Source organism: Mycoplasma todarodis (assembly GCF_004335995.1).
In the GTDB taxonomy this organism is placed as follows: Bacteria; Bacillota_I; Bacilli_A; order Mycoplasmatales; family Metamycoplasmataceae; genus Mycoplasma_K; species Mycoplasma_K todarodis.
Genome location: NZ_PSZP01000004.1, coordinates 1 through 53,391, shown reverse-complemented (window position 1 = coordinate 53,391; position 53,391 = coordinate 1). Strand labels below are relative to the sequence as shown.

Genomic DNA, 53,391 nt, shown 5'->3' with positions numbered 1-53,391 from the left:
TTAATACTGCTAAAGCAACAACAAAAGCTGCACAAGCTAAACTTGACGCTAACACTAAAACAATCAGTGACTTAGATAAAGCAAACAAAGCAGCTACAACAGCTCTTAATACCGCTAAAGCAACAACAAAAGATGCGCATGCTAAACTTGATGCTAACGCTAATTTGATTAACGACTTAAAACTTACAATATTTGCAATTAAAGAAATGCTAGCAAGTGTAGCAAACATAATCGAAGCTAATTCTCACAGTACTGAAGTAGTTGAGAAATATAGAAAAGATTGAGAAGCTGCTATAAAAAGAAGTAAAAATATTAAAGTTGAATTAAAATCAAAAACTATCATTGAAATAAATTCAGAAGCTAAAAAAATCATAGGTGGTATTAATTCTTATTCAAATGATTTAAATAATTCAATAGCAAACATGTATTAATTAAATTACAATCCAAAATGGATTGTTTTTTTATTAAAAACTTTAATATTTTACACAATGTTTTTCAAAACACTTGCTATAATTTATCTATGAAAATAATATTAGCAGGAACACCTGAATTCTCAGTAAGATCATTTGAAGAAGTCATCAATCATTTTGATGTAGTCGGAATTATAACACAACCAGATAGACCGAAAGGGAGAGGGCAAAAGGTCATCGAAACACCAGTTAAACAATTAGCAAAAAGATATGGAATTAAAACATTTCAACCTGAAAAGATTTCGGAAATTTATGAAGAGTTAAAAGATATGGACTTTGATATCTTATTAACTTGTGCATATGGACAATATATACCCCAAAGAATATTGGATTTACCTAAAATAGCGGCATTGAATATTCACGGATCACTTTTACCTAAGTATAGGGGTGCAGCTCCTATTCATTATTCTATTTTAAATGGAGATGAAGAAACTGGAATTACATTAATGTACATGGTTAAAGAGATGGATGCAGGAGATATGATATTCAAAGCATCAACACCTATTGAAGAGGGCTATACAACAGGATTAATGTTTGGTATTTTATCCATGATTGCAGCGGATCATATTACAGAATGATTAAATAATATTGAAAAAGGATTGTTCAATAGATATCCACAAGCAAAAGAAGAAGTTTCATTCTCACCTAAGATAACAAAAGAAGAATGCGAAATAACTAGTGAAAAAACAATATTCGAATCACAAAGAATGATTAAAGCATTCAATCCTTTCCCGGGAGCTTTCATTATGAGGGATGGTAAAAAGTTCAAAATTCTTAATTACTCAAATAATCAAGAGGGTATTGAGTTTAAAGTGAAAGATGGTTCAATTTACATAACTGAATTACAAGCGCCTGGAAAAAAAGCGTTACCATACAAAGAGTTTTTAAAAGGAAGTGAATTTTAATAAAAAGCTACTTAGCTTTTTATTTTTTTTAAATCTTTCGAAATGTATATACAACATTTTAAAATTGTGATACCATTAAAAAAGTATTATAAAAAATAAAAATTCAAGGAGAAAAATATGACAACAGTCAAAAAAGCACCAAAACCATTCTTGGGATTAAGAATCTCAACAATGATTTTTGGTATATTAACATTTATAATGTTATTTATGATTGCGATTATAGTGTTCACTACTTCATCGCAAACTACTGAAAATTTTAAAAACTGAGCTGTTAATGTAGGGTTTCAAAATTCAAGTTTTACTCAAGACTTAAGAGATGTATTTGAAAATGGTACAGCTTTCTTTACAGTTTCAAGTAGCTATACTATCGGAGATCCGGAGATGCAAGTGGTCACCTTTGCCTTAGCGTGTATTTCAACTATATTCGCTTTAGTATTTATGTCGTTATCGATAACATGCGTAGTGAAGATGCGCTCAATTTCAGCTATATTAGGAATAGTTATAGCGGTTTTAGGATTCTTACTAAGTATGTCTATCGTAATTCTTATTCCATCTGAAATTATGCTTGATCCAAGACATTTCATGGTTCAACAAGGTAAGATGCGTAGTTTTGGTTGAAGGTATAACTGAGAAGATTTCTCAGATTTCATTCAGAAAAAACCATCAGCTTTAAATGGAATGATTTCAACATTCTCGAATGACTCGATCATAACAACAGAATCATTTGTAATTGATTCGTTACTTGCAAGTTTTGGTTTAGTTATTGGTGTACTTGCAGTACTAACTTCAACGTTAACTTTAATTAAAGGGAAACCAAGAAAAGTGTTGGAAACAGTTCAAAACTCAGAAGCAACAAAGGTGAGAACAACACCAAATAAATCAACAAAGGTTAAAAAAACAAAAAACACAATTTTCATATTATCTGTAATCACAATGGTTATTACAATGATAGCGATTATTCTTTTTGGTGAATCAAACTGAGTTACAACGAAAAGTACTTTTTCACGTCACTCGTATATGATTGATAAAACTATCGATGATTCAAATATGATAGCTGCTTCAGCAGGGTTATTTGCACTTGCATTTATCATGACACTAACCACATGAATTATTCAAGTTAAATCCTTTAAGAAAATAAGTAGAACAAAATTAAGTGTTTTTGGTGTTACATTATATACGGTTTCATTATTTATAATTATTATTCCAATGCTTATTATCAATATATCCCTTGCTATGGAAGTGGATTTAGAATGAGTTAAAAGAAGTGCAAGAGATGGAATGTCATGAGGTAATTCAGTCGATCTTACAGAACCTTACGGTGCAATTTCTGCAATTTATACATATGGAGTAGTGCTTGTATCATTACTATTGATTTGTCAATTTGTATTCGTTATTTTAATGGGAGTTGACGCTTATGGTAACACATCAATAAGTAAGGAAATAAAAAGTGGTGGGCTGATAACTGGAGGTATTTCAGAGTATAAAAAAGAACTACACCATATCTTCAGACTACAAATTTCTGGATTATTCTGTGGAGTAGCGATTTTATGTATTGCTATATTTATGCCAATATGAATAATATTATTTGGGGTAACTACATCAGATGGTGGTTCAATGGTTATTTCAATCGTTATGGTAATGCTAATGATCATTGAATTACTTGTTGTTGTAGTAGTTTCATGAGTTATTGCAATTAAAGTAATAATTAAAGCTCTTAAGCTAGAATCAAGAGAAGGGTTCGTTCCAAGTATTCACGGCTCAAGATATTCAACTATTAAAATTATAGCTATCTTAAGTATATTTATTCAAATCGCTGGATTAGTTCTTCTTATTCTAATACATAAAGAACTTAAAGATGAGGAATACCGTTTAGAAACTGCTGAAACACCTAAAATAGCAGAAGCTAATAAAATTACCAACGAACAAAATAATTCAACTTTAGAAGAAAAATTAAAAAAATTAAAAGATTTAAAAGAAAGTAACATAATTAGCGAAAAAGAATACGCTGAAATGAGAAAGAATTTAATAGAAAAAGAATTATAGAACGAGGTTATTAACCTTGTTTTTTTATGCAAATATTAAATATATTAGTTAAATATGTTTATTTAATTTATAATACTTACACTATGAATAAGAAAAATATAAGAAACTTCGCAATTATTGCGCATATAGACCACGGAAAATCAACATTAGCAGATAGAATTTTGGAACAAACCAACACAATCCAGAAAAGAGATTTAAATACCCAACACATGGATACTATGGACTTAGAGCAAGAAAGAGGTATTACTATCAAGCTGAATGCAGCTCAAATAGAATACAAGGATCATATTTTCCATTTAATAGATACTCCAGGGCATGTTGACTTCACTTACGAGGTATCACGTTCTTTAGCTGCTTGTGAAGGTGCAATCCTATTAGTAGATGCAACCCAAGGTATTGAAGCACAAACTTTAGCAAATGTTTACTTAGCCATGGATAATGACTTAGAAATCATTCCTGTTATAAATAAAGTTGATTTACCTTCAGCTGATCCAGAAGGTGTAAAAAAACAAATTGAGGATGTTATTGGTATTCCTGCGGATGATGCAATTGAAATATCTGCCAAAACAGGTCAAAATGTTGATAAAGTACTTGAAGAAATAATAAAAGTTGTGCCTGCTCCAAAAAATGCAGATGATTCTAAACCACTTAAAGCATTGGTTTTCGATTCATATTTTGATCCATATAGGGGAGTTGTTCTTTTAGTTAGGATTTTTGAAGGAAAAATTAATAAAGGTGATCACTTTAAATTCATGACTTCTGGAAATACTTTTGATGTTACAGAACTTGGAATAAAGAATCCTGCTGAAGTTAAAAAGAATTCATTAGAAGCTGGGGAGGTTGGTTGAATCGCTGCTTCAATAAGAGATGCTAAAGATGTTGCTGTTGGTGACACTATAACACTTACATCAAACCCAACAGAATCTCCATTACAAGGATACAAAAAACTTAATCCAGTAGTATTCACAGGGTTTTACCCAATTGATGGAAAAGATTATGAACAACTTAAGGAAGCGCTTGAAAAGATATCTTTATCAGATTCTTCAATTACTTTTGAACCAGAAACTTCTTTAGCTCTTGGACATGGATTCCGTGTTGGTTTCCTTGGTATGCTACATATGGAAGTTCTACAAGAAAGATTGGAAAGAGAATTTAATGTTCCATTAATAGCGACTGCTCCTTCTGTTGAGTTCCATGTTTATAAAACAGATAAAGAAATGGAAGTTATTTCAAACCCAACAAAATTACCTGATCCTTCATTTATTGATTACATTGAAGAACCATTCATTAAAGCTACAATTGTAACTCCTGAAGCACACCTTGGTGGAATCATGGAGTTATGTCAAAATAAACGTGGTGAATATCTTGATTTACAATATATTGATGATACGCGTAGAAGAGTGGTTTATAAATTACCATTGGTTGAAATTATTTTTGATTTCTTCGATAAATTAAAATCAATTTCAAAAGGTTATGCAACCTTTGATTATGATTTTGTAGGTTATGCAAAATCAGATTTAATTAAAGTTGATATTTTGTTAAATGCTGATAGAGTTGATGCATTTTCATTCATTTGTCATAGAGACTTCGCATACTATAGAGGTAGAGATTTAACTAAAAGACTTAAAGATGTTATTCCTAAGCATAACTTTGAAATTCCGGTTCAAGCAGCAATCGGTGCAAAAGTAATAGCTAGAGAAACTATCAAAGCATATAGGAAAGATGTTACAGCAAAACTATATGGTGGAGATAGAACACGTAGAGATAAACTACTTAAAAAACAAAAAGCTGGTAAGAAAAGAGCGAAACAATTTGGTTCTGTAGAAGTTCCACAAGAAGCTTTCTTACAAGTGCTTAGAACAGATAATGATAAATAATATTAATTAATAGGTTAATAACCTATTTTTTTATATAATTATTTCAAGTATGACAACATTAATTATTTCTATAATGACTTTCGCTTTAGTGTTTTCTATTGTGATTGCATTACTATTTAAAACAACTAACTTAAAAAGATACAACATTTTTATATATGTATCTTTATTTTTCTTTTGAATAGCTATGCAAATATTTAAGGTTAATTCTAATTCCGTTACGGGGGTAATGTCAAAGACTTGAGTATGACCAATAGTTATATCTCTTTACCAATTTACACAAGTAGCAGTCCGTATACCTTTCGGTATATTATCTGCTAAATTCAAATCTAGGAAATTAATAATTCAAATTTCAGCTATAGGTTTTATATTATCAGCGATCACGCTCGTGGCATCAAACTTTGCTTTTTGATCAATTGTTTTAACAATGATGGGTGCAGGTATGGTTGGAGCTACTTTTGGTCTTAATTCACAATATTGATCTGAGAATTGAGATATTAAGAAAGTCTTCTGATCTTCGGTTATTATGTTTACAGTTCCGATATTAACTTCTTCTTTGGCAAATATCATTAAACAAGGAACACATTTAAACGGTGGTATTTCGATGCAAGGTTTAAGGTGAATAATACTTTCAGCTTTAATCATTGAGGTTTTATATGTTGGTATTTACACAATGACAAAAGAAAGAAAAGAAACCATTGGTTTAGATTTGGGTGCGCCGGATGAGGTTATGCACACTTCTAAAGGTTATTCAATGGTGTGAAAATTATCAATTACAGCTTCTTTGGTGGCTTTTATGACAATGTTAATGTCAAACTCTGCGGTAATGAAAGCAATGGGTGTGGTGGACTATAATCAAAGAGAAAGTATTTTAGCTGGAATCACTATACTTTCGATTCTAGCTGCGATTGTAACAGGAACATATTTAGTTAAAGTATTTTCTATTTTAAAAATTAAAGCATTTTCATTTATCAGTATGGTTGCAAGTGCAATTGTAGGGTTTGTGCTAGCGATTACTAAAACTCAATCAGCTATTGTTTGAGGGATTGTCGTGACAATCATCTCTATTAGTGCTGTTGTATTCCAAGTGACTTTATTTGGTTCAACATTACATCTGGATCATAAACACCCCGCATTAGTTTTAGGTATATTCCTTTCGGTGCGTTCATTTTCATTAGGAACAGGTGAACTTATTAGTAGAGAATTAATTGCGAATCTCGATGTTGTAAGAGTAGCGTTGCCAATTATATTCGGGATGGCGATATTAACAAGTATCATAACCATAATCTTTTATGTTGCAAATAGATTGAAAATGAATTCATATTATAAAATAATCCAACAATATGAATTTCACTTTACAGAAAATAAAGTAGTAAATTAGTAGTAAATTAGTAGTTAGTAAAAAAATAGTAGTAAATTAGTAAAAAAATAGTTTTTGCTGTATAATATTTATATGGAAAAAGGGAAATTTACTAATGATATTTACGTTCCAATAAAAAAACTAGAGCAAATGGACTCTAGTATTTCTTCATTTGTAAAAACTTATAGAACTCAATTCACCAGTATTATCTCATTTGAAGATATGTATGCAAAGATGGTTGAAACACCCGAATTGATCAAGAAAAGATATGCTAAAAACGTAGAAATATCGCATAAATTAAACATTGAAGCAATTGATTATGACTACATAACAGAAATTGCGAAATTGATTGTTTCCAATAAAGAAGCTCCTATTAGTATTCCGCAAAATAAGAAGTTATACATCTTGAAAGAGTTCGAAGAAGAAGGTAATGATCTTACATTGGTAACAAACTGGTTGATAAAAGAGATTGATAGCTTTTTCGTTAAAGAAAAGGATGTTGACTTAAGAAGGATGATTCCGGAATTATCAAAAAAAGATGAATCTTTTATAAAAAATTACAACGAAAGAACAAAGTCATATTCCATTGATGATTATATAAAACATGTTTCATGTTCTTATGAAACGGCCAGGAGTTCATTAGAAAGACTTGCTAAGTTAGAATTGTTTATAAAAGATAAGCAAGGCAAGAGATTTGTATTTAGACCGACAGAAAAACTAGAAAATATTATGAAAGGAGGTATTTAATGCAATTAACACCAATAAATAGTAATGATACAATTACATTCACAAATACAAGTACATTTACTAAAACAGAATTAAAACATTCAAAAATAGTAGCTGATCCTGCTGGAAAAATTCCAAATGGAATTTATGGAGTTATCAGATGAGAAAAGTTTAGGCAAATAATTACAATGATACTTTCTGGAGCAATGCTAATAGCAATGGCGATAATAATAACACTAGGGGTTTTCAAATGAAATTTTGGACCATTAACATATATTGCACCTTCAATAGCTGGTATACTAGCACTTTATAGATTTTCGATTTCAACATTAGAATTTTTCAACTTAAAAAAATCAGTAACTAGATATCGTCAAGATATACAAGTTGGATTAACATCAACACCTCCATTCATTTCGAAAATGTATGTTGGAATGCATAAGAAACAAGTTGCTCATAACTGAATCACATTCACTTTGTTATTTTACGGTGGACTTTCAACAATAATCCTTTGATGATTAAAAGATGTAAATTGATGAGTATTTAAATTTGACATTTGAATAAAAAATTGAATGGGGAATCCTTCATTGATTGCAACATTAATGTCGATTGCATTATTGGTAATTGCGATTGGACATGTTATCTTCGCAATCCAAAGAAAAAAACGTATCAATGATATGAACTTATACTTTGGATCAGAATTGGCTCCTGAATCACAAATAGAAGAAATAAAAGCAATTAGGAATAAAGCGTATAGAAGGTTATTCATCATATCAATATTGATCATCCTAGTAATACCAATTGTTGTATTAATAATATTAAAATTAATAAGAAGAAAGCGTTAGCGCTTTTTTTTGTATAATATTATTATCAATCGTATAAACGAAATAAACAAGGAGATAATATGTCATTAGGTTTAGCAATCGGTTTAATTATCGGATTATTCATCATCGGAATGTTAGTTGGAGGTGGGATTGGTTTCTTCGTTACTAAAAAAATGTTTGAGAAACAACTTAAAGAAAATCCTCCAATTAACGAAAAAATGATTAGAGCTATGTTCTTACAAATGGGAAGAAAACCATCTGAAGCACAAATTAAATCAGTTATGCGTTCAATGCAAGCTGCAAAATAATGGTTTTAGCCATTATTTTTTTATTTTTAAATATGTGCTATTTTCTCCTAATGAATAAAGAAAAAGCTTGCTATTTGTTATAATACACAATATGAAACAAAGAACAGACTCTCAAAACAAAAAAATTGGTATGCTTGCCGCGGGTGGAGTGGTATTTTCACAAGGTTTTGAAGCTGTGCTTTTACCCCTGCTATTTTACGCAGGATTTATGGTAGCAATTTCTAATAATGATGGAATTGCTTATTCGGCTGGAGTAATGTCTTTAAAAGAGTTGATTTCACTTATTATGATCGTTGTGTATTTAGGTCCTAAAATAATAATGAAAGCATTAAAGTTAATGTCTCAGAAGAAAAATTTCTTCTTTATATTGTCGGGAATATTTGGTACCGCTATGGGGAATTTATTCTTTATTGTTGGAATTGTATTGGCGGGACCTTCCTATGGAGTTATCTTAACTGCATTTTATCCAATATTCGCCATAGGATTAAATAAAATTATTTTTAAAGAAAAGGATAATTGAATCTCTAAAGTTGGTATGTTAATTTCTATTTTATCTGGAGCTCTATTTGTGGTTCTTCCTGTTGTTATAGGTGGTGGAGAAATAAATAATAGAGTTATTGCTGGTATGTGTTGTGGACTTCTTGCTGGATTTTTCTGAGCAATGGAAGGGTTATTATTGAGACTTGCTATGGATAGGAATCCTGATGTTACTCAAAAAGAGGTTATTGCAATAAGAACGATGACTGTTGTAATTACAACGTGAGTTGTGTTTGTTCCAATTTCAATGGGTATTAATTATGGAGTTACAGGAACAATGTTTAATACTTATTCTGGTTTAATAGGTAGATTATTCTATGAAAAACAAGCATGAATTGTATGAGTAGTACTATTTGCGGCAGGATTTAATGTGTTGTTATTAAGAATAATGCATACATCAGCTATTGAAATGATTGGTCAAAAATTAACTGCTATTATTGATACGAATAACTTTATTATTCCTTCTGTATTTGCCTTGGTAATGCAATTCTTACCTGGTGTTCCTGGTGTGACATTTACCGAGTCATTGTTAGCATGGTACTTATGATTCTTATTGCTCCCACTATCAATAGGCCTTATGTTGGTGCTTGTGTTCCATGGGAAACAAGAAGTTATACCTCTAAAGGAACTTTTAAAAAAATCTTCCAAAAAGGATAAGAAAAATAAAAAATAAAAAAAGTGAAAAAACCTTAAATATTTATGTATCGCACCTGAATCCATTCCGAACTCAGCAGTTAAGCCCGTTAACGTCGACGATAGCCGTAAGGTGAAAATAGAAAGTCGCTTTTTTTTACGCCATTTTTGGATTTCGGCAAAAAGAAAGAAGATTTTTTATATAGTATCTTTTAAGTAAAAATAAAGGTATTTAAGCCTTTTTTTAGTTTCAGAATAAAATTAGATAACAAAAGTTAACTAATTTATATTTTTTTATTTAAAATAATGTTAAAATGTATTTAATACAAAAACTAAAAGGAGTTATCATGTGAAAACGTTTCAAGGAGAATGTTAAAGAATTTTTCCGTATATTTAGATTGGAATTTAAGACAAACTTTGGTGGACATAGACTAAAGATGCTTAAATTCTTAGGGGTTCTTGTAGTTCCTTTTCTATATGGTTTTATTTATATTTTCGCAATGTGAGATCCTATAACAAATACTAAGTCAAGTGATATGGCTATTATTGCATCTGATAAGATGAAACAAAATGATGAAGTTTATAAATCTTTAATGAAAAAGGTTGACCACTTGAATAAAACATCTAAAACTATTAATTTCAAGAAAACAACAGTTGCTGCAAATGATTTATATTCTCAAAATGATGAATTTAAAGAAGAGTTAAGTAAACATAACCTCTCGATAGTTATGCAACCTATTTATAAAAAAGATGCACAAGGGAATATCGATAAAAGTAAGGTTTATAACTTAACTGAATATATTGGTAGTATATTTGCTTATACTTTGAATGATTTTCACAATATACCTGGTTCAACAATAGCAAAAACATTAATTAAATGATTGCCAAAAAATACTTCTCCAACCCCAGTTGCGAAAGGTACTACAGCTGCATTAGTTGCGGATTCATTAAATAATGCGACAAAACATTTTACAGCTCCTTTTAAACTTTATTTTAATCATAAAAAGAATTTCGTTTTAGGATTTGGTTCAAATAACAAAATCCTTGGTAGTGAATCGATAATGAAAATAATAAAAGCGGCTTTAACTTCAAAAGAACCAGCTGACAAAACAATGATAGATGCAGTTACAAATAAAACTGTTGAAGAATATGCAAAATTATTAAACAAAACTCCCCAAAGCGTTAAAAATGACGTTGTAAGCGCAGTTGATATTGTAAAGGGTGTTCTGTCTCAACATTTCGAACCATTTGATCCAAGGGTTATTGTGAATGACTTTGAGGGTAAAGGTGAAATAGAACAGTATGGATTTGGTTTAGCTCCATTATTCATATGTGTTGGTCTTTGAATTGGTGCGTTATCAACAACTTTAATGGTCACACCAAAAGTTCATGAACGTGGAACTTCAAAAGTGAAAAACTTCTTCGCTAAACTATCTTTAATATGAATAGCAAATATAATGCAAGAAACTATTTTGCTGGGAGCTTTAGTTGGTATTGGATTCCATTCATTAGGATCTGGCATACCGCTATTCTTCATAACTGGTTATTTAGTGGCAATGATATTTTCTACCATGGTATTCTCGATAAGATGTATGGTTCCTACAAAAATAACAGGTATTATACTCGTTACTTTCTTCTTTGTATTCCAAGTAACCGCATCAGGCGGATTATTCCCAACATATACTCAAAAGGGATTCTTTAAAGTATTACACCCTATTGTTCCTTTCACTTATTCGGTTAATATTTTTAGACAAACATTGACAAATACTGTTGCTATTGACTGGGGTATGAATTTACTTTCATTATTCTTGTTAGCAATCCCTTTCTTAATCGCAGGGCCAGCTATCTATTCATATAGAAAAAATAAGTTAGAAAGAAATAATCCAGAAGCATTTACAAAAGTTGATGTAGAAAAATCAAGAGAAATTAAAGAAATTGAATCTGCATTAACAGATCGTGTTAAAGATTGAGTAGACAAACACAAAAAACAACCTAAGAAACCAAAAGAAAAAAAGAATAAAAATCAACCTTCAGATGTGAAAGATAAAAAGGAGGTGCAATAATGTGAAAAATAATCAGAGAAGACTTAAGAGAGTTGACAAGTAATAGATGAAAAACATTTGGTATGTTCTTGTTATTATTGCTACCAGCTTTATATGCTAGTGTATTTATATCTGCATTCCAAAATCCAGTTCACAAATCAGATGAAGCGAATATCAAGGTTGTTTCTTTAGATAAGACACTTTCATCAAAAGGAAAAAGTGAAGATACACTAATTAGTAAAATTGTAAAGAAATCAATGGTTGGAACTCATAAAATTGATTTACATGTTGATGAGTACAATATGACAATTAAAGATGCTTCTGATATCTATAAAACCAAAGCATCTGTAGAAACAGCTGTGCAAGAAGGTGAAATAGATGGTGCATTTATCATACCTGAAGGATTCACAGGTAAGATAATGGCTGACGCTATTCAAATATATGCTAATTTCACTGCTAAAAAATCTAATATACTAACCGGCGTTGAAATGCCACATATAACATTCTATACTTCATACAAACGTAATTATGTTTCTGCTAGATTATTAGGTATGCGTGCGGATATAGTTTCTTTAAAAACTAGTTTTATAAATAATGCTTTAAAAGCAGCACTTGAAGAAGTTGGTAAGGCACATAATGCTGATCCAGCTAAAATGGCTGAAATTTTAAAACATGTTAATATTTCCAAAAGATTTAATGCATTCAGAGATCATTTCCTTCAATTTGAAACAATCGGTGGAAGAGAGATAAAAGACTATGGTAATGCTCTTTATCCTTACTTCTTCTCAATAGCTCTTTGAGCTGGATGTTTAATGATGATATTCATGTATAAAAATAGACGTATTGGACCGATTGCTCAACAAGCAGGGACATTCAAAAATTACTTCTCAAAAACTATTATGTGAGTTACTACTGCAATGATTCAATCACTATTAATGTCAACGTTATGTCTTGCAATTGGATTGAAAGTAGAAAGTCCTGGCTATTTAATTGGTTATACATTATTTGTTTCTATAATATTTGCCTTAATTTGTCAGGGTATTTCATCAATATTTAGAGTTGGTGAGGTAGGTTCATTTGCGGTGCTGATAATTCTTATTATTCAATTATCGGTTTCTAGTGGTGTTTTCCCAGTTACTATGCAAGCGCCTGCTTGAGGTAAATTAGCTCCTCTAGTGCCGTTTACATACACAATAGCATCATTTAGAGAGTTATTTGTAGACCCTAACAATGCCGTTGTGTGATTACACCAATGACCAATCTTTATATATCTAGGATTTATTCCATTATCATTAACAGTTAATTTCTTTGCTGATAAGAAAAGATTTAAGAAATATGGTCACTACACATCTCATGATCCTGATGTGCATGATGAACATTAATTATAATTTATACCCTTTACTGGGTATTTTTTATATAATTGTTTTATGTCTAAATCTATAGAGAACATCATCGAAGTTAAAGGGCTTGTAAAAAGCTTTGGTAAATCAACTGTGGTTGATGATGTTTCTTTTAAGGTTAAGAGGGGTTCGTTTCATGGTTTCTTAGGCGCTAATGGTGCTGGTAAAACCACAACTATCAAAGCAATAATTGGAGCATACAATCAATACAAGGGGGAAATCACCATTGATGGATTATCTTCAAAATTAAAAATAACAAAAAATATAATCGGTTATGTTCCTGAAAGGCCGATATTCCCAATTGCACAAAATGTATTAACATATTTGACTTACATGGGTAATCTATCCGGTATGACGTTAAGGGATTCGAAACAAAGAGTTAAAGAGTTATTAGATAAATATGAGGTTAATCACTTAGCTAAAAAGAATCCTAATAGATTATCATCGGGACAAAAGAAAAAAATCCTTTTAATTCAAGCATTGATTAATTCTCCAAGTTTAATTATCATGGATGAGCCAGCATCTAATTTAGATCCAATAGCTCGTGCTGAATTATTTGATGATTTAAGAAAATTGAACAAAGATGGGGTTACTGTATTTATTACATCGCACATCCTAGCTGAACTTGATGGTTTTATAAATGATGCTACAATCTTATCTGAAGGTAAAGTTATTTTTTCTGGTGATGTTAATACATTTAAAAATGGTAGAACTTTGGTTGATGCTTTTTTAGAAAGTGTTAAACCTAAGGAGGTGTCTAATGTTTAAATTAGTTAGATACACATTAAGAAATGAATTTCTTAAGCTTAGTACTTATTTAATTCCTATATTCGGGATAATCATTTATTCTATATTGACATACGCTCAAGTATTCGGTACCTTTTCTGAAAAAGGTATATCCTTTATAAGAAAAGGTAATGAGTATGCATTTATAACGGTGTTTGCGATTTCAGTTATATTCATTGCTTTGAAAGTTGTTAATATCTTCAGGCAGCCAAAAGATACTGGTTTAGATATTGTTTATATTTCAAAACCAATTTCACAAAAAGAAATAACTTTCTCGAAGTTTATATCTATTTGGGTTTTAATAGTATATTTCTCAGTTGTTTTATTTATAGCCACTTCACTCGTTGCGTTAATGGATTCAAAGGCAGACTCTCGTTTAATATGAGATTACAGTATTTCAATATTCATAGGTAATATAACCATACTTTTTGCTGTATCATCTATTCTTATTATTGTTTCAACGGTAGCTTCTCAAAAGATAATCCTTCTTTTAGCGGCCGTCGCTGCAGTATTTGTCCCTTCCTTCTCAATCATTCTCTCACAAACGGTTAAACCTCAAATGCCAGCATCACATTTATTGCCAGCATATGTAAAAGCGGGTAAAAATCTTGAAGATATAGCGACAGGTTCGGAAAAAGATATATACATAGATGAAGATAGTGAGAATACCATCTTTATAAATAAAGATTCAATTTTTGTACCTAACTTCAAATATAAATATGATGAATATAAACAAAATTCTCTTTATAAAACACTAGCTTTCTTTGATCCGTGATATCAGATTTCTAGTTTGTATGATGTAACATACGAAACAAAATTCGCTAATGAAGGTAAAAAATGAATTGAAAAAACTATAACTTATCATAGGAGGGCAAATGAGTTCACTATTAAGATTGGTGGTGAAGAATATACACCTTTAATATCAAGTGGTTTTAGAGGGGAAATGACTTCAACAAAGAAAGAATCAACTGCTGGAATCATGAACATCAACCCCAACAGTCAAAATAACTCACTTGAATACTTAAAAAACATCAGGAACATTTCATCTACATTTAATTCATGAAGTTTCGTAAAGCAAATGTTATTTGTAAGTGCTACAAAAGAACATTCAACTGATAAAGATGTTATTTTATTGGAAAAATTCATTAAACAAACAACTCGTATAATAGATTCTTTAACAAACGAAGAAGCTAATTTGCAATATGGAAGAGGGATGCTAATAGGTGATAATAAGCAACCACTATCAACATTCAAAGTTGATGGGTGATCACTAATGAGTTGATCGTTAATGATCAATAATAAAGAAATAAATTCTAAAACTTTATTGAAATCACCAAAAACTTTAGGATTCATAAATCGATTTGGTAATCCCTATGATTTAACACTTATTAAAGATGGGGAAGAAGTTCCTATACTATTACCTGTTGAATACATTGATAAAAAAGGAACATACATTGTATGAACAATATTAACATTATTAATTGTTGCAGGTTCGGTTACAATAATTTCGAGGAAAGATTCTCATTAAAAATAACAGACTTATGTCTGTTATTTTCAATTACCTGTTTTAAGAACTCAACGCACCAATATGTGATTAAGATCTTTTATTTTTTCTTCATAAGTATTACCCTTTGGATTGGATTCACTTATTGTTGTATTATCGGGTGTATTCTTAGCTCAATCAGATACCATAGGCATAGTTTTTACACCATTCGCCACTTGAGAGAAAAGTTTTAAAAGACTTGGGAACATATTCATAACTCCTGCAGGCAAGTTACCAAGTAATCCAGCGACATCATCCTTATCTTCATTTCGTGGTAAATCATTGGAATATTCCTTGAATAAATCAACTAACTTACCAACTTTAACTTCACCTGGGTGTGTAGCGATACTTAAACCTAATTGTATTCAAGTTCCATCATATCTCTTTGTTTTAGAGACATCGCCAAAAGCATTGATTAAATCATTTAACATTGTATTTCTATCAAGTGCAACAGCACTTGTTTTACCATTGTATGTACCAATAATTGTTAGTCTACCACCATAAGTTCTGTTATAAAGATCAATTAACTCATTCTTTAAATCTTGAGGAGTCATAATGGCAACTTTTTTCTCAAAATCTAAATGAGTTTTTTCATTCAAAGCATTGATTATACTTGATATCGAAGTGAATTTATTTCCATCCATTTCAATATCTTTTGTAATTGCAAAACCATCAACTAAATATTCCGCCTCAACAACTTCCTTGTTGTTATTAAAGCTCATAGTTGCTTTAATTCCAATTGTTCCTGTTGAGTCATCTTCAGTGCCTTTAATAACAGAGAGAATTAATTTACCATTGTTGCTTTTAACAAAACTTTCTAAGTTAGTCATTCCGAACAACTCAGGATTTAAATTATTGGTATCTATTGTACCCCTATATTTATTTGGTAGTTGGATGGTAGAATCATCATCAATAAAACCTTGAATGATGGGAGAACCATTTATGATTGTCCTTGGAGACTTTTGAAAAACGGCATTTGGATTATATACAAAATCCCGATCAGCGTAGAATTTTTTAAAGTTTTGTTTTTCTAATTTAGTAATTCATTTAGAAGAACCTTTAGGCCTTTTTAATTCTCGTGAAATTTTCCTATTGACTTTACTCAAATCCTCTTCAATACGTTTTAAAGAAACATTATCTGTATCCAAACCATTAGAGTTGTTCGAAGAGGTGTTGTTTTCATCTTCTCTAACTCCTCGTTTTGAAGAATTACCAGTGTTTTTACCACACGACATTACAGTGATTAGTGGGGTTGAAACTATTGCTATAGCCCCTAAAGATAATAAAGTTTTCTTTTTAAGTTTTTTATTTAATTCCATAAGTACCCTCTTTCTTTGTTAAATTAGTTTTTGAGATTTTCCTTCTCATTCCGAGTTTGATTTTAATTTAAGTGATTTTGCTAAAGTTGGAGCAACGTCAAGATTTGATATTATCCCTAAATTTTTTGATTTAATTTGATTTCCATTGTGAATTATTATTGGAACGGTACGCTCGTCAGGTGTATTGTTTCCGTGGTTTTTGCCATTTATCACACCACCATGATCCGCCGTCAACACAAAGATGGTATTTTTGAAATTATTATAATTTTGAATTGTATCTATCAACTTCCCTATATAAGCATCAACTTTGTTCATATATTCCAAATACTCTTTCGAACCTCACCCAAATGCGTGACCTCTTATATCAAGACCTGTAACATAAGAGAATGTAAAGTCTGATTTTTGATTAATTAATAAGTCTCCAGCTTTTTCAATTGAGTATTTGTCAGTTAATTCTGATGCAACATAAGCCGCAATTGAAGAGAAACTCATTGAAGGATTGCTTTTCTTTTTCTGCATCGCCTCTGCTTGAACCTTGATAAATTCTTCTTTATTATTTAAATCACCTTCTGCAAAATATAAATCTGCAACATCCTTACTTATGATTTTAGTAATATTAAAGTCCTTAATTAATGGGTAGACAAATGCACTCTTTAATTTAGTTTGCTCTTTTATAGCATCAAAAATTGAATAGGCAACTCCTTTGCCATCGTTATTCCATTTGGTTGGTTTTTTAATCAATTTAGAATCGAACACAGATCCTGGATTCGATTCTATCCCAGTTTTATTTGGCTTCATAGAAGTGAATAAAGCTGTTCAATTAGGGTATGTTTTAGAAGGCATTATATCTTGCGCATCCATAGAGTAATTTGAATTAGTTAATAATTTTTTTATATTTGGAGTTTTATGTTGCTTTCAAACATTGGCAGAAAATCCATCTATACCAACTCATACAACTCTTGTGTGATTGGAAGGGTCAACTTCGGAGCTTTTACTCCCGCAAGAAACGGAAGTTAAAGCAACCACAGGAGTTAAGGTTATGGTTGTTGCTAATAATAATCTTTTACTAAGTTTGAATTTCATATTATTATTTTACATTAAAAAAACAGGAACCCTGTTTATTACAATCATATAAAAATTATTAATGGAATCACTATTGCAATTATTACTGAATGAATTCAAATAAATGCTTTATAGTTTAATCAACCAGTTTCAGAATAAATTAAGTGTGCAATAGCATTGATGCCTGGTGAAATAACAACTCCGTAAATTAATCATCAATTATATTCACTTGGTTTTACGAAAAATGCACCACCAAAGATTGCTCATCTAAGCGCTAAGAAGAATGTTGTGTATACTGCAAAGGCCAAATAATAACCAGTTGCAACTAAACTAATTCTAATTAAATCTTTTCAATTGAATCTATGTCTTTTCTTATAAACTGGTCTCATATTACTAATATTATAATTTATTATTAAAAGTATTTTCTTTTTTTATGATTATATTTATTTACAAATAATTCAATGATAAAGTGTTTTGTTTTATAATTATTTTATGTCATTAATATTTTCAGATATAGACGGGACAATATATGGTCCTGAACACAAAATACATCCAGGATTAAAACCTGCGATCAAAGAAGCTAAAAAAGCATCTGTTATGTTCAATATTGCTACTGGTAATGGTGCCTTTAAAGCAATTAAAGAATTAGCAAATGATTTGGGTGCTAAATACTTAATCAATTCAAATGGAGCAGGAATTGTAGATTTAGTAGCCGACGAATACATTCATAAAAATATGTTGTCACAAGAAATGACAAATAAAGCATTGCAATTAGCTAATGAATTAGAAGTTCACGCTAATTGATGAAATGATAAGAATATTTATTGTAATAAATATGTTTCTGATGAAGCGAGAGAAATAATTAAAGCAGCCATGGCTTCAAAAGGACCGGAAATTATCGTTTCGGATGAAGTTGTTGATGAAATGTTTAAAATTGAATTTTACGATTATGATACTGAGAAAATTGATAAATTAGAACTTTCATTAAAAGAACTTGGATTAACTGTTGCGAGAATGAAGCCTATACATATTGAAGTAACTAAACCTGGCGTATCAAAAGCGCACGCTATCGAAATCATTTGTGAACGTCACAACGCAAAAGTTGAAGATGTTATGTCGATAGGTGATTCAGCTAACGATGAAACAATGTTAAAACTTGCAGGATATTCTTATGCCATGGCTAACGCACCGAAGATAGTTAAAGAATGAGCCAAATACAATACAACAGCATATAATCAAAATGGTGTAGGTATGGCAATTATGGATTATTTACATAGAACAAAAAAAGATAGATAATATCTTTTATTTTTTTGAATAAATGATTAAAATTAGAGTAATAGGGTGAAAAACTTTACTTTTTGATTTATTTTATTGTATAATACATATCGGTAATAAAAGCCAAATATAAAAGAATTTTATATTTACTTAAAATATAGAATGATGATAAAAATATCTTGTTCATTTGCTGAAAAGTAGGACAAATAAGTCCTCTTGATAAACAAGATTTAACGAGGAGAAACTCAATGAAAAAATGTTTACTAATTGTAGGGATGCAAAATGATTTCTCAGAAAATGGGGCCTTGCCAGTTCCCGGGTTCTCAGACATCATCCAAGGTATAAACAAAAAAATAGAGAATTACATAAGTGGCGACCAAATTATTATGGCAGCTAAAGATTGACACCCGAAAAATCATATTTCATTTAAAGACTCAACTTGAGACCAATCATTGCAAGGGTCATTATGACCGAAACATTGTATCAAGAATACACATGGAGCACAATTGGATAACAGACTACAATTGAATAAAGTGGGATACGAGGTTACAAGAGGTGATGATTTAATGATTGGGACTTACTCAGTTTTTAAAGACGCTAATGGCAATTGAAATGAAGATGTTAAAAAAATCTTCGAAAAAGAAGAAATTAAAGAAATTGAAATTGTTGGGGTAGCTGGAGAATATTGCATAAAACATACATCTTTTGATGCTGCGGAACTTGGATACGAAGTATTTGCAAATCAAGAATTGATCAAATATATAGATGAAGCAAATATCGAACCAACACTAAATGCATTTAAAGAAAAATTAATAAAGTACTAAACCGTCACTTGATGGTTTTTTTAATTTGGAAATAAAAAAAGAACTAACTAGTTCTTAACTGCATAGATAATTCTTAACTGAAGATGTCAGTCCTTTTCAAACTATAATAATTGGAATTATAGAATAAATAATGAAAGGAACAACAGTTCATAAAGGGAGTGTTCCATATAATACCAAGGGAAGTACAACAATGTTGGCTATTGGTAGGAAAGCAAATAAGTATTTATTATCGATAATTATTTTAGTTGTTTCTGGTTTTACTCCAAACACAATAGAAAGTACTATGTATAAAAATGCTGTTGATAATAATCAAATCGCTAAGACGATACCTTTTATTGATTTAGATTGGATTTTTGAAACGATCAACCTCATTCCTATTTGTATAAAAAAGTAGAAAATAGTTATTGCAATAAGTTGAATACTCAATTGTTTGATTAAATCATGACTAATCTCACCCTTACCTATAGTTGATACCAGTAACATCCCTAATCCATCTGCAACAATAACTATAAATATGAACATCGCTGTTTCTGCTAATATTTTTCAAAAAAGAACTGAGTGTTTTGAAAAGTTCATATACATAACTCTGTTTTTATCGATCATATTTTTATCTTTTAAAGCTGAAAATATACCTCACCCTAATGCATAAAGGATTGCTGTTGAGAAAACTTGAGCTAATGATGCAAAAGAAAGTCCTGAAATGGTGGCACGTTGAAGTAATTCTTTTGTAACTCCCATTTTTTCAAATATCGGTGCTAATCCTTTATGAGTTTCAAGGAACTCAATTAGTTGGTGTATGTTGGCATCGGTTATTTTAGAAGCATCCAATGGGAATGGGAGTGATTTTTCTATTAATGCTTTATTTTCTGGAGAAATCTTTCCTACGATCAATTGGATTTTTTTAATTTGATGTTCCTCTATATTGTTGGTTGTTATCAAGATGATTGGTCCAAGCAATATCAAGACAATTAAGACCGCGGCAACTAGTAATTTACTTAAACTAAATTGAGATTTAAATGAAGAAGAAGCAACTTTCAATTCACGTATGTATTCATTTTTACCATGACTTCTTGTTTGCGGCGTTGTTTTATTTTCCATCATTATCTCCATATCCTAAGAATACCGATTCAGCAATGTTTTTTTCTTTTATTGTTGAATAGATATAGTTTTTATCTTTAATCAGTAATTCAGTTAAAGTTTTGTAGAATTCAATTCCTTTTAACTCAATTAATTGATTATCATCGCGAGCAATTATCTTATTGACGCATTCAAGTTCTTTTAAATTTGATAAATTAACTTCTTTATTAACTTGAACCATAATTGTCTTTTGCTCAACTTTTTTAGAATCGATAATTACCCCATCTTTTATAACGTAAAATTCTTCGCACATTTCTTGAACTACTTCCATCCTATGTGATGTAATGATTATGGTTGTGTTTTTAAGATTCATATAAAGGTGTGCAATCTTTTGAACCATTAATGGGTCCAACCCATCAAAAGGCTCATCTAAAATTATGTATTCCGCATTAGGATTTAAGAAAGATGCTATTACTTTAATTTTTTGTTGGTTACCTTTTGAAAGTGATTTAATCGGTTTCCCTAAATTTTGCGAAAAATCCATTTGACTTGCAAGCTCTTCTATTTGCTTAAGCGCAACTTTTCTAGGCACAAAATAAAGATCTGCAATCTGCAATAAGTAAGTTTTAACGATTGTTGCATTTTTGGTTTCACTACCCGCTCCTAGGAATGTAAACTTCCTTAAATCACTCTTTGTTATAGGTTTACCATCTAATCTAACTTCACCTTCGTGCTTTTCGATGAATTTCAAGATTACATTATATAAAGTTGTTTTCCCTGAACCATTAAAACCTATCAATCCAGTTATTTGACCTTCCTTAAATTCAATTGAAACATCATTTAAAGCTTTATTATCGCCAAAAGTCTTTGTTACATTTTTAATTATTAATGACATGAAATCTCCTTCAATTAATTTTATCAAATACCTCCTTAATAAAATAATAATCATTTTATATTGATACAAAAAAACTACGGGCATTACTTGATTAATGCGTCGTAGTTTTCTAATCTTTTGTCAAAAATAAATTCATCCACTCCATTTTCAATCACTATTTTCCCTTTAATAAGTTTGGCAAAATATCTATTAAAGATTGAAGTGCGTTTTGTAAGTTTTTCTTTTAAAGCATTTTGTTCCCTGTAAAAATCTTTAAAATCATGCCTAATTATTCCTCAAGGCATTGGTTTTCTATTGTCGGGATCGTGTTTGCCCTCTAAACCAATTTCTTCGCCATAGTATGTCGAGGTTGAACCTGGCATTATAAATAGCATCTCTGCTGCAAGTTTGAATTTTTCAACATCATTTTCAAATAAGGTTATAGCTCTTAAAATATCGTGTGATGATATTAAATTAAACATACCTCATTGTTGTTCTGGTGTATATAGATATGAAATTTCATTAAATCTAAATATAAACCTTTTTTTATCGTTGAGTGCTTTTTCAGAATTAACGTATTCAATAATAATTTTTCTTAAGGGATAATTCATAACTCCATGTCACATATCCCCACGGAGATAATTTATCGAATCTCATCAAACTTCACCAATTATCACTATGCTGGGATTGATATGAGTTACGCAATTTTTAAACTTTCTTCAAAAATCATACGAAGGAATAAATGAGACATCTAATCTTCAACCATCAATACCCATATTTGTTCATTTTTTTGTAGCATCTAATAAGTAGTCAGTTACCTCGGGGTTATTTCAATTTAATCTTGGCATTTCACTAACAAAAGAGAAAGTTTCATAAGGATATGTTTTTTGGAATTCCCCTTCTTTATATTCGTTAGGTTGTTTAAGATTTGAAAAGTCATTAATTCAAAATCATTCCTTATACCTTGAATTTTCCTTATTTTTTAAAACGTCTTGTCATATATCAGAAAGAGAACCTATGTGGTTGTAAACAGCATCCAACATAACTCTTAAACCAAGTTTATGTGCTTTGTTTATAAGTTCTTGAAAGTCCTCTTCTTTACCTAATACAGGATCAATTTTGTAATAATCCTTAGTGTTATATCTATGCGATGTATCAGATTCGAAGATAGGTGTTAAATAAATCCCGGAGAATCCTAAAGATTTTATATACTCAAGCTTTGCAATTATTCCTTTGATATTACCACCATATAACTCGTGTGATTTTGGGTTTAAATTCTCTCATTTTGCAAATTTTTCATTATCATTTCCAACTTTATTAAACCGATCAGGAAAAATTTGGAATCAATTTATACTTTTGTATCACTCGGGAGTATTTAAATTGTTTGCATCATTCCAATAATTGAAAGTGAAACCATTTCCTTCTTGATTGATTTGATCTTTTCCGTCGATTAAACCCACTTCCCCAATTAAATATTCATCGCCTTCTAGAGTCTCTAAAAGAATTCCATATCTATATCTTTTTGTAAAGTGATCCATTTCAACGCTTCAATATTCACCGTGGGTACCTTCTCCCTTTTTCTTAAATTCACCTTCTTTGCAAAATCACTTACCATCGATGTAAAGTCCCAATGCATCACCATAATAAACTTTTGCACTTTTTAATTTATTTTTTCCTATTTTAAAAGTTACTTCAACTTTTCCGTTTTCTTTTTGATTAACAAAAGGACTGACTGCCCTATGTTCAAATGTTTCTAAAATCATATTTACCTCTTTCACTTAAATCATATCAATCAATAAAGTTGGAAATGTTAATTGAACTATTAATCTTGTAATGTCAAGATTTCACTTTAAACCACCAAAGAAACAATAAAAACATACTAAGTGATATAATTACAACAATATGAGAATATATACAACTAAAGATATTATAAAAATACTAGCTAAGGAAATTACGTTAGGGAAATACAAAGCAAATGAGAAATTACCGAGTGAAGCACAATTATCTATAAAATTTAATGTTTCAAGAGCTATTACTAATAAAGTATTTTCAATCTTGAAAGAAATGGATCTTGTTTACTCAAAGCCACATCAAGGTTATTTTGTAGCTGAGTGATTTTCAGGAATAACTCACCCATATCATTTGCAGTATGATGTTAATGAATCTAAACTGACAAAAGTAAAACCAAATGAGAATTTCAAGAAATTCTTAGCCACTAAAAATCTCGTGGCTAAAAATGAAATTATTTGTAAAACAATGTATTCAAAAGGAAAGAAAGTCCTTGTTAGTGAAGTGTGATTATCTAAGTACCTTGAATTTCTTAATCCTTTTGAGGAAGATGTCTCTTTAACAGACTTTATCAATAGTAAAGATATATTAGTGTCAATCACAAGGTTTATTCATTTTGAGAAGGATGATACTTTTGGGAATGAGATGCAAATAGTTGAATATAAAATTTATTACGGAAGTGATGAGGTTCTTGCTTTGAGTAGGAGTGTTATCTCTCATGACGTGTATTCTTTAGTGAAAAAGGAAAGACCATTTTAAGACAACGAAAGTTGTTTTTTTAATATCTCTTTAATTTGTAATGACATTAAAATTCTTGGATATATAAGTTGTATGATTGATTCAATAGCAAGTTTAAGGAGAAAAATATGAATAAAATAGCAATATTCCACCGTGCAGACGGAATTTATGGTTATCAAACAAAGGATAATGGATTCCATATAAGATTAAGAACTGCAAAAGACGATATCAAAAAGGTGGAGTTGATTTACGGAGACCCTTTCCATTGAGTGCAAGATCCTAATTCAACAGAATCTAAGCATATATGAATGCAAGAGAATTCTGATGTTATTGAGAAATATGAAACAGATGGTGAATTCGATTATTATAAATTTACGATGTACAATAGTAATAAACGATTTAAGTATTATTTTAAATTAACAGATAGAAATGGTGAAGAATTTTTATTTGGAGAACAAGGAGTTCGTGACTGAACCAAGAATATTAATGGTCATGCATTAGGGTTCACATGAGGATACGCGTGCGAAGGGAAACTAAATGTTCCCCCTAAATGATGAACTCAAACAGATTGATATCAAGTTTTCCCTGATAGATTCGCAAGTTCTGAAAAGGAATTGAAATTTAAAACTGACGGACCAGAGCATTTGGAAGTGCTTGGAGGTAATATTAAAGGTATTACTGAAAAAATAGGGTATATTAAAGATTTGGGATTCAAAGGTCTGTATATTAATCCTGTTTTTAAAGCAACATCAGCCCACAAATATGACACTATTGATTACCTTGAAATTGATTCGCAATTTGGAACTATAGAAGATTTCAAAGAATTAATTAGAGTTTGTCATGTGAATGAAATGAAAATAATGATAGATGGTGTATTTAATCATTCGGGATATGAGTTTGAACCTTGAGTAGATGTTGTAAAAAACGGAGCAAATTCAAAATATAAAGATTGATTTTGAGTTAAAGACTTTAATAATTTGAAAAATGCGATGGATTACGATTTTGGGGAGTTTCAAAAGAATAAAGCATATGAGACATTTGGGGATACTCCAACTATGCCAAGAATTAATTGAGAAAACGAAGGTGTGAAAAAATACTTTAAAAAGGTAATAGAATTTTGAACATCTTTAGGAATTGATGCTTGAAGATTGGATGTTGCTGATGCTCCATCATTTACGTTTTGAAGATTCTTTAGAAACACAGTCAAAAATATCAATCCTGATTGTGCTATTCTAGGGGAAGTTTGATATGACGCTATTCCATTTTTAAGAGGGGATATGTTTGATACGTCAATGAATTATCCATTTAGAACAAATATCTTGGAAGCTATGGTTTATAAGAATATTTCAATTTCAGATTTTAAATCAGTCTTCACAAAACAAAAATATTTATATTCAGACTATATTAACGCAGGTTTATTTACTTTGGTAGGTTCTCATGATGTTGATAGAATAACATCCATTGTAAAGGATGAAAAAATAATAAGAGCTATGTTTGCATTTATGTTCTTAATACCTGGTTCAATTTCATTCTATTATGGAGATGAATATAATCAAATTGGAAGATATGATAGCGATAATAGATTTCCTATGGATTTCAGTGATCATTCAGAACACAAAACATATAAACTAATAAAAAAACTGAATGAGATTAGACAAAAAAGAAATGAAGTTATTCAAGGGAATATTCGTTGAACTAATATTGAAACCAATGAATTAAGATTCACTTGAGAAGATGGTACAGAAATATATATCGATATAGAAAATGATATAGTCTTCATTAATAATCAAGCCATTTTATAAATACCACAAGGTATTTTTTCTTGATATGACATAGCAAGAAAGAAGTGTGTGGAAACTATAATATTTGTAATGCAATAGTAGGAGAGAAAATGAAAAAATGACAAGAATATGAAGAACACGCGGATTTAAAAACGATTTATGGTGCAAATAGAGTTGGAAATAAATGAATAGTTAATTTATGACATCCATTTGCTAGGAATGTCGAGTTAATAATTTTTGATAAAGATGACCAAAATAAAGAAATAAAAACAATCAAAGGTAGATTTGAATTACCTAATTGAAAATGAGAATTAGAAGATGACTTAGATGGTTATTATTATCAATATAGAATAGAGCAGGAAAATGGCGCTATTACATATGCATTAGATCCTTATGCAAAGTCTATGGCTTCATTCAACTGAGAAGGACATAACAGGAATGTCGGAAAAGCAGCATTTGTTAAAATAAATAAAATAAAAAAACTTTATAAACTAAATAAAATCAATGAACCCCAACCCATTTTATACGAAGCTCATGTTAGAGATTTAACTTCATTAAGGGAAGATGTGGAGATACCTGGTTCATTTAACGCTTTAAAAGAAATTAAATTTGCAGAACATCTGAGAGATTTGAATATTACTCACATTCAGTTCCTACCGATACATAATTGCTATACATTAGATGAATCGGATAAAATAATTTTAAAAAAAGGTATGGGTCAAGGTTGAGGGACGAATTATAACTGAGGTTATGATCCACACAACTATTTTTCAATTAATGGGTGGTATTCATCCAACCCTAAAAATCCGTATTCAAGAATAGATGAATTTAAAGAATTGGTTAATTATATGCATAGTAACAATATTAAAGTTATAAACGATGTTGTATATAACCATATGTTCCACAACTCTATTTTAAATAACATTATTCCAGGTTATTATTTCAGGGAGGGTAGTGAAATAAAACCTGTTGATCAACCTGCTTTTGCTTCTGAAAGATTGATGGCTAGAAGGATCATAATTGATTCATTAAAGCATTTTGTTGAATGTTATGATGTTGATGGATTTAGATTTGACTTATCTTGCTTTACAGATAAAATAACTATCGAAAAATTAACAAAAGAGTTGAGAGCCATTAAACCTAACATAATTTTACATGGAGAAGCTTGACCATGATCTGATTTATCATATGATGATGCAATGATAAAGGGTCATTCAGATAACGAAATTGATTTTGGTTATTTTAATGACACCACAAGAAATGCCATCAAAGGAGAGGATGACGGTGAAGGTTTTGCTTTAGGTGTAATTGGAGGTAATTTAGAAGAATTCCCAAATTATTTAGCTGGTATTATTGGAAATATTAAAGAGTCTAAATTTAACTTGAGGGATATATCAAACACAGAATACACGAGATTTACTAATAACACAAGTGTTTTATTAAATTACACAGCTTGCCACGATGGTCACACAATGTGAGATAAAGTTAATTTAACAGTTGAAGGTGATAAAGAAACTAAGTTTGAATATTATAGACAAGTAATTATGATGCAACAATTCTTACAAGGTAGAACATTATTCCTTGAAGGAACTGAATTGCTTTATACAAAGCCTAATGATGTAACTGGTCAAGACTCTGAAAGAAGTCATAAAACTGATCTTGCAATCGATATTTTTAATTTAGGCACAACGGAATTTAATGAAAATACATATAAAACAACAGACTATGTTAATGGTTTACGTTGGGACAATCTTCAAGGCGAAGTTAAGAAACATATACACGATTTTATTTCTAAAATTAATAAATTTAGACTTAGTACAAAATATTTTAACCTTAAGAACGCCAAAGAGATTAATGAAGCATATGAATTTATTTACACCTCAAAAGATGAGGGTGTGATTGATTTCAGAGTAGAAACAAATGATGGGAAAATTAGAGTTATTCATAATTTTAAAGATACTTTATATAAATATGAATCTAATGGAAAGATACTTTTTGATAATAAAATAAAACAAGTTAATAAAATAGGTGAGTTACAAGGTAATTCGACTATTCTTATTCAAGAATAAAAAGGAGCGATGTATGAAGTTAACAAAAAAAGGAAAAAAAGGTGTTTTACTTTCGTTGGGATTGACATCAATAGTACCAGCTGCTTTAGCACTTAGTTCTTGCTCAGTAGTTGATTTAAGATCTACGATTGTTATCAATGCTGAAGATAGAGAAATGACAGACGCTAACGGGAATAAATATGTATCACATGCAATTAGAGATATATGAAAATCATCAGTTGAAAAATGAAAAGAAAAATTTCCAGAAGAAGCTGCCAAATACGATATCAAATGAACTAATTTAGGTAGTGGAGATGTAACATCTAGAATTAGAACTCAAGGATTTAATCAACCTACAAATCCAGACATTATATTTTATCAAGCAGATAAAATGTCAAGTTTAAAGGTTATGAATTCATTGTTAGATTTTAGGGGTAGTAAAAAATTCCCTAGTGCATTTAGTGATTTAGCGCAACCAAATAAATATTTTGCTGATGAGGTGACTTCCAAAGGGGGTCTCAAACATGGGATTTCGTCAGAAACTGTTCAAGGTGTGGGATCAAATGTTGGAATACCTTTGAAAGTAGAAACAGTAGAAAGTTTTATAAATTATAAAAAAATGTTTGAAATTTTCGATACAGAAGATGAATTTAAAGAGTTATTTGGACTAACACAAATAGCTGATGCTGCAAAAGAATTAAAATCAGTTGCAATGAATCCAACGTGAGATGAAATTCAAAAAGTATATGGAAATCCTAAGGGATTACCACTTGTAGTTTCAAATGACAAGAAACGGGATGAATTTGCAGATTTCTTCTCTAAACATTTTAAATTAGAGAGACTTGGAGAAATGGCGAAAAGAGATGCAAAACAATATGCGACAGCTCTTGAATTGGATTATCAAAACTTCTGATTCACCAATCCATTGATCTACTCTCAGTTCTCTCCTAAAAATGCTTTCATCAACTCAACACCTTCGATTAAACCACAAGACAAAAGATTCTTAAAAGATTCTGCCGCTGGTGAATACAAAGAAAAAACTTCATTTTGAAGTGAGTTATCAACCAAATATCCTTCCAACCCAACTAAGCCACAAGATAAAATTACTAAAACGTTGTATGACTTATATCATGCTTCAGCAGAGGCTAATATTGATATTAAAGATAGATTTAAAAAAGGTGATGCTGCCTTTTATATAAGTGGACCATGAGAAGATAAAGGGATTGTAAATTCATCTACATATGATGGTAATTTAGAAAAATTCATTTATACTGCAGCACCCGGAACTTTATATAGCAATGCAATGCGTCACTATATGAATGGATGGTTGTATGGTGTTAATAATAGGAATATAAATAATTTTCCAAAGCAAAAAGCTATAAGACACATTTTAGAATTCCAACTTGGAACTGATGCTCAGAAGAAATGATATAAACAAGTTGAAAACTTCATTAGTTCAAGGGATAATTCGAGTGAAGTTTCAAATGGAACATTCATTTCTCGTGCAGGAATTAAATTTATTTCTAACCACAGTGCTGAATACATTGTTAATCAAAATAATTTACCAGAAGAATATCATCATTTAAGAATGGATCAAAATTTCCAATCTATGATGACTCAATCACTTAAAACTCTTGATAAGTCATTAACTTATGAGTCATTTACATCTGGTATCGTATCTCTTTCTAAAGAATTGATGGCTAAATAAAATGAAAAGTAATTGATATCACACCAGAAAGAAAATTTCTGTAGAGCCTGAACAATTTAAATGGATCTCAATTGGGATAGCGTTATACATATTTGCTATGACTATCGTGATAATGGCAACTTTCTTCTCAAAAGAAACTTTTGTGAAGATTGTTTCTGAATACCAACACAAGCATAAAATAAGCGCTTTTTCACAGGCTTATACTATTGTTAGACTTTCTTATATTATGAAATATATTGGTAGTGTAATGATTGGATTAATACTTATATTGGTAGCTTATTTAGGGATTAAAAAAATTAGGTATGGTTGAGTATTTCCATTGTTCTGAATAGCTTTATTAATCGCTATGATTGCAATACAAGTTTCATTCATGAATGATCAGGTGTGAAAACACATAATCATTTCATTGGTATTGATAGTTCCAATTGGAGCTTTAATATCTTTTGCAATGGACTTAAGATGATATAGAAAAAATTTACTTGCTAAATACATCGAAAGAGTTAGAGCAGGAAAAGAAAGGATGAAACATGGATAAAAAAGAACTTATAAGTGGTGAAAAAGAAAGTTTTGAACCTCTGATTAATTCAAATTATTTTAAGCACTTTAAAATGATTGCAAAAATGAAAAGAGAAGCGAAAAAAGACTTTAAAAGCAACATCGATAAAAAGGAATGAACAAACATTCAAATTAAACAATTGATTTTTTGAGAGAAACAAGCGTTTATCTATGAAAAGATAAAAGAAATTGATTATGATGCTTTAAGTAAGTTTGAAATTGCAAACGTTAAGTTAGATTATCTTAAGAAAAAATTCAAAATGCAAAAAGAAGATTGGATAAACTTCTCAAAAAGTGCAAAAGATATTAGGGTTAAAGCTGTTGAAACAAATGATTCAAAAGCACAACAAGAAATAAATGCAATAAACTCTAAAAAAATCAAAGATTTAGAAAATATAAAATCTTTAAGAGATAATAAAAAAGTTTCGAGAGCTGCATATAAAGCAGAAAAGAAAAGAATAAAAATGTTTGCGAAATCAGACGTTAGACAAATTAAGATGTTAGAAGAAAAATACAATAAAAGAGAAAATTTTATTTTCGATTCATACAGATTAATTAAAGGTCGTCAAAACCTAAACAAAAAACATAGAGCTGAATTGCAATATATTAATAAGAAAAATCCATTTGAAAGCAAAATAAAAGGTAGGCGTTGATTTGCTGTTGGTATGAATGCATTATTACCTGGATTAGGTACAATTCTTAACAAACAATATATCAAAGGAATTATTCAAACAATCTTTTCATCAATTTTCCTAGCATTTGTTTTAATATTTGCGTTAGGTAAATTCGGTGAAGTTTCTGATATGCAAATACACGGTCAAGGACTTAGGGGGTTATTTACTTTAGGTTCAGAACCTATCATTGATGATTCAAGATACTTTTTGATAGAAGGTATAGTTACAACGGTATTTTTAGCGTTGTATGCCATATATCTTTATATATCGGTCAGAAACGCTTACATTGTTGGTAAAGCAATGGAAAAAGGTTCTCGACCAAATACATGAAAAGAGACTAGGAAATATCTTTCAGAAGATGGATTCTCATATGTCGTTACATTTCCATTGTATTTAATCATAACATTCGCAACAATCCTACCCCTTGTTGTATCAATAGTTATAATCTTTACAAACTATGGTGAGGTAGGTCACGTACCTCCGGGAGATTTAATTACTTGATCAGGTATTGATAACTTAAGAAGGATATTTGATTTCTCAGGACAAGAAGGTAAAAGATTCCTTAATGTTTTATCTTGATCATTTATTTGAGGTCTTGGTGCAACACTTACTTCAACAGTTGCAGGTATAGGGCTTGCATTAATGGTTAACAACAAACGTATTAAAGGTAAAAAATTAATTAGATTAATTTATATATTACCTACTGCAATACCTGGTTTAATAACAATCCTTTATTTCAAAATAATATTTGCAAATAATGGAATGTTCAACCAAGAAATATCTCCGATTTTATTCCCATGGGTTGATAAATTGGAGAATGCAGCTACACATGCTCAATTTAGTGATATTAAATGAAAAACTGATGTATCAACATTGAAATCACTTCTTTTCGTGATTAATATTTGATTAGGTTTCACAGGAATGTTTTTACTTGTTACTGGACTGTTGCAGTCAATTTCACAAGAATTGTATGAAGCTGCCGATGTTGACGGAGCAAACTCATTTACAAAATTTAGTAAAATAACTGCACCGTTACTTATGTATCAAATTGCACCACTATTAATTGGGGCATTTGTTGGTGGATTCAACAATTTCGGTCTGATCTATCTATTTAATGAAGGTGGACCTGTTAATAGTCAGGATTTAGCTGGACCTGGAGAAACAGATATTCTTCTTTCGTATGTATTTAAACTTGTTAGGGATAAACAACAACCAGCTCTTGGAGCAGCATACGTACTTCTAATATCTCTAATTCTTGGGGGTATAGGTCTTGCTGGATTCTTAAGAACTAAAACATTTAAGGAGGCATTCTAATGGAAGAAAATAAAACTTTTAAAAGTTATTTCAGCAGAGAAAAACAAGCCATAAAGACTACTGCAATTGTCTCTATAGTTCTAACTTCTATCTTGTTGGGATACTTCTTAATGACATTTATATTGCCGTTCTTTGGAGTGATGACTTTAATAGAGAAAGCCTCTTATTTCGGTTATCCAATATACGCTTTGCTATTTTCAGCATTTTGATTGATTGGATTATTCATAAGTTTTAATCTTTTATCAAAAAGAAAATTAAATGATTATCAATTGCTAATGGAAAAGAAAAACATTATGTCGTTAGCTATTGTATTAATTATTCCTTCATTATTCATATCGTTAATATTCTTAATTTATTTCCAAATAAAAATTAAAAGAACTAAAGAATTTGAAGTATTTTGAGAAAAAAATAAGGATAACTTACCGGAGTCAGACTTATGACTATCAGATAATATGCCTATGAAGGCTGGTCAAACTGCCTCTTTGGCAATTAGTTACTTTGTGATTATATTATGATCATTAATAATATTATGACCACTTTACCAAATTTTAAAAACAACATTTAATGGAGAATTGACAGATACACTTACATCTTCAGATAAATTTTCATTCTCATTCAAGCATTTTTCTGGATTATTTAAAAACACAAAATATCTTGATTGATTATTAAACACTTTATACGTTGCAGCTATTACATTCATAATTGTTGTATTGGGCTCTTCGTTTGCTGCATTTGTTTATTCAAGAAATAGATTTAAAGGTAAGAAAACTTCACTTATTTTAGTTATGACACTTGGTTTAATTCCTGCTATGGCCGGATTAATAACACATATTGTTTTATCTCAAATATTTACATTAGGATTCGGAATGAGTAGACTGATGTATCTAATCTTAATCTATGGAGCAGGAGGGGTTATTGGTAACATCTTTATTTTAAAAGGTTATCTAGACTCAATTTCTACTGAAATTGATGACGCAGCTAAATTGGATGGTTGTTCAAAATTTAAATTATTTTATAGAATACTGCTTCCTTTAATGGGGCCTATGTTGGTTATAGTTGGTATTGGTGCATTCGCTACACCTTTCGCTGATTTCATTCTACCTGCATTACTGCTTCCAGAACCCGATGATTGAACACTTGCTGTAGGTCTACAATCATTGATTAGCGACAATAAAGAGACATACTTTGCAGCGGGAGCGATCATCGTTGCGATTCCAATTACAACACTATTTATGGTGTTACAAAGAAATATCCAATCAGGAATGACAGCAGGAGGAGTGAAAGGTTAATTATGAAAATAGAAATTAAAAAGATAGGAAAAAAATATGAGGGTAACAAAGCTTACACTCTTAATGATATTAATTTAGATATAGCAGATAAAGACTTCACTGTATTACTTGGACCTTCTGGTTGTGGTAAAACAACACTTTTACGTATGATTGCAGGTCTTAACTCTATAACTAAGGGTGATTTATTATTCAATGGGAGACGTGTTAATGAATTAGCACCTAAAGATAGAGATATTGCAATGGTATTCCAATCATACGCTCTATACCCACACATGAATGTCTTTAATAATATTGCGTTTGGATTAAAGTTAAAACATGAAAAAAAATCAATTATTGAAAAAAGAGTTAGGGATGTTGCAAAAGTTATGAATCTTTACGATTACCTATATAACAAACCTTCCGATTTATCAGGTGGGCAAAGACAGAGGGTTGCGCTTGGTAGAGCTATTGCAAAAAAACCCAAAATATTCTTAATGGATGAACCTTTATCAAATCTTGATGCTAAACTTCGTGAGAAAATGCGTGTTGAAATAGTTGAGATACATGAAATGCTTGGTACAACAACTATTTATGTTACGCACGATCAATTAGAAGCTATGACAATGGCAACTAAAATTGTTTTAATGAATAATCAAAGAATTATACAAGTAGCACATCCAAAAGAGATTTATAATGAGCCAAACTGTATATTTGCAGCAAAATTCATCGGTTCACCAACAATGAATTTTGTAGAAGGTACTTATTCAAAAGGTGTTTTCAATTCAGGGAAAGATGATTTCAAATTCGAAGTGGGTACAACATATAAAAAGCAACTTGACAAACAATGAGAAGGTAAAAAGGTTGTATTTGGTATTAGACCTTCGAACATTTCATTATCACCTAAAAAAACAGGGATGAAAAACCCAATTGAAATACTAACTGAGTCAACTGAATTATTAGGTAATGATCAGATAGTTAGAGTTAAAACAAGTGGGATGGTTCTTAGGGTGTTGGTTCCAAATTGAGTTGAAATCAAAAGCAAGATGTATATTGATTTCGATTTAAGAACAGCACATTTCTTTGATAAAGATACCGAACAAAGAGTTTGTGAAAATTACGAAGAACTTGCAGAAGCTTGAAAAAAACACGAAGAATTTTTAAAATCTTCAATAACAGAAACAAAAATGAAAAAACAATTATTCAAGAAAATGAAATTAAGAGAGAAAAAACTTAAGAAACTTGAAGAAAGAATTGAGAATTCATCTAAATAATCAAAAACACCAATAAAATGGTGTTTTTTTTAAACTTTTAAGTAGGTAAAATGCTTGTTATTACATTAAGGGTTTAGTTGATTCATATGGGAAAATATTAATATAAGATAAACCGAAAAAATGGAGAAAAAAATGACAAAAACAATTAAGTGAAAAGGTAAAGTAATTTATCAAATATTCCCTCGTTCATTTAGAGATGCTAATAACGATGGTGATGGAGATTTAAAAGGGATCGAAGAGAAACTTCCGTATTTAGCTGATTTAGGAATTGATGCTATTTGATTATGCCCTACATATAACACCAACTTCGCTGATGCTGGTTATGATGTTAAAGATTATAAATCTGTTTGAAAACAATTTGGGACGTTAGAGGATTTTAAATCAATGGCCAAACAAGCGAAAATGCTTGGTATAGATATAGTTATGGATATTGTTTTAAATCACGTTTCTGATGAACACCCATGATTTAAAAAAGCGTGTGAATCAGTTAATAATATTGAACATAATTACTTTATTTGAAGAGAAAAATTAAATAAAGATGAAGAGGTTGCAGTATCTATATTTGGGGGTTCAGCATGAGAATTCGTTCCATCAGTTAATAAATACTATTTTCACCTTTTTGCAAAAGAACAGGTTGATTTAAATTGAGAACACCCAGATACCATTGCTGCAATGGCTGATGTTATAGATTTCTGATATGAGATTGGTGTTAGGGGATTCCGACTAGATGCAATTAAGCATATTTCTAAAGTATTCCCTGACGGCAATGATAATGCCTACTCATGAGGTCCAACAGCAGTAAAACAATTGCAAAAATTTAATGAAGTAGCATTCAAGGATAAACCAGATGCTTTTGTTCTTGGTGAATCTTCAGGAATTACACTTGAAGAAGCCATTAAGTACGGAACTGGAGAAGAAAAAGTTTCATCTAATTATTACAACTTCTCATGATGATGAATGGGATGAGGTAAAGACACTGGTAGAAATGGATATGATCCAGAATGAGATTTCAAGGATTTTGTAAAAGGAATGAAACCATTCCAAGAGTCGAAAGAAATTCCTTCTGAACTTATGACAAATTTCCTTTCTAATCACGATACATCAAGAGCAATCTCTCGTTGAGGTGATGAAGGTATGTTCTGGAAGGAATCTGCAAAGACATTAGCGATGATGATGTTTGTTATGAAGGGTATCCCCTGTGTGTATTATGGAGAAGAAATAGGTATGTTGAATCCACGTTTTGAATCAAAACAAGAATTTAGAGATGTGGATGCTATGAATGCATACGATATTCTCGTTGACAAACAAAACTATTACACAGAAGAAGAGATGACGAAATATCTAGCAATCAACGGTAGAGACAACAGTAGAACTCCTATGGCTTGAGATTCTTCGGAGAGTGCTGGTTTTAATGAAGGACATACACCATGAATTAAAGTTGGATATGGACACAAAGAAATTAATGTTGAAAAACAACAAAATGATCCAAAATCTATCTTAGCTTTCTATAAAGACATTATCAAACTAAGAAAAAATGAAGAATATAAAGATATCTTAATTGACGGAGAGTCGAAATTTGAATTATTAGAATCAGGAGCTTTCAAAGTTACAAGAACTAATTCAATCGGGAAGCAACTAATTATATTGATTAATGTTAGAGATATAAAACTTAATGTTCCAATGATTGTAGGGAAGCAAATTCTTTCTTCATGAACTGATAAAAAAGAGTTTAAAGGTCAATTAAGACCATATGAATCAATTATTTTTGAAGTTTAATCAAAAATCGTAGCGTACATGCCGTGAAGTTTTGAACAAAAAGCATGATTATATGAAAAGAGGTTAAAATGAATAAAAAATATATGAATTACAATGTAAAAGAATCATCAATTTCACAAATTGTTTTTGATAGGAATTTAACTGCAAAGTCAGAATCTATGATGGCACTAGGGAATGGTTATTTAGGTCTTAGGTCTGTCGATGAAGAAGTTGAATCATTTAACAAAGAAGATTTATTTGTTAATGGAGTGTTCAATAAAGCAGATGATCAGATGGTTTCAGAATTAGCTAATTTAGCTGATTCAATCCAAACACCTATTTCAATTGATGGGGAAAAATTCTCAATTAATGAAAACGATAAATACTTAAAAACTATTTACTTAAAAACCGGTCTACTTAAAAGAGTAGTTGAAGCAAAACGTGGGAACAAAGTTTTTAAATTAACATTCTCAAGATTTGTTTCGCAAGACAAACATAATTTCTACGGACAAAAAATAGAGGTTGAACAATTGGAGGGTGCTGACTCAATTATCGTTATAGAACCAAGAATCAATGGTCAAACAACAAATAATGGTGCTCAACACTTTAAAGAAGGATTAAAAAGAAGAACTACATTAGAATCAGTTCAATATATCGAAGAATCAAATCAATCTGGTAGATTTGTTATACATAACATGGTTACTAAAGCCATTTTAGGAGATACAACTCTTAAAGGTGGAAATGATGATTATATTGTTGCTATGGCAAGAAGACAAATTGGATTTAAAATTAAAACAACAATTAAATCTAATGGCGAAATTTTCACGCTTGAAAAATTAATGTCAGTTAATACTTCGATAGATGATAATGATACTATCCTTAAAAAAGACGTGGTTCAAGCAACGGCAGATAAACTTTCAACTAACTTACTTAAAGAATCATTTGAAAGCTTGTATGGGGCTTCAAAAGCTGAATTTGAGAACATTTTCAACTTATTCCATATTAAGATTGAAGGAACAAAAGAAGCTGAGTATGATAGTTTAGCTATGGACTTTAGTATTTTCCATATGAATTCTTTTGTACCGAAAGATAATACAAACTTATCCGTTGGAGCCAAAGGGCTTTCGGGAGAAGGATATCAAGGACATGCATTTTGAGATACCGAATTCTTTATCGTTCCTAACTATCTATTTACACAACCGAAAATCGCAAGAAACTTATTGGAGTTTAGATATAAAGGGATACAGGGTGCTAGAGCAAAAGCTATGGAGCAAAAAGAAAGACCAGAAGAATCTAAATTAGAAGGGGCTCAATTCCCATGAGAAATGGCATGACCAACTGACGGTGAAGTATGTCCTTATTGAGGTCAAGCTGATGTCGTTACTGGTAAACAAGTTCCGATAGCATCAAGAAGACAAGAGATACATGTTCCAGCTGATGTTGCGTATGCAGTAGATCAATATTTTGATTTTACAAACGATATAAAATTCATGGAAGATATGGGTTATGAGATTATTATTGATACAGCTATTTTCTGAGCTCACAGAGCTGAGAAACAAACAAACGGAACTTATGAAATTAAAGATGTTATGGGACCTAATGAATACAAAGGTAACATCGATAATAATGCATATATAAATGCATTTGCCAAAAAGAACCTTCAATTAGCATTTAAATATATTAATAAATTAAATGAAACAAAAGAAGGTAAAACAATACTTGAAAAAGTTTACGACAAAATACCTTATGCAGTTCCGCTGAATAAAATGAAAGATGTTATGGAAAACTTAGTTCAACAAAAACCAAATGCTGAGGGTGTTGTTGCAGAGAATGATCAATTCCTAGGATTAGATAGAATTGATGTAACACCATTCCAATTATTGGGTGATGCCGGTAAAAAACTATTCAATACAGCTGAAGGACATAAAAGATTATGTTCACAATTAGTTAAACAAGCTGATGTTGTTCTATTAACATTGTTAATGCCAGAATTATTCACTAAAGAAGAAATTCAGAAAAACTTTGAGTTCTATGAACCGATCACAACACACGACTCTTCTTTATCACCAACTACCTATGCAGTACAGGCTGTTGATTTAAGAAAAATGGATTTAGCATATAAACTATACAAATATTCACTAAACATCGATATGGGTGAAAACATGAAATCTTGTGATGCGGGTATTCATGCTGGAGCGATTGCTGCTATGTGACAAACAACTGTGTATGGATTTGGTGGACTAAGATGAATCGATGGAGAATTACACATCAATCCAATTCTTCCAAAAGAGTGAACAAATCTAGAATATAAAGTTGCTTACAAAGGTGTTGATATTCTTGTTATTGTGAATAGCGATACATTCACGGTTAAAACAATTAATGGTGATGAATTAGAAGTTTATATAAATGAAGAAAGAACTTTAATAACAAACAAAGAAATGAAATTCGAGGTGAAACATGATTAAGGGATTTGTATTTGATTTAGATGGCGTAATAGCAGAAACAGCTAAGTTACACTATAAAGCATGAAAAAATGAAGTTAAAAAAATCGGTATTGATTTTACTGAAGAAGAAAATGCAACATTAAAAGGATTGCCAAGAGTTGAAACACTTCGCGGTATTTTAAAAATACATAATATGACCAGCAAAGTTTCTGAAGAAACAATTCAAGAAATGGCTTTAGTTAAAAACGAAGAATACCTAAAACTATTAAAAACAGACCTTTCAAAAGATGATATTCTTCCAGGTATTGAAAATCTACTAAAAGATGCGAAAGCAAATAATGTTAAACTTGTTATTGCTTCTTCATCTTTAAATGCTCCTAGAATCCTTAAACAACTTGGTCTTCTTGATTATTTTGAAGATATAGTTAATCCAACAGAAATAATCAACGGTAAGCCTGCACCTGATATTTATTTAAAAGCATGTGAACTTATTAATATTAAACCGCATGAAGCAATTGGATTTGAGGATGCTATGCCTGGAGTTGTAGGACTTAAAGCTGCAAATATTAAAACAGTTGCAATAACTTGAGGAGATGAGGGTGAGTGAGAAAAAGCCGATCTTATTCTAAACTCAACAGCTGAATTAAATTTTGAAAAAGTGATAAATATTTAATAAAAACGAACCTAAGGGTTCTTTTTTTATATAAAAATAACTTATTTGCAATGTTAGAAAAAAATTATATGCTGGATATTTAAAGTAAAAATTTACATGCTATAATAGTTTTGACATCTTTATATAAGCCTGTAATTTGGTCAGGCGTCTCTACCTTTAGACCTATATCTAAAGACTATAAAGATTGTGTCTAGTTATTTTTAATTACACATTCTTTTTAGAGACGCGCGCTTATTTAAATTAAGTGTGCGTTTTTTCGATAAATTTGTCAATATATTCGAAAGGAAAACAATATAAATCAATGAATAAATTAAGAAAATATTTTGAATTTGATACTCGTAAAGCGATTCTTAGGAAAGAAATTATTGGTGGAATCTCTACATTTGTAGCGATGGCATATATTCTTGCCGTAAACCCTTCATTACTTTCAAGTGCTAAGTGAAGTGGTAACGCTTCTAAATCGCAAATTATGGGTGGATTATTCTTAGCGACTGCTATCTCAGCATTCTTCGCAACAATGGTTATGGGGTTATATGCAAATATACCTCTTGGACTAGCCCCAGGAATGGGAGTAAATGCTTTCTTCGCATTTACGGTAGCTTCATCACAAGGTGGAATGGGACTTACTGCACAAGAAGCACTTGCGGCTACATTCTTCTCAGGTTTACTTTATTTCATAATTGCAATGTCACCATTTAGACGTAAAATTATGCAATTAATTCCAAAAAACTTAAAACTATCATTAGCAATTGGTGTAGGATTCTTCCTAGCAATCATCGGGCTTAATGACGCAGGTATTATTAGAACAGATGCCTTCACACCTGCAAAAGGAGTAGTGGTATCAAATACAATCGTTAAAATGGGTGATTTCTCAAATCCGTTTGTTATATTAGCGGTTTGTACCTTATTCTTAATGATTATCTTCAAGGTGGCGAAAGTTCCTGCAGGTATGTTGCTTGCAATGATTATTTCAGCTGTTACCTTCGCAATAATGACAAATACAATGTCAAATGCTAAATTACACATCAATCACAAAGATTGAGGTGGATTAATAAGACCATACGGAGATTTAAAAGGGATTAAGCACGTTGCTGGTTCTGGATTCTCTTCAATGGGTAGTGCGTTAGCCAAACCTATGACTTACGTTGCTATTCTAACTTTCCTATATCAAGATTTCTTTGATACAACAGGAACACTAAACGCTTTCGGTAAAATTATGGATCTTCCTGAACCCGGAACAAAAAAAGCTAAATGATTTAGACGTGCTAATCACGTTGATGCTGTAGGTACTGTTGTAGGTTCTGCAATGGGAACTTCAACAGTTACTTCATATTTAGAATCATCAGTTGGAATTTCTTCTGGTGCAAAAACAGGTGTGGCTTCAATAGTTACTGGATCATTATTCCTTTTAGCAATCGCTGCATGACCTATAATGGGTGTATTCTTACCCGTTAGTGTAACAAACACTTCTTCGGGATTGATATTCCCAGTTACAGCTCCTGCATTGGTAATAGTTGGGATGTTAATGTTCGGAAGTATAAGATACTTTAATTGAAAACGTTCATTAGATGTCATTCCTTTATTTGTGGGACTGATGATGACAATGCTAGGATACTCAATTTCACTAGGTATGGCCTTTGCATTTGTAACACATTCAGTAGTGTACCTTACAGTTGCTCTTAAACAAGCCATTTGAAACAAAAGAGGAAGAACACTTTCAAATCACGTAAGCGACGGCGAGATGAAAGAAAACCTATTTAAAACGGAGATTAATTGAATGGTGCTATCATTATCAGCTCTTGCATTAATATATATTGCAACCATTCCTTTATATGCTTAGCATGTTAGATAAACATATAGAAAAGAAGTTGTTTGATTATGAAGATTTAATCAAACCTATAAAAGAAATAGGTGATTCTATTTCAAAGAAATTTAACGGTGAAAAAATTGTATTGGTATGCGTGCTCAAAGGTGCCATTACATTTTATGGGCATTTATTGAAATATATACATGGAGCCACAGTTGAAACAGATTATATACACGTAAAGTCTTATAACGGGACTAAAAACAATGAGAGAGAAGTAAAATTAATTGCCAAACATACGACGAACGTCACAAATAAAAACGTAATAATAATCGAGGATATTGTTGATACGGGCTATACAATGGAATTTCTTTATGAATACTTCAAAGAACACGGTGCCAAAACCGTTTCTTCAGCTGTTCTAGCAAATAAGCCAACTGCTAGAAAGGTAAAGATAGAACCAACTTGATATGGTATTGATCTCCCCAATCAATATGTAGTTGGGTTTGGTTTTGACTTACACGACGACCTAAGACATCTTCCTTATATAGGAACTCTTAAAAAAGAATATTACTAATTTAAAAAAACAACGCTTATGCAAAACTAGGTGTTGTTTTCTTTTTGTAAACTTTCACTAATGTCAAGTGTTAGAATACTAATAAGAAGAACTTGAATATTGATCCAAGAAAAAAGGAGGGTATATGAAAAATATGTCAGATATGGAAATTGCAAAAATAAGTAAACTAGAACCTATAAGTGACATCGCCAAAAAAGCTGGTATTATAAATTTCACAACTTATGGAGCAACAAAAGCTAAGGTTGAAAGTATTGATAATCCAAAAGGTAATCTAATATTAGTTACTGCGATAAATCCGACTCCGGCAGGTGAGGGTAAAACCACAACATCAATTGGACTTGCAGACGCAATGAATGCAGCAGGACATAAAACAATACTCGCACTAAGAGAACCTTCTTTAGGTCCTGTTTTTGGTCGCAAGGGTGGTGCAACGGGTGGAGGTAAAGCTCAAATAGCGCCGATAGATGAAATTAATCTGCATTTCACAGGAGATTTCCATGCAATAACAACAGCAAACAACTTATTGAGTGCTGCCATTGATAATCATATATATTTTGGCAATAATCTAAATATAACAAAGGTAATTTGAAGTAGATGCATAGATATGAATGATAGAGCTCTACGAAACATTATTATTAAGAACGGCAAAACCGAACGAGAAGAATCATTCCAAATAACTGCTGCATCTGAATTAATGGCTATTTTTTGCCTTGCAAGAGATATGAATGACTTAAGGTATAGGTTGGATAATATAATTGTTGGATATGCCAAAGAAAAACCTATATTTGCTAAAGAACTTAATGTTGTAGGTTCTATGATTGCTCTTTTAAAGGAATCGTTTAAACCTAACCTTGTACAAACTTTAGAAAACAATCCAGCATTAGTTCATGGTGGACCTTTTGCGAATATAGCGCATGGTTGCAATAGTATCCTTGCAACAAAAACAGCGTTATCTTTAGCAGATTACACAGTAACAGAAGCTGGATTTGGATCTGACTTAGGCGCTGAGAAATTTATGAATATAAAAGCTAGAATAGCAAATATCTCTCCAAATGTTATTGTTTTAGTTGCTACAATACGAGCTTTGAAAATGCAAGGTGGAGCTAAGAAAGATGAATTAGACAATGAAGACATAACTTCACTATCGAAAGGAATCAAAAATCTCGAGCAACATATTTCTATTTTAAAATCTTTTAATATCCCTCTCATAGTTACCTTGAATCATTTTGTTAAAGATTATGAATCAGAACTTAATTTTATGAAAAAATGAGCAAAAGAAAATGCTGTTGAATTTTCAATATCTAAAATTTGAGAAAAGGGTTCTAATGGCGGGCAAGAACTGGTTGAATCATTGTTAAAAAATATAAAAGATAAAACAGAAGTGAATTATACTTACGATTTAACAGACTCGATTGAAACCAAAATGCAAAAACTTGCAAAAACAATTTACGGAACTAATGATATTGTTTTTTCCGATGATGCACTAACTACTATTGAATATCTTAAGAAGAACAAACTTGATAAAAAACCAATTTGTGTAGCAAAAACACCTAGTTCTTTATCAAGTAATCCTAAGTTAATGGGTGCTCCGAAAGACTTTACCATCACCATAAATAAAATCAAATTATCTAATGGCGCTGGGTTTATAACATTATATTGTGATGATATATTGGTATTACCTGGGTTGCCGAAAAAACCAGCAGCGGAACGAATAGATGTTATTAATGGAATTATTGAAGGGGTGTCTTAATATAAAAAAAGACGGGTTCCACCTGTCTTTTTTTTTATATTTATTTTTCGATTATGTAATCAGTGATTTCTTTTGTTGTTTTTAACACTACTTCCCTAACTTCTTTAGATGTAATATCAATCCCAACTTTTTCTAATATAGTATTAGTTGAATATTCTTCACCACCCATATTTAGAATTTTTATAAAAGTTTCAGTATTACCCATTCTTATTTGATCAGCTAAGTAGATGGCAAGAATGAATGAAATTGTATAACTTGAGTATGTGTAGTGGTTGTCCATTGAAAAGTACCCTAACATAGAACCTTTTTTGGTAAGATTAACTCCATCAACAACCTCTGGTTTATTATTAGGCATTAATGATAACTTTTCAGTATAAACAACATCACGAATTAATTCTGGAGTAATAGTTGTTCCTTCTCAAGCCATTTCATATAAAGTATCTTCAGCTAATGTTGTTGTAGCGAAATTATTTGTAACTGATAATAATCTAGCTAATGCTTCATAAGCAATTGTTTTTGCATATGTTGCTTTTTTATCCATTGATGCAAAAGCAAACAACATTGAAAATGTATCCGCTACAGCTTCCCCAATAGCAAGAGAGAATCTAGCATCTTCAATTGGTTTATTAAGCTTAGCAGCGACAATATGCATCGTATGACCCATTTCATGAGCTAATGTAGATGCTGAATAAGGATTGCTATCAATATAACTTTGCGTTACATAATAAATATCATTATTCCCTGTTCACGTTGCAGCTGCTCCATTGTATTTATGTTCACTTTCAAGAATAGCTAATGTACCTTCTTTAGAAAAGTTATCTATTATATATTTGCTTTCTTTAGGGAAAATATCTTTAACTTCATTTTGATAAAAATCTACAATCTCTTTTAAAGGTATAGGAATAATTTTTGAGGGGTATGCTTTTTCATCCCATGGTTGAACACTATCTAAACCAAACTCATCTTTTCTATACACATTTAATTGTGAAATGTATTCTGCATAAATTTCTTTATAAAGTTCTTTAGATGACTTCATCACTTCTTTGGCGAATCCAGGAGTTTCATCTCTTTTTTGACCAATGAATTGTTGGTATGAAGTATAACCGAATTTTTTAAGGTATTCAGTACGTTTATTTATGTACTTTGCAACACCTATAGTTATATCTTCTTCATTATTTCTTTTATCTTCAAAATTATGAACAAATATTTCTTTTCTAATTTCTCTATCATTAGTCGGATCTAATGCAATAACATTTGATTCATCCTCTGTGTATTTTTTACCATTTTTAACAAAGGGGTTTACAACTGGTTTGTTACCAAGCTTTTGAGCTTCTAATGAATTTTTTGTAAATTCTTTTTGGTAAGCAGCTTTTTCTTTATGTTGCTCAGGAGTTAGTACTCCAACTTGATTCCTTATTTTTTTAGAAATTAATTCTTCTCATATCTTTAGCTCATCATTTCCTTTAACAAGATTCATAACTTTTTCTTTTCCAAACGCAACCATTTGTTCACTTAATTTAGAATCTTTTAATTCGAAAGAATCAACTAATTCATGTAAACCTTCCAATTCCTTCAATAGTTCTGTTTTACGTGTGTCAGAAAAATACTGAACATCTACATATGTTAGTGTATGTTCAAACATACCTCAAATAGAATTATATTTTGTAATGAATTCTAAAAGTTTAGCTTTATCAATATTGGTAAAATCAATTTCAAGAAATTTATTTAATTCCTCCTTAATCTTTACTACTACTTGTTCGTAGTCTTCTTTTGTTTTATAAGACAGTTTAACATCTGCTATCATAACTGGTTTAATCATAGTAACCACCTTTCTTTAAAAAATTATAATATATTAAACAAAAAAATAAGGATTATTACCTTATTTATAAAAACTCTTTGACTGGCTTGTAACTTTTTCTATGAATTGCAGTAACTCCGTATTTTTTCAAAGCTTCTTTGTGAGTTTTAGTTACATATCCTTTATGTTTCTCAAAACCATAATTTGGATATTCTTTGGCATATTCAACCATTATTCGATCTCGTGTAACTTTTGCTAAAATACTTGCTGCAGCAATGGTAATTGATAAAGAATCACCCTTCTTAATGCCTTGTTGTTCTATATCAACATAGACTTTTTCAAAATCAACCAATATATGTTCTGGTTTAATTTTTAAATTATTGATCGCTTTAGTCATACCAACTCTTGATGATTCTTTTGGATTTAAAGCATCAACTTCTGATGCTTCTATAATTTGCACATCAAATGCTAGTGCATCATTCATTATTTGTTCAAAGGCTTCTTCACGCTTCTTCTCTGACATTTTTTTAGAATCGTCGATTAAGTCATTTTTGTAATTAATCGGTAGAATACACGCAGCAGCGACAACCGGCCCTGCCATAGGACCTCTTCCTGCCTCATCGCAACCAGCAATATATTTAATGCCTTTATTAATTAGTTCTTGTTCATATTTATACATAAGTAAAGTATACCTTGCTTTCCATTTAAACTTTTTAAGTATTCCACTATTTTTTATTATCCATAAGGAATATATGCCTTTTTTAAATGAATAAGCTTTAAAACGGCTTTAAAACGTTAAATAAGGATGTATTAATTATGGTTCAATCATTGATTTTTATATTTGTGGCAAATAAATAAAAAAAGTCAACTTAAATAAGTATAATTCATTTACAAGCATCGGAGGATCTATGCAAACTATAAATAAAGAATTAAAAGCGAAGTTTTACAAAAGAATCGCAAAAGCGATATGCAAATGTAAAAATTTTACTAAGTGTAATTGTAAAACTACAAAAATGTTAAACGTTATTGACACTAAATTAGATATTGAATTAAATAAAGCGGGTAAAGAGGTTCTATTTTACGAACAACAATATACAAAAAAAGTTAGTGTTAAAATTAATGACAGAGATTTAACTGAAGTTTTAGATGAATTAGCTATAAAAACAATTGAAAAACTAAAAGAAGTAAAGTTATACAGATTTGACTTCGAAGGGTAAAAAATAAGGAATCCTTATTTTTTTATTTTTCAATCAGTTATCATTCTGTAAAAAGGAAAACATCCGTTATGCTATAACGTTTTTAAAAATGATGTAAAATAACTATAAATGATTATGGAGGTTTTATGCAAGAAGATAAAAGAATGGGAGTTAAAGGTTTTACTTGTGTTACCCTAGTTTTTATATTTCTATTTCTATCGATAAATACCTTTTTCTTAATTTATAGTATTTCACACAAAGATTCTTTAAATAACAAACATTTACCTTCAATCTTTTGGGTGCTAGAGTCCTTATTATCAATCAATGTTATATGATGCATTATCATAGTTCAATTACACAAACATAAAATCTATAGTAAACCTACCTTGGTATTACTATTCATTAGTTCTTGAATTGGACTATTCCCTTTACAAATAATACTTTGGTTTATGCATTATTCTAATTCAAAGGTTATTAATAAATAAAAAAACGCCAACTAGGCGTTTTTTGTTGCTTCATCAATTAATTCCATTGTTCTTTGGAATGCTATTTTACCAGCTTCAGTTATTCTGTAGTTGATATCTCCTAATCTAGAAGAATCTTTACCAATAATATCAGATACACACTTCAATACATATAAATCAACATTGTTGTTATATGCAATTTGTGCCATTCCAGCTGTTTCCATATCGAAGATACTTACAACTAAGTCTTTTTGAATTTCTTGAACATCTTCTTCCGATGAAATGAATTTCATACCTGAAGCTATAGGATTGTTCTTAACTCCTGGTATTCTCAAGTTATTAATATAGAATTGTACATCGCCAGGTACTTGACCTCTTGGGTATCATGGAGTTATTACGTCATGAAAGTAAATCTTTTTGGGAGTTACTAAATCAAATACATTTAAAGTTGAATCAGCGCCAACAGCACCATAGTTATATACTTTTTTAACTCCAAATGATGAAATCATCTCTTGGATACATGCTGCAGCTTTAACTACACCAATACCTGAGTGAGAAACCACAACATCTTGTCCATTTACTTCATATACAATGAAGTCAAAACCATTTTTAGTTACTTCTTCCTTCTCGCTTCAACGAATTTTATTAAGTTCGTGTTTATCTGCTATTATTAATCCAATCATTATTTACCAACTTTCTTTAATGTGAAGTGATTTACACTCCCATATTTTTTTGTTATTTCTGACATTGCGTATTTTGCTGCTGCTTTAAAACCAGCATCAAGATCTGTCATAGCTAATTTTCTATGTTCTTGAATACCAGGGTATCTTCTACCATCGCATAATTTATCCGCAACATACACTATCTTATCTAAAGTTGTTAAATCTTCAAATGGCATAGCATCTGCGTTTGAATGCTTGAATACAGCATTAACAATTTCTTGGTCATTAACTTTATAAATGTCTTGCAGTCATAAAGCACCAGTTCATTGGTGTCATATTAGTTCAGGTGTTCCTGTTGGGTCGTAACCACGCTCCAATAAGAATTCTTTATGCTTTTCATTACTTCATTCTTTTGTAATGTCATGCATCAAAGCCGCTACTCATGCTTGTTTAGCGCTAACTCCATTAGCTTTTGCTAAATCTGCCGCCATTGAACCTGCAGCAATACAATGTTTGTGTCTACGAACTGTTAAATTAGATCTTCCAATTTCTAAAAGAAGTAATTTATTATCTCCAATGTACTCAATAACCTTATCATCTAAGCCGGTAAAGTCTCCTGAACGGGCATTAGATGAAGAATGTGTTCATCTTTCATTTTTAAGTAGGATTGCGTTATATTTTTTGATGTTTATTTTAGAGAAAACATCTTCTCTTTGGAAAATTGCAATAGTTGCTTCTTTCGCGATTGTCTCTATATCTTTTCATTTATGTAATTTATAAAGATTATCACTTCCAATCAATAATACTAATTCATCATTAGGGAAGTTTTTCCTAAAATGCTTAATAGTCTCTATTGTGTAAGAAGTACCTTTTCTGTTGATTTCAAATAGTGAAACCTCAGTATTTTCTGGTTTTACAAGGTTTAACATGTTGATTCTATCCTCAGCATCAAGATATTTAACCTTTGATTTAAATGGTGATAAACTTAGCTCTGACATTGCAAATTTTGCAACGTTTATGTGTCCTTTGTGGGCTGGATTAAATGATCCGCCGAATATTCCTATTTTCATATTTAAATCAATTATATAAAAAAAGAGCTATAAAAGCTCAAAGGAAGTTTTTAAATGTCCTAAAGAATATTTACCCCGCTTAAGAATATTCTTCTTTTCTAGACGTTTATAGATAACATTTTCTAAAAAAGTATGCAATGCTGACATTTTATAATCTGTGGAAACTAAAGGTTGAACTAGGATTGATTCCATTTTCATACGGTTAGCTATCAATATATCTGTAATAATCATATCCCCCATAAAAATTGTTTCTCTTGGTTTTACTGAAGAGTTCTTCATGATGTCTGAAATTGAGGATTTAAGAGGCTTTTTAGCATTACCTTTTCATTGTTTGATATTTGCCCTTTTACAAAACATATCAACTCTCTTTTTGGTGTTATTAGAAACAACAACAAATTCCATACCATATGACTCAACCGTCTTAATAAATCTCAATACTTCTTTATTTGGTAAACGAGTATAGTGAGGCACTAATGTATTATCTAAGTCACACAAGAATAATTTTATCCCTTGTTCTTTTAGTGAATTTATATTAACATCTTTGAATGAACGAACGTACATTGATGGTTTAAAGTAGTTGGCAACTAGTCCACGTTTATTTTTTTTCATATAAAAATTATAGTAAAAAAAGAGCTACACTCTTTCTTTTATTTTATCTAAAACTAACTCAACGTTTTCGTCGACAGTTAACTTCATCTTTTCAGATGTCTTAACTCCATCTATTTGTATTGTTTTCATCACTTTAGCTCCAAGGAATTCTCATGTCCCTTCCATAGCTGGGATAAAATTAGAAAATGCATACCAACCTTCAGGTGCTCCTTGTACGGCGATAATTTGAACTTCAAGATTAGTTAACAATCCCTCTGATTCCCCTTTTCCGTCATACTTGTATTTAAAAGTTTTTCCGGCAACGCAAATTTTATCAAATAGATTTTTCATCTGTGCTGTATATGAAAAATTAGTCATTGGTACTGAAATAACCAACTTATCAACTGATTTTAAGAGGTTAATATATTTATCAGAATCATCAAAAAATGTTTCGAAATTCTCCGATGTCATACCTACACTTAAATCATCTTGATCATTTAAATCCATTCAAATAGTTTCGTGATCTGGGTATTTCAATTCATATAATTCTTTAAATTTAGCAAGTGCTTTTAGTGATATTGAGCCTTTTGGCGTATTTTTTGTCATTGTTGTTGTTATAAATAGTGTTTTCATACCTAAATTATAATACAAAAAGACGATACGTTAAATATCGCCTAGTATATCTTCAATTGACATTTGTGATACTGATTCGATCGCTTTTTCTGCTTTATCGAATTGATCAGTTTCAGAAATATTAGTTATTTTTATCAATTCAGAATCTTTTGTAATGATTTGAGAAGTCATTATTTTAGCCGCTAGAATCTTTTCGGGACCTAGAGTGCTTAAACCTGCTTCTGTATCAGTTATATCAGCTGATTTAAGTTCAACAACTTCCAAAATACCATCTTGTTTCATAAAGTTTGCTTTTGTTGTTGTATCCACAACATTCATATCATAAATAATGTGTGGTTTAGACTTAATTATTCTAAATAAATTACGCCCCTTAGTTGTTCTTGACGAAGGAAGTATCGAAGAAACTCTAATACGTTTAACTCCACCCCTACTTGAAAGTAGCCCTAATGTATCACCAGGATTAGCTAATGTAAATGCCGTTACTTGATTATCATCTAATGAAATACCAATAACCCCACCGGATTTAGTTCCTTGTACAGAAATAGTTGTCTCATCATATAAAGTAGCTTTTGCACTTGAGGTAACAATTACAACTTTTTTATCTCCTCCAGAAACTCTGGCACCAATTAGTTTGTCGCCTTGGCCTAATTTAATAGCCATTAAAGGTCTTGAATATCTTGACACTTCAAAATCTTTTAATTGGACACGTTTTGCTTTACCTTTTCTTGTAACTAATGTTATATAACCTTGAAGAGAGAAATCTTCAACAGCTATAACTGAAACAATATTATGATCAGGATCTATCGCAGCATAATCATTAATGTGTTTTCCGGCTGATTTGAATTTCTCTTCAGAGATTTTATGACCTGGTAAGAATATGAATTGACCAGCATCAGTAAATACCAATAATTTTTGAGCTGTATTGATTTTATCCATGAAAACTAATGAATCCCCATCTTTTAATCCATAGTGTTCTAACTTATTAGCTTCAAAGACTCTATTAGAAAATGATTTAACATATCCTTTACGTGATATACCAACATAAACATCTTCATGTTTGATTAAATCGGCAACGTTAATTTCAATTTTCTCAATTTCACTTTCTACAACAGTACGCCTTGGAATAGCGAAATCTTTTTTAACTTGTCTAAAGAAATCCGTTAGGTGTTTGTTGAATTCTTCTTCAACACTTAACAACTCTTTATAACGTTCGATTCTACCTTCAAGTTCTTCTTTTTCTTGAACATATACGAATTGATCTGTTGAAGATAACCTATAAAGTCTTAATTCAGCAATTGCGCTTGCTTGTATTTGAGTGAATTCAAAGTTTTCAATAAGAGCTTTAATAACTCCGGCTTTTGATCCAGAAGCTGCTCTAATAACTCTAACAACTTCATCAACCATCGCAGCAACTCTTACCAAACCAGAAACAATTTCATGTCTTAGTTCATCTTTACTTAATTCAAATTTAATTTGTTTTCTTTGCACTTCTTTTTGGTGAACAAGGAAAGCATCAATTAATTCTCTAAGTGAAAGTAATTTAGGCGCTCTATCTTTAATAGCGATGTTGTTATAGTTGTAATAAATTTGTAAATCAGTTTTTGAATATAAATAGTTAAGAATTAATTTGGGTGAAGTTCCTGGCATTAATTCAATGTAAATTGATGTACCTCTTCTATCAGTTTCATCTCTAACTTCTTTTATTCCGTGAATTGATTTATTAAATCTTATTTCATCTATATCTCTTACAAGTTTTGATTTAATAACTCCATAAGGTATTTCTGAAATAGTGATTGTAGGTTTTGTTTTTGATTCAGTAACCTCAACCTTTGAACGAATGATAACTCTACCTTTACCTCTTTCAAATGCTGAATAAATACCATCAATCCCTTGAACAATTCCACCAGTAGGAAAATCAGGACCTTTAACATAATTCATCAATGTATCTAATCTAATGTTTGGAGATTTAATAGTTGCAATAACTGCATCAAGAACCTCACCTAAGTTATGCGGAGGCATTTCAGTTGCATATCCAGCAGCAATACCTTTAGCCCCATTAATTAATAAGTTGGGGAATCCAGCAGGCAACACCGTTGGTTCTGATTCAGAATCATCAAAGTTAGGTGCAAACGGAACTGTTTTTTGCTTAATCCCTCTTAGAAGTAAATCAGTTAGTTTTTCTAATCTAGCTTCTGTATATCTCATAGCTGCAGCTGGATCGTCATCAATCGAACCATTATTACCGTGCATCGAAATTAAAGGCATATTCATTTTTCAATCTTGCGTCATACGTACTAAAGCATCATAAATAGATGTGTCACCATGTGGGTGGTATTTACCAATTACTTCACCAACAACTCTGGCAGATTTTTTGTAAGGTTTGTTGTGGGTTAATCCCAATTCATTCATCGCATATAATATTCTTCTTTGAACGGGTTTTAATCCATCTCTTGCATCTGGTAAAGCTCTATCTTGGATGATGTATTTTGAATACCTTCCAAACCTTTCTGACATGATTTGATCTAACGATTGTTTTAGTAGTTGTGCTGCTATATTTTTACTCATATGCTAAATTATAGATTATTTTTTTGAGTTTTTAAAAACTCTATTATAATTAGTATGAAAATTAGGAGGCAAAAATGATAGAAACACATGATTTAGGTATGGCTTTTAGTGATAAAAAGCTATTCCAAGGAGTAAGTTTAAGATTTACAGAAGGTAACACATATGGCGTAATAGGTGCTAATGGTGTTGGTAAATCAACTTTCCTAAAAATACTTGCAGGAGCTATGGAGTCAACTTCAGGTAAAGTTTCAGTTGATCAAGGTAAAAGAATTTCAACTTTGGAACAAGATCACTTTAAATATAATGAACTAGACGCAACATCAGTTGTAATCTCAGGACATAAAGAAATGTTCGCAGTTATGGAAGAAAAAGATGCTTTATATATGAA

General features: G+C 30.8%; 44 protein-coding genes and 1 riboswitch. Of the genes, 31 read left to right on the top strand and 13 right to left on the bottom strand.

Translation table 4 applies throughout. From position 1 onward, the window contains the following. The 13 genes from C4B25_RS04700 to C4B25_RS00965 form a co-directional block, all read left to right on the top strand. Nucleotides 1-431: hypothetical protein (locus C4B25_RS04700; RefSeq protein WP_168380655.1), on the top strand; the 431-nt coding region annotated here is incomplete at its 5' end. An 89-nt stretch (nt 432-520) separates the two neighbouring features. Next, nucleotides 521-1,375 carry a methionyl-tRNA formyltransferase gene (fmt, locus tag C4B25_RS01020; protein WP_131613210.1) on the top strand — a complete coding sequence of 285 codons (855 nt, stop codon included), beginning with the start codon at nt 521-523 and terminating at the stop codon, nt 1,373-1,375. Nucleotides 1,376-1,492: 117 nt separating this feature from the next. Next, nucleotides 1,493-3,418 carry a hypothetical protein gene (locus C4B25_RS01015; protein ID WP_131613209.1) on the top strand — a complete coding sequence of 642 codons (1,926 nt, stop codon included), beginning with the start codon at nt 1,493-1,495 and terminating at the stop codon, nt 3,416-3,418. Between the two features lie 83 nt (nt 3,419-3,501). After that, on the top strand, nt 3,502-5,295 hold the full coding sequence (gene lepA, locus C4B25_RS01010) for a translation elongation factor 4 (protein WP_131613208.1): 1,794 nt from the start codon (nt 3,502-3,504) through the stop codon (nt 5,293-5,295). A 49-nt stretch (nt 5,296-5,344) separates the two neighbouring features. Next, a complete protein-coding gene (locus C4B25_RS01005) occupies nt 5,345-6,673 on the top strand; it encodes a hypothetical protein (RefSeq protein ID WP_131613207.1) in 1,329 nt (442 codons plus the stop codon). Between the two features lie 72 nt (nt 6,674-6,745). After that, entirely contained in the window at nt 6,746-7,399 is a 654-nt protein-coding gene (locus C4B25_RS01000; protein WP_131613206.1) for a hypothetical protein, read from the top strand. After that, complete coding sequence (locus C4B25_RS00995) at nt 7,399-8,220, top strand: MSC_0882 family membrane protein (protein ID WP_131613205.1); 822 nt, start codon at nt 7,399-7,401, stop codon at nt 8,218-8,220. The genes C4B25_RS01000 and C4B25_RS00995 overlap by 1 nt, the downstream gene beginning before the upstream one ends. 59 nt (nt 8,221-8,279) lie before the next feature. Then, a complete protein-coding gene (locus C4B25_RS00990) occupies nt 8,280-8,507 on the top strand; it encodes a YneF family protein (RefSeq protein WP_131613204.1) in 228 nt (75 codons plus the stop codon). Between the two features lie 91 nt (nt 8,508-8,598). Beyond that, entirely contained in the window at nt 8,599-9,717 is a 1,119-nt protein-coding gene (locus C4B25_RS00985) for an EamA family transporter (RefSeq protein WP_131613203.1), read from the top strand. A gap of 274 nt (nt 9,718-9,991) precedes the next feature. Then, a complete protein-coding gene (locus C4B25_RS00980; RefSeq protein ID WP_131613202.1) occupies nt 9,992-11,740 on the top strand; it encodes a YhgE/Pip family protein in 1,749 nt (582 codons plus the stop codon). Continuing rightward, on the top strand, nt 11,740-13,101 hold the full coding sequence (locus C4B25_RS00975; RefSeq protein ID WP_131613201.1) for a YhgE/Pip domain-containing protein: 1,362 nt from the start codon (nt 11,740-11,742) through the stop codon (nt 13,099-13,101). Before C4B25_RS00980 ends, C4B25_RS00975 begins: the two co-directional genes overlap by 1 nt. A gap of 45 nt (nt 13,102-13,146) precedes the next feature. Next, nucleotides 13,147-13,887 carry an ABC transporter ATP-binding protein gene (locus C4B25_RS00970; protein ID WP_246004286.1) on the top strand — a complete coding sequence of 247 codons (741 nt, stop codon included), beginning with the start codon at nt 13,147-13,149 and terminating at the stop codon, nt 13,885-13,887. After that, nucleotides 13,880-15,433 carry an ABC transporter permease gene (locus C4B25_RS00965; RefSeq protein ID WP_131613200.1) on the top strand — a complete coding sequence of 518 codons (1,554 nt, stop codon included), beginning with the start codon at nt 13,880-13,882 and terminating at the stop codon, nt 15,431-15,433. Before C4B25_RS00970 ends, C4B25_RS00965 begins: the two co-directional genes overlap by 8 nt. A 20-nt stretch (nt 15,434-15,453) precedes the next feature. Here C4B25_RS00965 and C4B25_RS00960 read toward each other — a convergent pair whose 3' ends face one another. The 3 genes from C4B25_RS00960 to C4B25_RS00950 are packed head-to-tail and all read right to left on the bottom strand — an operon-like array spanning nt 15,454 to nt 18,218. Continuing rightward, the gene (locus tag C4B25_RS00960; RefSeq protein WP_131613199.1) at nt 15,454-16,767 is read right to left on the bottom strand and encodes a hypothetical protein; all 1,314 of its coding nucleotides are present in this window, start codon (nt 16,765-16,767) and stop codon (nt 15,454-15,456) included. 18 nt (nt 16,768-16,785) lie between these two features. After that, nucleotides 16,786-17,850 carry an alkaline phosphatase family protein gene (locus C4B25_RS00955; RefSeq protein WP_131613198.1) on the bottom strand — a complete coding sequence of 355 codons (1,065 nt, stop codon included), beginning with the start codon at nt 17,848-17,850 and terminating at the stop codon, nt 16,786-16,788. 38 nt (nt 17,851-17,888) lie between these two features. Next, nucleotides 17,889-18,218 (bottom strand): hypothetical protein, encoded by a 330-nt coding sequence (locus C4B25_RS00950; protein WP_131613197.1) that lies wholly within the window; start codon nt 18,216-18,218, stop codon nt 17,889-17,891. Between the two features lie 103 nt (nt 18,219-18,321). On the opposite strand from C4B25_RS00950, the gene C4B25_RS00945 reads away from it, so the two are divergent. Both C4B25_RS00945 and C4B25_RS00940 read left to right on the top strand, forming a co-directional pair. After that, the gene (locus C4B25_RS00945; RefSeq protein ID WP_131613196.1) at nt 18,322-19,125 is read left to right on the top strand and encodes a Cof-type HAD-IIB family hydrolase; all 804 of its coding nucleotides are present in this window, start codon (nt 18,322-18,324) and stop codon (nt 19,123-19,125) included. A 227-nt stretch (nt 19,126-19,352) separates the two neighbouring features. After that, the gene (locus tag C4B25_RS00940) at nt 19,353-19,928 is read left to right on the top strand and encodes an isochorismatase family protein (protein ID WP_131613195.1); all 576 of its coding nucleotides are present in this window, start codon (nt 19,353-19,355) and stop codon (nt 19,926-19,928) included. A gap of 54 nt (nt 19,929-19,982) precedes the next feature. Here the strand turns inward: C4B25_RS00940 and C4B25_RS00935 are convergent, their stop codons facing one another. The 3 genes from C4B25_RS00935 to C4B25_RS00925 form a co-directional block, all read right to left on the bottom strand. Continuing rightward, nucleotides 19,983-21,029, bottom strand: a complete 1,047-nt coding sequence (locus tag C4B25_RS00935) for a hypothetical protein (protein ID WP_131613194.1) — start codon at nt 21,027-21,029, stop codon at nt 19,983-19,985. Continuing rightward, a complete protein-coding gene (locus C4B25_RS00930; protein WP_168380654.1) occupies nt 21,016-21,900 on the bottom strand; it encodes an ABC transporter ATP-binding protein in 885 nt (294 codons plus the stop codon). The genes C4B25_RS00935 and C4B25_RS00930 overlap by 14 nt, the downstream gene beginning before the upstream one ends. 83 nt (nt 21,901-21,983) lie before the next feature. Next, the gene (locus C4B25_RS00925; RefSeq protein ID WP_131613192.1) at nt 21,984-23,642 is read right to left on the bottom strand and encodes a glycoside hydrolase family 13 protein; all 1,659 of its coding nucleotides are present in this window, start codon (nt 23,640-23,642) and stop codon (nt 21,984-21,986) included. A 139-nt stretch (nt 23,643-23,781) separates the two neighbouring features. On the opposite strand from C4B25_RS00925, the gene C4B25_RS00920 reads away from it, so the two are divergent. The 14 genes from C4B25_RS00920 (at nt 23,782) to C4B25_RS00855 (ending at nt 44,027) form a co-directional block, all read left to right on the top strand. Beyond that, nucleotides 23,782-24,426 carry a winged helix-turn-helix domain-containing protein gene (locus C4B25_RS00920; RefSeq protein WP_131613191.1) on the top strand — a complete coding sequence of 215 codons (645 nt, stop codon included), beginning with the start codon at nt 23,782-23,784 and terminating at the stop codon, nt 24,424-24,426. A 107-nt stretch (nt 24,427-24,533) separates the two neighbouring features. After that, entirely contained in the window at nt 24,534-26,207 is a 1,674-nt protein-coding gene (locus tag C4B25_RS00915; protein WP_131613190.1) for a glycoside hydrolase family 13 protein, read from the top strand. An 89-nt stretch (nt 26,208-26,296) separates the two neighbouring features. Then, the gene (locus C4B25_RS00910; protein WP_131613189.1) at nt 26,297-28,255 is read left to right on the top strand and encodes an alpha-amylase family glycosyl hydrolase; all 1,959 of its coding nucleotides are present in this window, start codon (nt 26,297-26,299) and stop codon (nt 28,253-28,255) included. 13 nt (nt 28,256-28,268) lie between these two features. Beyond that, the gene (locus C4B25_RS00905; protein ID WP_131613188.1) at nt 28,269-29,942 is read left to right on the top strand and encodes a hypothetical protein; all 1,674 of its coding nucleotides are present in this window, start codon (nt 28,269-28,271) and stop codon (nt 29,940-29,942) included. A 1-nt stretch (nt 29,943) separates the two neighbouring features. Then, on the top strand, nt 29,944-30,477 hold the full coding sequence (locus C4B25_RS00900) for a hypothetical protein (protein WP_131613187.1): 534 nt from the start codon (nt 29,944-29,946) through the stop codon (nt 30,475-30,477). Then, nucleotides 30,470-32,485, top strand: a complete 2,016-nt coding sequence (locus tag C4B25_RS00895; RefSeq protein ID WP_131613186.1) for a carbohydrate ABC transporter permease — start codon at nt 30,470-30,472, stop codon at nt 32,483-32,485. The genes C4B25_RS00900 and C4B25_RS00895 overlap by 8 nt, the downstream gene beginning before the upstream one ends. After that, complete coding sequence (locus C4B25_RS00890; RefSeq protein WP_131613185.1) at nt 32,485-33,774, top strand: sugar ABC transporter permease; 1,290 nt, start codon at nt 32,485-32,487, stop codon at nt 33,772-33,774. Before C4B25_RS00895 ends, C4B25_RS00890 begins: the two co-directional genes overlap by 1 nt. 2 nt (nt 33,775-33,776) lie before the next feature. After that, on the top strand, nt 33,777-35,024 hold the full coding sequence (locus tag C4B25_RS00885) for an ABC transporter ATP-binding protein (RefSeq protein WP_131613184.1): 1,248 nt from the start codon (nt 33,777-33,779) through the stop codon (nt 35,022-35,024). A 132-nt stretch (nt 35,025-35,156) separates the two neighbouring features. Next, entirely contained in the window at nt 35,157-36,800 is a 1,644-nt protein-coding gene (locus C4B25_RS00880; protein WP_131613183.1) for an alpha-amylase family glycosyl hydrolase, read from the top strand. A 68-nt stretch (nt 36,801-36,868) separates the two neighbouring features. Continuing rightward, nucleotides 36,869-39,244, top strand: coding sequence for a glycosyl hydrolase family 65 domain-containing protein (locus C4B25_RS00875; protein ID WP_246004285.1), 2,376 nt, complete (start codon nt 36,869-36,871; stop codon nt 39,242-39,244). Continuing rightward, nucleotides 39,237-39,896, top strand: a complete 660-nt coding sequence (gene pgmB / locus C4B25_RS00870) for a beta-phosphoglucomutase (protein WP_131613182.1) — start codon at nt 39,237-39,239, stop codon at nt 39,894-39,896. The genes C4B25_RS00875 and pgmB overlap by 8 nt, the downstream gene beginning before the upstream one ends. Nucleotides 39,897-39,995: 99 nt before the next feature. After that, nucleotides 39,996-40,094: riboswitch (purine riboswitch) on the top strand. 103 nt (nt 40,095-40,197) lie between these two features. After that, on the top strand, nt 40,198-41,736 hold the full coding sequence (locus C4B25_RS00865; protein ID WP_131613181.1) for an NCS2 family permease: 1,539 nt from the start codon (nt 40,198-40,200) through the stop codon (nt 41,734-41,736). 1 nt (nt 41,737) lies between these two features. Further along, nucleotides 41,738-42,277, top strand: coding sequence for a hypoxanthine phosphoribosyltransferase (gene hpt, locus C4B25_RS00860; RefSeq protein WP_168380653.1), 540 nt, complete (start codon nt 41,738-41,740; stop codon nt 42,275-42,277). A gap of 124 nt (nt 42,278-42,401) precedes the next feature. Further along, the gene (locus tag C4B25_RS00855) at nt 42,402-44,027 is read left to right on the top strand and encodes a formate--tetrahydrofolate ligase (RefSeq protein ID WP_131613179.1); all 1,626 of its coding nucleotides are present in this window, start codon (nt 42,402-42,404) and stop codon (nt 44,025-44,027) included. 40 nt (nt 44,028-44,067) lie between these two features. Here the strand turns inward: C4B25_RS00855 and C4B25_RS00850 are convergent, their stop codons facing one another. Next, on the bottom strand, nt 44,068-45,846 hold the full coding sequence (locus C4B25_RS00850; RefSeq protein ID WP_131613178.1) for a M3 family metallopeptidase: 1,779 nt from the start codon (nt 45,844-45,846) through the stop codon (nt 44,068-44,070). 64 nt (nt 45,847-45,910) lie between these two features. After that, a complete protein-coding gene (locus tag C4B25_RS00845; protein ID WP_335904851.1) occupies nt 45,911-46,510 on the bottom strand; it encodes a ribonuclease HII in 600 nt (199 codons plus the stop codon). Nucleotides 46,511-46,733: 223 nt separating this feature from the next. On the opposite strand from C4B25_RS00845, the gene C4B25_RS00840 reads away from it, so the two are divergent. Then, nucleotides 46,734-47,042, top strand: coding sequence for a hypothetical protein (locus tag C4B25_RS00840; protein ID WP_131613176.1), 309 nt, complete (start codon nt 46,734-46,736; stop codon nt 47,040-47,042). Nucleotides 47,043-47,517: 475 nt separating this feature from the next. Here C4B25_RS00840 and C4B25_RS00835 read toward each other — a convergent pair whose 3' ends face one another. Genes C4B25_RS00835 through parC form a run of 5 tightly spaced genes read right to left on the bottom strand, consistent with a single transcriptional unit; the run spans nt 47,518 to nt 53,003 of the window. After that, on the bottom strand, nt 47,518-48,168 hold the full coding sequence (locus C4B25_RS00835; protein ID WP_131613175.1) for a phosphorylase family protein: 651 nt from the start codon (nt 48,166-48,168) through the stop codon (nt 47,518-47,520). Continuing rightward, nucleotides 48,168-49,217 (bottom strand): nicotinate-nucleotide adenylyltransferase, encoded by a 1,050-nt coding sequence (locus C4B25_RS00830; RefSeq protein ID WP_131613174.1) that lies wholly within the window; start codon nt 49,215-49,217, stop codon nt 48,168-48,170. Before C4B25_RS00830 ends, C4B25_RS00835 begins: the two co-directional genes overlap by 1 nt. Nucleotides 49,218-49,244: 27 nt before the next feature. Beyond that, nucleotides 49,245-49,826, bottom strand: a complete 582-nt coding sequence (locus C4B25_RS00825; RefSeq protein ID WP_131613173.1) for a YqeG family HAD IIIA-type phosphatase — start codon at nt 49,824-49,826, stop codon at nt 49,245-49,247. Between the two features lie 24 nt (nt 49,827-49,850). Further along, complete coding sequence (locus C4B25_RS00820) at nt 49,851-50,438, bottom strand: FMN-dependent NADH-azoreductase (protein WP_131613172.1); 588 nt, start codon at nt 50,436-50,438, stop codon at nt 49,851-49,853. A 30-nt stretch (nt 50,439-50,468) separates the two neighbouring features. Then, nucleotides 50,469-53,003, bottom strand: coding sequence for a DNA topoisomerase IV subunit A (parC, locus tag C4B25_RS00815; protein ID WP_131613171.1), 2,535 nt, complete (start codon nt 53,001-53,003; stop codon nt 50,469-50,471). Between the two features lie 74 nt (nt 53,004-53,077). Here parC and C4B25_RS00810 point away from each other — a divergent pair. Beyond that, nucleotides 53,078-53,391, top strand: a 314-nt coding sequence (locus tag C4B25_RS00810; RefSeq protein WP_131613170.1) for an ATP-binding cassette domain-containing protein, incomplete at its 3' end; no start/stop codon positions are given.